At 66.8% G+C, this 47,648-nt stretch carries 35 protein-coding genes and 1 riboswitch (1 of these 36 only partly in view); of the genes, 15 read left to right on the forward strand and 20 right to left on the reverse strand.

Going from position 1 to position 47,648, the window contains the following annotated elements; all coding sequences use genetic code 11:
* Positions 1–624: the 5' portion of an iron reductase gene (locus CWS39_RS15435; protein ID WP_102143801.1), read on the reverse strand. The gene continues 153 nt to the left of window position 1, outside the view; the window shows 624 of its 777 coding nt (coding positions 1–624); it begins with the start codon at positions 622–624; the stop codon falls past the left edge of the window.
* Between the two features lie 215 nt (positions 625–839).
* Here CWS39_RS15435 and CWS39_RS15440 point away from each other — a divergent pair, with 215 nt between their 5' ends.
* The 9 genes from CWS39_RS15440 (at position 840) to CWS39_RS15480 (ending at position 13,160) form a co-directional block, all read left to right on the forward strand.
* Positions 840–1,256, forward strand: a complete 417-nt coding sequence (locus CWS39_RS15440; RefSeq protein ID WP_102143802.1) for a BlaI/MecI/CopY family transcriptional regulator — start codon at positions 840–842, stop codon at positions 1,254–1,256.
* Positions 1,257–1,270: 14 nt separating this feature from the next.
* Positions 1,271–2,194: a M56 family metallopeptidase gene (locus CWS39_RS15445; RefSeq protein ID WP_102143803.1), complete on the forward strand. Its 924-nt coding sequence runs from the start codon at positions 1,271–1,273 to the stop codon at positions 2,192–2,194.
* A 41-nt stretch (positions 2,195–2,235) separates the two neighbouring features.
* Entirely contained in the window at positions 2,236–3,690 is a 1,455-nt protein-coding gene (gene gndA, locus CWS39_RS15450; RefSeq protein WP_102143804.1) for an NADP-dependent phosphogluconate dehydrogenase, read from the forward strand.
* Positions 3,691–3,784: 94 nt separating this feature from the next.
* Entirely contained in the window at positions 3,785–5,221 is a 1,437-nt protein-coding gene (locus CWS39_RS15455; protein WP_102143845.1) for a GuaB1 family IMP dehydrogenase-related protein, read from the forward strand.
* 184 nt (positions 5,222–5,405) lie between these two features.
* On the forward strand, positions 5,406–6,761 hold the full coding sequence (locus CWS39_RS15460) for a hemolysin family protein (protein ID WP_102143805.1): 1,356 nt from the start codon (positions 5,406–5,408) through the stop codon (positions 6,759–6,761).
* Positions 6,754–7,806 carry a hemolysin family protein gene (locus CWS39_RS15465; RefSeq protein WP_102143806.1) on the forward strand — a complete coding sequence of 351 codons (1,053 nt, stop codon included), beginning with the start codon at positions 6,754–6,756 and terminating at the stop codon, positions 7,804–7,806. The genes CWS39_RS15460 and CWS39_RS15465 overlap by 8 nt, the downstream gene beginning before the upstream one ends.
* Complete coding sequence (locus CWS39_RS15470) at positions 7,799–8,674, forward strand: 3-methyladenine DNA glycosylase (RefSeq protein WP_102143846.1); 876 nt, start codon at positions 7,799–7,801, stop codon at positions 8,672–8,674. Before CWS39_RS15465 ends, CWS39_RS15470 begins: the two co-directional genes overlap by 8 nt.
* Positions 8,675–8,726: 52 nt before the next feature.
* Entirely contained in the window at positions 8,727–10,925 is a 2,199-nt protein-coding gene (locus tag CWS39_RS15475) for a malate synthase G (RefSeq protein ID WP_102143807.1), read from the forward strand.
* 54 nt (positions 10,926–10,979) lie between these two features.
* A complete protein-coding gene (locus tag CWS39_RS15480; RefSeq protein WP_102143808.1) occupies positions 10,980–13,160 on the forward strand; it encodes a substrate-binding domain-containing protein in 2,181 nt (726 codons plus the stop codon).
* On the opposite strand, the gene CWS39_RS15485 is transcribed toward CWS39_RS15480, so the two are convergent.
* Positions 13,157–14,026 (reverse strand): alpha/beta fold hydrolase, encoded by an 870-nt coding sequence (locus CWS39_RS15485; protein WP_431306135.1) that lies wholly within the window; start codon positions 14,024–14,026, stop codon positions 13,157–13,159. The two genes, CWS39_RS15480 and CWS39_RS15485, sit on opposite strands and share 4 nt — an antisense overlap.
* Positions 14,027–14,112: 86 nt before the next feature.
* Between CWS39_RS15485 and CWS39_RS15490 the strand changes: the two genes are divergently transcribed.
* Entirely contained in the window at positions 14,113–14,763 is a 651-nt protein-coding gene (locus CWS39_RS15490; protein ID WP_102143847.1) for a LysM peptidoglycan-binding domain-containing protein, read from the forward strand.
* Between the two features lie 85 nt (positions 14,764–14,848).
* A complete protein-coding gene (locus tag CWS39_RS15495; RefSeq protein ID WP_102143810.1) occupies positions 14,849–16,588 on the forward strand; it encodes an AMP-binding protein in 1,740 nt (579 codons plus the stop codon).
* 21 nt (positions 16,589–16,609) lie between these two features.
* Here the strand turns inward: CWS39_RS15495 and CWS39_RS15500 are convergent, their stop codons facing one another.
* Both CWS39_RS15500 and stf0 read right to left on the reverse strand, forming a co-directional pair.
* On the reverse strand, positions 16,610–18,025 hold the full coding sequence (locus CWS39_RS15500) for a condensation domain-containing protein (RefSeq protein ID WP_102143811.1): 1,416 nt from the start codon (positions 18,023–18,025) through the stop codon (positions 16,610–16,612).
* A 173-nt stretch (positions 18,026–18,198) separates the two neighbouring features.
* Positions 18,199–19,005, reverse strand: a complete 807-nt coding sequence (stf0, locus tag CWS39_RS15505; protein ID WP_102143812.1) for a trehalose 2-sulfotransferase — start codon at positions 19,003–19,005, stop codon at positions 18,199–18,201.
* 437 nt (positions 19,006–19,442) lie between these two features.
* Here stf0 and CWS39_RS15510 point away from each other — a divergent pair, with 437 nt between their 5' ends.
* Entirely contained in the window at positions 19,443–20,165 is a 723-nt protein-coding gene (locus CWS39_RS15510) for a GAP family protein (RefSeq protein WP_102143813.1), read from the forward strand.
* 109 nt (positions 20,166–20,274) lie between these two features.
* Positions 20,275–21,321, forward strand: a complete 1,047-nt coding sequence (locus tag CWS39_RS15515; protein ID WP_102143814.1) for a PE-PPE domain-containing protein — start codon at positions 20,275–20,277, stop codon at positions 21,319–21,321.
* A 116-nt stretch (positions 21,322–21,437) separates the two neighbouring features.
* On the opposite strand, the gene CWS39_RS15520 is transcribed toward CWS39_RS15515, so the two are convergent.
* From CWS39_RS15520 to pks2, 3 genes are read right to left on the reverse strand one after another with little or no spacing between them, the layout of a single operon-like run.
* Complete coding sequence (locus CWS39_RS15520; protein ID WP_102143815.1) at positions 21,438–24,479, reverse strand: MMPL/RND family transporter; 3,042 nt, start codon at positions 24,477–24,479, stop codon at positions 21,438–21,440.
* A 28-nt stretch (positions 24,480–24,507) separates the two neighbouring features.
* Positions 24,508–25,941: a condensation domain-containing protein gene (locus tag CWS39_RS15525; protein WP_102143816.1), complete on the reverse strand. Its 1,434-nt coding sequence runs from the start codon at positions 25,939–25,941 to the stop codon at positions 24,508–24,510.
* A gap of 40 nt (positions 25,942–25,981) precedes the next feature.
* Positions 25,982–32,266 carry a sulfolipid-1 biosynthesis phthioceranic/hydroxyphthioceranic acid synthase gene (gene pks2 / locus CWS39_RS15530; RefSeq protein WP_102143817.1) on the reverse strand — a complete coding sequence of 2,095 codons (6,285 nt, stop codon included), beginning with the start codon at positions 32,264–32,266 and terminating at the stop codon, positions 25,982–25,984.
* A 327-nt stretch (positions 32,267–32,593) separates the two neighbouring features.
* Between pks2 and CWS39_RS15535 the strand changes: the two genes are divergently transcribed.
* Positions 32,594–32,959: a hypothetical protein gene (locus CWS39_RS15535; RefSeq protein ID WP_102143818.1), complete on the forward strand. Its 366-nt coding sequence runs from the start codon at positions 32,594–32,596 to the stop codon at positions 32,957–32,959.
* Between the two features lie 69 nt (positions 32,960–33,028).
* Positions 33,029–33,769, forward strand: a complete 741-nt coding sequence (locus CWS39_RS15540; protein ID WP_102143819.1) for a hypothetical protein — start codon at positions 33,029–33,031, stop codon at positions 33,767–33,769.
* A gap of 8 nt (positions 33,770–33,777) precedes the next feature.
* On the opposite strand, the gene gcvP is transcribed toward CWS39_RS15540, so the two are convergent.
* The 13 genes from gcvP to CWS39_RS15605 all read right to left on the reverse strand — a co-directional run bounded on the left by gcvP (position 33,778) and on the right by CWS39_RS15605 (position 47,616).
* A complete protein-coding gene (gene gcvP, locus CWS39_RS15545; RefSeq protein ID WP_102143820.1) occupies positions 33,778–36,624 on the reverse strand; it encodes an aminomethyl-transferring glycine dehydrogenase in 2,847 nt (948 codons plus the stop codon).
* A gap of 139 nt (positions 36,625–36,763) precedes the next feature.
* Positions 36,764–36,861, reverse strand: a riboswitch (glycine riboswitch).
* 74 nt (positions 36,862–36,935) lie between these two features.
* On the reverse strand, positions 36,936–37,571 hold the full coding sequence (locus tag CWS39_RS15550) for a MerR family transcriptional regulator (protein ID WP_102143821.1): 636 nt from the start codon (positions 37,569–37,571) through the stop codon (positions 36,936–36,938).
* A gap of 210 nt (positions 37,572–37,781) precedes the next feature.
* Entirely contained in the window at positions 37,782–38,276 is a 495-nt protein-coding gene (locus tag CWS39_RS15555; protein ID WP_102143822.1) for a bifunctional nuclease family protein, read from the reverse strand.
* Between the two features lie 51 nt (positions 38,277–38,327).
* Positions 38,328–39,053 (reverse strand): transcriptional regulator FtsR, encoded by a 726-nt coding sequence (gene ftsR / locus CWS39_RS15560; protein WP_102143823.1) that lies wholly within the window; start codon positions 39,051–39,053, stop codon positions 38,328–38,330.
* Complete coding sequence (garA, locus tag CWS39_RS15565; protein ID WP_102143824.1) at positions 39,053–39,535, reverse strand: glycogen accumulation regulator GarA; 483 nt, start codon at positions 39,533–39,535, stop codon at positions 39,053–39,055. The genes ftsR and garA overlap by 1 nt, the downstream gene beginning before the upstream one ends.
* 174 nt (positions 39,536–39,709) lie before the next feature.
* Positions 39,710–40,105, reverse strand: coding sequence for a glycine cleavage system protein GcvH (gene gcvH, locus CWS39_RS15570; RefSeq protein WP_102143825.1), 396 nt, complete (start codon positions 40,103–40,105; stop codon positions 39,710–39,712).
* A gap of 17 nt (positions 40,106–40,122) precedes the next feature.
* A complete protein-coding gene (locus CWS39_RS15575) occupies positions 40,123–40,941 on the reverse strand; it encodes a DUF881 domain-containing protein (RefSeq protein WP_102143826.1) in 819 nt (272 codons plus the stop codon).
* A gap of 3 nt (positions 40,942–40,944) precedes the next feature.
* Complete coding sequence (locus tag CWS39_RS15580; RefSeq protein WP_102143827.1) at positions 40,945–41,277, reverse strand: small basic family protein; 333 nt, start codon at positions 41,275–41,277, stop codon at positions 40,945–40,947.
* 10 nt (positions 41,278–41,287) lie between these two features.
* A complete protein-coding gene (locus tag CWS39_RS15585) occupies positions 41,288–42,193 on the reverse strand; it encodes a DUF881 domain-containing protein (protein ID WP_102143828.1) in 906 nt (301 codons plus the stop codon).
* A complete protein-coding gene (locus CWS39_RS15590) occupies positions 42,190–42,780 on the reverse strand; it encodes a CDP-alcohol phosphatidyltransferase family protein (protein WP_102143829.1) in 591 nt (196 codons plus the stop codon). The genes CWS39_RS15585 and CWS39_RS15590 overlap by 4 nt, the downstream gene beginning before the upstream one ends.
* A gap of 9 nt (positions 42,781–42,789) precedes the next feature.
* Entirely contained in the window at positions 42,790–45,114 is a 2,325-nt protein-coding gene (gene secA2 / locus CWS39_RS15595; RefSeq protein WP_102143830.1) for an accessory Sec system translocase SecA2, read from the reverse strand.
* Positions 45,115–45,118: 4 nt separating this feature from the next.
* The gene (locus CWS39_RS15600) at positions 45,119–45,964 is read right to left on the reverse strand and encodes a GNAT family N-acetyltransferase (protein WP_102143831.1); all 846 of its coding nucleotides are present in this window, start codon (positions 45,962–45,964) and stop codon (positions 45,119–45,121) included.
* An 11-nt stretch (positions 45,965–45,975) separates the two neighbouring features.
* Positions 45,976–47,616 carry an acetolactate synthase gene (locus CWS39_RS15605; protein WP_102143832.1) on the reverse strand — a complete coding sequence of 547 codons (1,641 nt, stop codon included), beginning with the start codon at positions 47,614–47,616 and terminating at the stop codon, positions 45,976–45,978.
* Positions 47,617–47,648 lie beyond the last annotated feature (32 nt).

Here is a 47,648-nt window from a genome sequence, read left to right on the forward strand (position 1 = left end):
GACGGCGGCGCCGACGATATTCCACATCGAAGAGATGGCCATGGCTCCCCCGCTGACCTCCAGCAGCCGGCGGAACAACGGGTCGAGGGCGCGGTGGCTGCGATGCGCGATCCAGGTGGTCAGCGCGGCTTCGCTGGGCAGCGCGACGATGCCGTCGCGGGTGGCACTGCCGAGCCGGTCCGGACGGTCCGCGAAGAAGGGGTCGTCGGGCAGGGCTCGCAGCGTGGGATCGACGACTCCGACCCAGTCGATGGCCCCCTCGGAATCGACGTGCACCCACAGGTTCTCCAGCCCGGTGTCCCAGGCGCGGCCCTCGAGCACCACGAGCGGCACCACCCGTCCGACCACCACGTGGGCCAGGGTCGCGGCCAGTTGCTGGGCGGCTGCGGTGCGGCTGTCCATCTCGTCGGCGGCAACGTCGAACATCCGCCGGAGACGATCGGTCGTCACCGCCTCGGCCAGCGGCCACCACCGACGACGGGACAAATCGCCCATCACCGCGACGCCGTACACCCTCGGGCACTCCGGATACAGCTCACGAAGTCGCCTGCTGGACTCGTGTAACGGCAGCATCCGCCTGATTGCCATGCCTGCGATGAGCGGATCGTCGACCACAACCGTCATGAAGCCTCCCGAGTGACTTAGGTTAGCCTTACTATAGTCACCGGCATCTCGGGGGCCAGTCCCTGTGACTCGATTCACATCACGTCACAGAACGGCGGTTGACCTTGGCCGAAGGACGCCGACGACGGCCGAGGCGTCACGTCCGCCGATGGATACGACACACGGTAGTAAGCCCGTAGTACCCTGAATTCAGTGCTCAAGAGAGTGAACGGAACATGGCGAAAATGACGCGTCTGGGTGACCTCGAGCGCGAGGTGATGGACCATCTGTGGTCCGCGCGTGAGCCGCAAACCGTGCGCCAGGTGCACGAGGCCCTCGCCGCCAGGCGCGATCTTGCCTACACCACGATCATGACCGTGCTGCAGCGGTTGGCGAAGAAGAATCTCGTCGTGCAGCACCGCGACGACCGGGCCCACCGCTACGCGCCCACCCACGGCCGCGACGAGCTGGTGGCCGGCCTGATGGTCGACGCGCTCGACCAGGCTGCGGACTCCGGTAGCCGGGAGGCTGCGCTGGTGCACTTCGTCGAGCGCGTGGGCGCCGACGAGGCCGCCGCGCTGCGCCGCGCACTGGCCGAGCTGGAGGCGAAAGTCCGCGTTACCCGGCCTGCTGGTAATCCGGGCACCGGCTGAGAGAGACTTACAGCGTGTCCGCGCTGGCCTTCAGCATCGTCGCACTGCTCCTGGTGGGGCCGGTGCCGGCAATCCTGGCGCGTGCGTCCTGGCCACTGCGGGCGCCGCGAGCCGCCGTCGTGCTCTGGCAATCCATTGCGCTCGCCGCGGTGCTGTCGGCGTTTTCCGCGGGCATCGCGATCGCCAGCCGGCTGTTCGTGCCGGGGCCGGACGGTCGCCCCACCGCCACCATCATCAGCGAAATCGATGCGCTCGGCTGGCCGCTGTGGCTGCTCTATGTGGTGGTGCTCGCGCTGACCCTGCTGATCGGGGCGCGGCTGATGATCGCCGTGGTGCAGGTCGCCATCGCCACCCGCCGCCGCCGGGCCCACCACCGAATGGTCGTCGATTTGGTGGGCAAGCCGCACCGCAGCAGCGGTCTGCGCGTGCTGGACGTCGATCAGCCGCTCGCCTACTGCCTGCCCGGGGTGCGCAGCCGGGTGGTGGTCAGCGAAGGCACCTTGACCACGCTGTCGGACCGCGAAGTCGCCGCCATCCTGACTCATGAACGCGCCCACCTGCGCGCCCGCCACGACCTGGTGCTCGAGATGTTCACCGCGGTGCACGCCGCATTTCCGCGATTTGTCCGCAGCGCCAGCGCGCTGGACGCGGTCAAGTTGCTGATCGAACTGCTCGCCGACGACGCCGCCGTCCGCGCCACCGGCCCCACTCCCCTGGCCCGGGCCCTGGTCGCCTGCGCCGCCGGTCGACCGCCGTCGGGAGCGCTGGCCGCAGGCGGCCCGACCACGTTGCTGCGCGTACGCCGGCTCGGCGGCCGAGGCAACAGCCTGGCCCTGGCCGCGAGCGCCTACACCGCCGCGGCCGCCGTGCTCGTGGTGCCCACCGTCGCGCTTGCGGTGCCGTGGCTCACCGAGTTGCATCGACTCTTCTTCGTGTAACGAAACCCCCTGTGCCACAACAAAACAATGAAAGGCGCCGTATGAGCGAATCTGTTACTGCCGGCACCGCTCAGATCGGGGTCACCGGTCTGGCCGTCATGGGCTCCAACATCGCCCGCAACTTCGCCCGGCACGGCTACACCGTTGCGCTGCACAACCGTTCGGTCGCCAAGACCGATGCGCTGCTGGCCGAGCACGGGTCGGAAGGCAAATTCGTCCGCAGCGAGACGATTCCGGAATTCCTTGCCGCACTGGAGAAACCGCGGCGGGTGTTGATCATGGTGAAGGCCGGCGAGCCCACCGACGCGGTGATCAACGAGCTGGCCGACGCGATGGAGGAAGGCGACATCATCATCGACGGCGGCAATGCGCTCTACACCGACACCATCCGTCGGGAAAAGGCGATGCGCGAGCGCGGCCTGCATTTCGTCGGCGCAGGGATCTCCGGCGGCGAGGAGGGCGCTCTCAACGGGCCGTCGATCATGCCGGGCGGGCCAAAGGAGTCCTATGAGAGCCTCGGTCCTCTGCTCGAGGAGATCTCCGCCCACGTCGACGGGGTGCCGTGCTGCACCCACATCGGCCCGGACGGCGCAGGTCATTTCGTCAAGATGGTGCACAACGGCATCGAGTACTCCGATATGCAGCTGATCGGCGAGGCCTATCAGCTGCTGCGGGACGGGCTCGGCCTGTCCGCGCCGCAGATCGCCGACGTGTTCACCGAGTGGAACTCCGGCGATCTGGACAGCTTCCTGGTGGAGATCACCGCCGAGGTGCTGCGCCAGACCGACGCCAAGACCGGCAAGCCGCTCGTCGACGTCATCGTCGATGAGGCCGAGCAGAAAGGCACCGGCCGCTGGACGGTGAAGTCGGCACTTGACCTGGGCGTCCCGGTGACCGGCATCGCCGAAGCCGTGTTCGCCCGTGCGTTGTCGGGTTCGGTGGCGCAGCGGCGAGCCGCGACCGGACTGGCAGCGGGCATGCTGGGTGAAAAGCCCGGCGATGCGGCGAAATTCACCGAGGACGTGCGCCAAGCGCTCTACGCCTCGAAGATCGTCGCCTACGCCCAGGGCTTCAACCAGATCCAGGCCGGATCCGCCGAGTACAACTGGGGCATCACGCCCGGCGACCTGGCCACCATCTGGCGCGGCGGCTGCATCATCAGGGCCAAGTTCCTCAACCGGATCAAGGAGGCCTACGACACCGATCCGCAGCTGGCCACGCTGATCGCCGCACCGTACTTCCGCAGCGCGGTGGAGTCGGCCATCGACAGCTGGCGCCGCGTGGTGGTGACGGCGACGGCGCTCGGCATCCCGATCCCCGGATTCTCCTCGGCGCTGTCTTACTACGACGCCCTGCGCACCGAACGGCTGCCTGCGGCGCTGACGCAGGGTCTGCGCGACTACTTCGGGGCGCACACTTACGGCCGCATCGACGCCGACCCGGACCAGAAGTTCCACACCTTGTGGAGCGGGGACCGGTCCGAGGTGCCCGCCTAGACGACGAGCAGACGCAGAATCGCACTCTAGCGGGCCAAATCGTGCCATTCTGCGTCTGCTCGGCGAGTTACTGGGCCATCTAGACTCGGTGTCGATGCGTTTTCTCGACGGGCACACCCCGCCATATGACCTGACCTACGACGACGTCTTCATCGTCCCGGGCCGCTCGGACGTGGCGTCGCGGATGGACGTCGACCTGTCCACCGGCGACGGATCAGGCACCACCATTCCGGTGGTGGTGGCGAACATGACCGCGGTCGCGGGTCGGCGGATGGCCGAGACGGTGGCCCGCCGCGGCGGGATTGTCGTTCTGCCCCAAGACCTTCCGATCTCGGCGGTCAAGCAGACGGTCGATTTCGTCAAGAGCCGCGACCTCGTCGTGGACACCCCCGTCATCCTCAGCGCCGATGATTCGGTGTCCGATGCGCTGGCGCTGATCCACAAGCGGGCGCACGGCGCGGCCGTCGTCGTCTTCGAGGGCCGCCCCATCGGCCTGGTGACCGAGGCCAACTGCGTGGGCGTGGACCGGTTCACCCGGGTACGCGACGTCGCGGTGTCCGACTTCGTCACCGCCCCGGTGGGCACCGACCCGCGCGAGGTGTTCGACCTGCTCGAACACCTGCCGATCGACGTCGCCGTGATGACGGATCCGGACGGCACGCTGGCCGGCGTGCTCACGCGCAGGGGTGCGGTCCGGGCCGGCATCTACACCCCCGCCGTGGACGCCGCGGGGCGCCTGCGCATCGCCGCCGCCGTCGGCATCAACGGCGACGTGGGCGCCAAGGCCCGCGCGCTCGCCGAGGCCGGTGTCGACCTGCTGGTGATCGACACCGCGCACGGCCATCAGGTCAAGATGCTCGACGCGATCAAATCGGTGGCCTCCCTCGATCTGGGCCTCCCCTTGGCGGCGGGAAACGTGGTCTCCGCCGAGGGGACCCGTGACCTGATCAGCGCGGGCGCGTCGATCGTCAAGGTCGGAGTCGGCCCCGGCGCCATGTGCACCACCCGGATGATGACCGGCGTGGGCCGTCCACAATTCTCGGCGGTCCTCGAATGTGCCGCAGCGGCAAGGCAACTCGGCGGCCACGTCTGGGCCGACGGCGGCGTCCGTCATCCCCGTGACGTCGCGCTGGCACTGGCCGCAGGCGCCTCTAACGTCATGATCGGGTCCTGGTTCGCGGGTACCTACGAATCCCCGGGCGACCTCATGCGCGACCGCGAAGACCAGCCCTACAAAGAGAGCTACGGCATGGCGTCGAAGCGGGCGGTGGCCGCGCGCACCGCTGCGGACAGTTCATTCGACCGGGCTCGCAAGGCCCTGTTCGAGGAGGGCATCTCCACCTCGCGGATGGGTCTGGACCCGTCGCGCGGCGGCGTGGAGGACCTGCTCGACCACATCACGTCGGGGGTGCGCAGCACCTGCACCTATGTCGGCGCCGCCACGATCGCCGAACTTCACGAGAAAGTGGTGCTGGGGGTGCAGTCCGCGGCCGGTTACGCCGAAGGTCATCCGCTTCCGAGCGGGTGGTGAGCCGTTAATATGGTTCTTTCCTGACGAGTTCAAGCGAAAGGGATCACGTGCCGCAGGCACCCGCCGAGGCCCCCGGTTCTGATCGGGCCTGCCGGACACCGCGGCCAGCCCACGAGCCGTCCGAGTCCGAACCTTCCTCTAGTCAGCCGGGCACAGGGCCCGGCGAACATGGGGTCGCGACACGATGAACGTCGCGTTGTCGCTGCTTTCCCTGCTGGCGTTCGTGGCGCTCACCGCGGGGACAGCGGTGTTCGTGGCCGCGGAATTCTCGCTGACGGCGCTCGAGCGCAGCACGGTCGAGGCCAATGCGCGCAGCGGTGACCGCCGGGACCAGATGGTGCGGCGTGCCCATCGCACGCTGTCGTTCCAGTTGTCGGGCGCGCAGGTCGGTATTTCGATCACCACTCTGGCCACCGGTTTCCTGGCCGAGCCGGTGGTGGCGCGGCTGCTGCACCCGGGGCTGGACGCGCTGGGACTCCCTCCCGCGGTGGCCGGCGGGCTGGCGCTGGTTTTGGCGATCCTGATCGCGACGTCGCTGTCGATGGTGTTCGGCGAGTTGGTGCCCAAGAACCTCGCCGTGGCCCGGCCGGTGCCGACCGCGCGCGCCTCCGCGGGCCCGCAGCTGTTGTTCTCGATGCTGTTCACGCCGTTGATCAAGCTGACCAACGGCACCGCGAACTGGATTCTGCGACGGCTGGGCATCGAGCCGGCCGAGGAGCTGCGCTCGGCGCGCTCGCCGCAGGAGCTGGTGTCGCTGGTACGCACGTCGGCGCGCAGCGGGGCGCTCGATCCGGTCACGGCCGTGCTGGTGGACCGCTCTCTGCGGTTCGGTGGCCGCACGGCGGAGGAGCTGATGACGCCGCGCTCGAAGATCGAGGCGCTGGAGGCCGACGACACCGTCGCCGATCTGGTGGAGGCCGCGATCAGGACGGGCTATTCACGCTTCCCGATCACCGACGGCGATCTCGACGAAACCATCGGGGTGGTGCACGTCAAACAGGTTTTCGCGGTGCCGCACGACGAACGGGCGCGGACCCGGCTGGCCGTGCTGGCGCTGCCTGTGGCCACCGTGCCGTCGACGCTGGACGGAGATGCGGTGATGACGCAGATCCGCGCCAACGGTCTGCAGACCGCGCTGGTCGTCGACGAATACGGCGGCACCGCGGGCATGGTCACCGTCGAGGACCTGATTGAGGAGATCGTCGGGGATGTCCGCGACGAACACGACGACGCCACCCCGGACGTGGTCGCAGCGGGCCGCGGATGGCGGGTGTCGGGGCTGCTGCGCATCGACGAGGTGGCCGCCCAGACCGGATTCCGCGCGCCCGAGGGCGAATACGAGACGATCGGCGGACTGGTACTCGAGGAGTTGGGCCATATCCCGGAGGCCGGCGAAGCAGTGGAGCTGACGGCATTCGATCCCGACGGACCGCTCGAGGATCCGGTGCGCTGGCTGGCCACCGTGGTGCGGATGGACGGCCGACGCATCGACGTGCTCGAGTTGACCGAATTGGGCCGGCGGGGAGGCCACGATGGGTGATCTTCTCGGTGTGTTGCTGACGGTGCTCCTGCTCGGCGTCAACGCGTTCTTCGTCGGTTCGGAATTCGCGTTGATCTCGGCCCGCCGCGACCGGCTGGAGGCGCTGGCCGAACAGGGCAAGAAGAGTGCGGTCACGGTGATCCGGGCCGGCGAGAACCTGTCGCTGATGCTGGCCGGCGCCCAGTTGGGTATCACGATCTGTTCGATCTTGCTGGGCCGGGTCGGTGAACCCGCGGTCGCGCATCTGCTGGAGAAGCCCTTCCACCTGGTGGGCATCTCGGATGCAGTGCTGCACACGGTGTCGTTCTTCGTGGCGCTGTCGATCGTGGTGACGCTGCACGTGCTGCTCGGCGAGATGGTGCCGAAGAACATCGCCATCGCCGGCCCGGAGACCACGGCCATGCTGCTCATCCCGACGTATCTGGTGTGGATTCGCTTGGCCCGGCCGTTGATTGCGTTCTACAACTGGTGCGCCAACGTCACGTTGCGTGCGGTTCGGGTCCAGCCGCGCGATGAGCTCGAAGTCACGGTCTCGACGGTCGAGTTGTCGGAGATGATCGCCGAATCGCTGTCGGAAGGTCTGCTCGATCCCGAAGAGCACGGCCGACTGACCCGCGCCCTGCAGATCCGCACCCGCGTTGTCGACGATGTGGCGGTTCCGCTCGACGAGATCCACGCCGTGCCGGTCGCCGCCGAGGGCACCGGGCCGACCGTCGGCGCCGTCGAACGGGCGCTGACCGACACTGGGTATTCGCGGTTCCCGGTCGCCGACGCCGCCGGCGAATTCATCGGATACCTGCACATCAAGGACGTGCTGGCACTGGCCGACAAACCTGACGCGGTGCTGGATCGGTCCATGGTGCGGCCACTGCCGCGGGTGTCGGCGTCGTTGCCGCTGCCCGACGCGCTGTCCAAGTTGCGCCGTGACAACGCGCACTTGGCGCTGGTCACCGCTGCGGACGGCCGGGTCACCGCGATGGTCGCGCTGGAGGACCTGGTCGAGGATCTGGTGGGAACCGTGCGCGATGGGACACATCGTGTCTGATTCCCTTCTGCACGAAGGCGATTGGACGACGCGAGAGCGGGCCCACCGCGAGCGGGTGCAGCACTTCGTCGAACCACATGTCCAGCGTCAGCGCGCCGGCGTGGCGCATCCGGTCTGGGACTTCCTATTCACCTACTACAACGCCCGACCGCGGCATTTGCGCCGCTGGCATCCGGGTTTCGGCGTGGTGCTCGGCGGGCAGGCGGCGCATCGCTACCTCGGCTACAGCGGTTATGGCGCGCACCCCGCCGGCGTCACGGTGAGCCGCGACTACCTGCAGGCCCGCGCGGACGCCGTCCGGTTCATCGCCGAGCTGCTGCGCGCCACCGCCGCCCGCCCGGCCCGGCTGAACTGCTTCGGCCTGCACGAGTGGGCAATGGTGTACCGGGCGTCCACCGTGCGCCACGCCTACGTCCCGCTGCGCCTGGGTGCCGCCGGGACCGATGCCGTCGTCGAATCAATGCCGTTGCGGTGCAGCCACTTTGACGCGTTTCGCTTCTTCACCGCGCCCGCTGCCAGGCGTAACTCCGACCGGCTCACCCGCGACCGGCAGATCGCCACCGAACAGCCGGGCTGCCTGCACGCCGGGATGGACCTGTACCGGTGGTCGCTGAAGCTGGGACCGCTGATCGCCTCCGAGCTGCTGATGGACTGTCTGGAACTGGCCGCCGACGCCCGCGAACTGGACATGCGGGCCAGCCCGTACGATCTGTCCGGCTACGGATTCGCGCCGATCGCCGTCGAAACGTCGACCGGCCGCGCCGAGTACGTGCGGGCCCAGCAAGAGATTGCTGAGCGGGCCGCACCGTTGCGCGCAACCCTGGCCAACCGGTGTGAGGCGCTGCTCACGCTGGTCGAGGGCGATTAGCCCGCTCGTTACCCACGGGTAAGCTTGGTCGACGGCTGTAGGGAGGAAACACATGACGGATCGCGTGCCGGTTGGGAACCTGCGCGTCGCCAAGGTGCTGCACGACTTCATCAACAACGAGGTACTGCCGGGCACCGACCTCGACCCCGACACGTTCTGGTCGGGCGTGGACAAAGTCGTCGCCGACCTGACGCCCAAGAACCGGGATCTGCTGGCCCGCCGCGACGAACTGCAAGCCCAGATCGACAAGTGGCACCGCCAGCGCGTCATCGAGCCGATCGATCTCGAGGCGTACAAGCAGTTCCTCGTCGAAATCGGTTATTTGGAGCCCGAACCCGACGACTTCACCATCACCACCTCCGGCGTCGACGACGAGATCACCACCACCGCCGGCCCGCAGCTGGTCGTGCCCATCCTCAACGCCCGGTTCGCGCTGAACGCCGCCAACGCCCGCTGGGGTTCGCTCTACGACGCGCTGTACGGCACCGACGTCATCCCGGAAACCGACGGCGCAGAAAAGGGCACCAGCTACAACAAGATTCGCGGCGACAAGGTCATCGCCTACGCCCGCGGCTTCCTCGACGAGGCGGCGCCGCTGGCCGCCGGATCGTGGAGTGAGGCCACCGGCCTCAAGATTGACGACGGGCAATTGCTGATCTCCTACGGCGACGGCCTGTCGACCGGGCTGGCCGCCCCGGAGCAGTTCGTCGGCTACACCGGTGAGCTCGGCTCACCGTCGTGGTCGGTGCTGCTGCGCAACCATGGCCTGCACATCGAGATCCTCATCGACCCCGAATCCCCCGTCGGCTCCACCGACGCCGCCGGCATCAAAGACGTGGTGCTCGAATCCGCGGTCACCACGATCATGGACTTCGAGGACTCCGTGGCCGCGGTCGACGCCGACGACAAGGTGCTGGGCTACCGCAACTGGCTGGGCCTGAACAAGGGCGACCTGGCCGAAGAGGTGACCAAGGACGGTAAGACGTTCACCCGCGTGCTCAACCAGGACCGCACGTATAAGACCGCCGACGGCGGTGAACTGACGCTGCCCGGCCGCAGCCTGCTGTTCGTGCGCAACGTCGGCCACCTGATGACCAACGACGCGATCGTCTTCGACAACGGCGACGAGGTGCCCGAGGGCATTCAGGACGCGCTGTTCACCAGCCTGATCGCGATGCACGGGCTGAAGTCCGGCGAGGCCAACGGTCCGCTGGTCAACAGCCGCACCGGCTCGATCTACATCGTGAAGCCGAAGATGCACGGACCGGACGAGGTGGCGTTCACCTGCGAGCTGTTCAGCCGCGTCGAGGACGTGCTCGGGCTGCCGCAGAACACCCTCAAGGTCGGCATCATGGACGAGGAGCGGCGTACCACCGTCAACCTCAAGGCATGCATCAAGGCCGCCGCCGACCGCGTCGTGTTCATCAACACCGGCTTCCTGGACCGCACCGGCGACGAGATCCACACCTCGATGGAGGCCGGGCCGATGATCCGCAAGGGCGCCATGAAGAACAGCACCTGGATCAAGGCCTACGAGGACCAGAACGTCGACATCGGCCTGGCCACCGGGTTTTCCGGCAAGGCGCAGATCGGCAAGGGCATGTGGGCGATGACCGACCTGATGGCCGACATGGTCGAGCAGAAGATCGGCCAGCCCAAGGCCGGCGCCACCACCGCCTGGGTGCCGTCACCGACGGCGGCGACGCTGCACGCCATGCACTACCACCAGGTCGATGTGTTCGCGGTGCACAAGGAGCTGGAAGGCAAGAAGCGCACCACGATCGACGAATTGCTCACCATCCCGCTGGCCAAGGAACTGGCCTGGGCGCCCGAGGAGATCCGCGAAGAGGTCGACAACAACTGCCAGTCGATCCTCGGCTACGTGGTGCGCTGGATCGACGCCGGCGTGGGCTGCTCGAAGGTGCCCGACATCCACAACGTCGCGCTGATGGAGGACCGCGCCACCCTGCGCATCTCCAGCCAGCTGCTGGCCAACTGGCTGCGCCACGGCGTCATCACCGAAGACGACGTGAAAGCCAGCCTGCGTCGGATGGCGGCGGTCGTCGACAAGCAGAACGAGAAGGATCCGGAGTTCCGGCCGATGGCGCCCGACCCCGATGCCAGCGTTGCGTTTCTGGCCGCGCAGGACCTCATCCTGCAGGGCACCGCGCAGCCCAACGGCTACACAGAACCGATCCTGCACCGGCGCCGTCGGGAATTTAAGGCCAAGGTCGCCGGCCCGCAGCAGTGACTAGACTGCGGCGCAGGTGATGACCGGTAGACGGAAGCGAGTACAGGGGTAGGGATGGGTAGGCACAGCATTCCCGATCCTGACGACTCGCCCGACGAGCGGCCACCCGAGGAACCTTCGGCGCCGCGGTACGAGCGCGACTACGAACCGGACTACGGGCCCGGGTTCGCAGACTCTCGGGACGCCGGCTATCGCGAACCCGAGTACACCGAGCCTGACTATCGAGAGTCCCCGTATCGGGAACCTGAGTATCCCGAGCCCGACTACTCCGAGCCCGGCTACCGCCGCGGTGAGTACACCCGTTACGGCGAACCCGAATTCGGGCCGCCCGAATACCGCGAGTCCCAGTATCGCGAGCCCCAGTATCGCGAACCGGACTTTTACGACGACTATCCCGAACCCGAGCCGGAGGTGAGCACCTCCCGGTTCGCCAAGCCGCCGACTCCCCCGCCGTCGCCGCCGTCCAAGCACGGGGCCGATTGGGACGGTGGCGAGTGGACCGGCAGCCACCGGGCTGTGGTGTCGGGGCGGCGCGGCGTCAGCATGGGCGTGATCGCGGCGCTGGTGGCCGTCGTCGTCGTGGTGGGTGCATTCATCCTGTGGCGGTTCTTCGGTGATGCGTTGTCCAACCGAAGCGATGTCGCGGCGGCCACCTGCGTGGAAGGCGAACTTGCCGTCGCGGTGGTCGCGGATCCGGCCATCGCCGAACCCGTCCAGATCTTGGCCACCAGATACAACGACACCGCGGATCCAGTCGGTGATCGTTGCGTGAAGGTGCATGTCAAGGCGGTGGAGTCCGATCAGGTGGTCAACGGGTTTGTCAACGCCTGGCCCGCCGAACTCGGCGAGCGGCCGGCGCTGTGGATCCCGGCCAGCAAGGTGTCCGAAGCGCGACTCGAAGCGGTGGCCGGCGCCCAGACCATCAGCGACAGCCGGTCATTGGTCACCTCACCGGTGTTGTTGGCCATCCGTCCACAGCTCAAAGAAGCTCTCGCGCAGCAGAATTGGGGCACCCTGCCGGAACTGCAGACCAATCCCACCGCGCTGGACGCGCTGAATCTGCAGGGCTGGGGATCGCTGAAACTCGCGCTGCCGGTCCGCGGTAACAGCGACGCCTCCTACCTGGCCGCCGAGGCGGTGGCGGCCGCATCCGCCCCGGCCGGCGCCCCCGCCAGCGCAGGGATTCCAGCGGTCAACACCCTGGTCGGCGGGCAGCCCAAGCTCTCGGACAACCAGGCCTCCACCGCGATGGACGCCCTGGTGAACGCGTCCGATCCCGCAACTGCACCCGTGCACGCGGTGGTCACCACCGAACAGCAACTCTTCCAGCGCGGCGCGTCCCTCGACGACGCCAAGAACACGTTGGATTCCTGGCTGCCGCCCGGCCCGACGCCTATCGCCGACTATCCGACCGTGCTGCTCAGCGGCAACTGGCTGTCCGGAGAACAGGTGACCGCGGCAAGCGAATTCGCCCGGTTCATGCGCAAACCCGAGCAACTCGCCGAACTGGCCAAAGCCGGATTCCGCACCGAAGGCGGCGAACCTCCACAGAGCGACGTCACCAGTTTCGCCCCGGTGTCGGCCCCGCTTTCGGTGGGCGACAACGCAATGCGCGCGACGCTGGCCAATGTCCTGACCGCTCCGGCGGCGGCGCAGGGCGCAGCCGTCACGATCATGCTCGATCGGGCAATGCCCACCTCGGAGGGCCCCAACACGCGGATGGGAAACGTCGTCAACGCGCTGATCCCCCGGATCGAAGCACTCCCGTCGAATGCGGCCGTCGGGCTGTGGACGTTCGACGGCACTGCAGGCATATCCCAGGTGGCGATGGGCCCGCTCTCGGAACCCGTCGACGGCGCGCCGCGCTCGGAAGCGCTCACCACTGCGCTGGATTCGTTGTCGTCGACGTCGGGCGGCGCGGTGTCGTTCACCACGCTGCGGCTGGTGTACAACGAGGCGATGGCGAACTTCCGTGAGGGACAAAGCAACTCGGTGTTGGTGATCACCGAGGGGCCACACACCGACCAAACGCTGGACGGCCCCGGGCTGCAGGAGTTCATTCGCGATACCTTCGACCCGGCGCGTCCGGTCGCCGTGAACGTCATCGATTTCGGCTCCGACTCCGACCGGTCCACGTGGGAAGCTGTCGCCCAGACAACCGGCGGCACCTACCAGAACCTCAACAACTCCGCGTCGCCCGAGCTGACCGCGGCGATCACCACAATGCTCGGTTAGCCCGCGACCTCGAGCAGGCTCAGCGCACTGCGCGCGAACACCTCCGGCACCTCCAGCTGTGGGTAGTGCCCGACTCCGCGTAATTCGATGACATCTGCGGCTGGGCGCAATTCCCGCAATCCGTCAAGCACATTCGTGGTGGCGACCGGATCGTCGAGCGCCCATAAGAAGTGCAGCGGCTTGGGCCACTCGCGGATCGCGCCGTGCCAGCGGGACGCGTATTGCACGCGTTCGTCGAGGTAGGAGATGAGCAGATGCGCGATGCGGTGGCCGTCGTTGTGGCTCAACAGCGCCCACTGGGCGGCGGCTTCCTCGGCTGACAAGGGATGGTTGGTGCCGAACAGTCGCGCGAAGCCACGAGTGAACATCTGCCGGTTGGCCAGTCGCGCGACGAGCGGGCCCAACGGAGACCGCAACAGGTTCTGAATCGGGCGCAGGCTGGCCCGCTCCAGGATGATGGAGCCGTTGGACAGCACCGCCCGCCGCAGGTCAAAACGCAAGCGGCCCTGCAGGTCTCGTGCCATCAGTTCGGTGGCCACCGAGGTACCCATATCGTGTGCCACCACGACCACCGGGCCGCTAGTCGTGTCCGCGACCACCGTCTCCACCAGGTCGGCCTGCTCGAGCAGACTGTATCGGTGCGGCCGGGGCTTGTCCGACAGGCCGAACCCGAGGAAGTCCATGGTCAGCCACGCGCGATCGCCCAGATGCGGCAACACCATTCGGTAGTCGAACGAGCTCGACGGATAGCCATGCAGCAGCAACACCGTCGGGTCCCTCCCGCCCTGCGAACGAACGAACAGCGAACCCGGACCGGCCTGCACCCAGCGGCCGGCGTCGCGCCACTGGCAGACGGTCGGTGGCATCACCTGTTCGACGCTAGCAACGGTTGTGATTTTCGAGTAGTGGACTACTCGTGAAGGGCGCCGCGGGCCGGCGCAAGCTGACGTACATGACCAACAAATACGAAGTCATCAGCGGCGATACCCTCTGGGGCCTCGCCGAACGGTTCTACGGCGACGGCCGGCGTCATCTCGTGATCGCAGCCGCCAACGGCCTTGCCGATCCAGCTCACATCGTGGTCGGCCAGGAGCTGGAGATTCCCTATGTCACCTTCCGTCACCAGGTAAAGGCAGGCGACACGAAAAAGAGCCTGGCCCAACACTTTTACGGCAACGAGAATCTGAGCGAAGTGTTCGAGATCCCGAACGGCGCCGCCCAGCGTGATCTCATCGTCGGTGAGTGGCTGCTGATTCCCGACCTCGCAAATCCCGGTCACCACACCGTGGTTGCCGGGGAAACGCTGCCGGTGTTATCGGACCGCTGGTACGGCGACGCCAACCTGTGGCCGATCATCGCGATCGCCAACGAGCTCAGTGACCCCGAACCGGCGCCGGACACCGTGTTGATCCGGCCGCGTCTGAACCGGCGTCACACCGTGGTCGCCGGCGATACGCTGTGGAAACTGGTTGGAGACAACTACGGAGACTACGGCGACGACCGGACGCTCACCTTGGTGAAGGTTGTCGCGGCGGCGAATCTGATCTCCGATCCGGACCGCATCACTGTCGGGCAGCTCATCTACTTCCCGTCCTTCGAGTAGGGCGGCTGAAGCTGCGGCGCACCGCTTTCCGTGGACTTTCACGGTAAGTACCCGACTCCGGACGGGATTGCCTAAGCTCGACGTGATGCCGCGGACTGAGCCTTCGATCCTGACTGTGTTACGCGAACGTGCCAGTTTGCAACCCAACGACACGGCGTTCACCTTCATCGATTACGAGCACGACTGGTCCGGCGTGGCCGAAACGCTGACCTGGTCTGGGGTGTATCGGCGCACGCTGACCGTTGCCGAGAGCCTTCGTCCGCACGGATCGTCCGGTGATCGGGCCGTCATCCTGGCACCCCAGGGACTGGACTACATCGCGGCGTTTCTGGGCGCGATGGAAGCCGGATTCATCGCTGTTCCGCTGTCGGTGCCCCAGCCCGGCGCGCATGACGAGCGGGTCGGTGCAGTGCTGCGAGATGCCTCTCCGACGGCCATCCTCACGACCTCATCGGTGGTTGCCAACGTCACAGAGTATGCCCAGGCACAAGGGGATTCTCCCCCAGCCGTCATCGAAGTCGATCTGCTGGATTACGACTCGCCCGCCCGCTCCACGGCCGGCGGTCAGCGTCCGAGCGCCGCGTATCTGCAGTACACCTCCGGGTCGACGCGACTGCCGGCCGGTGTGGTGATCTCCCACCGCAATCTGATGGCCAATTTCGAGCAGATGATGGCGGACTTCTTCGCCAACTACGGCAAGGTCGCGCCGCCCGACACGACGATGGTGTCGTGGTTGCCCTTCTACCACGACATGGGCCTGGTGCTCGGGATCTGCGCGCCCATTTTGGGTGGTTTCCGCACAGTACTCACCAGTCCGATTGCGTTTCTGCAGCGACCGGCCCGGTGGATCCAATTGCTGGCGAGCAATACCCACGCGATGACGGCGGCGCCGAACTTCGCGTTCGAGCTGGCCGTGCGGAAAACGTCCGACGACGACATGGCCGGCCTCGACCTGGGAAACGTGTTGGGCATTCTCAGCGGTAGCGAACGGGTACACGCTGCGACCCTCAAGCGTTTCACGGACCGGTTCGCCCGGTTCAATTTCAGCGACACTGCGATTCGGCCGGCGTATGGACTGGCCGAAGCCACGGTGTACGTGGCCACGCGTCTGCCCGGTCAACCGCCGGAAATCATCTATTTCGAATCCGAGAAGCTCTCCGCGGGTCACGCCAAGCGGTGCATCAGCGGCGGCGGCACACCGCTGGTGAGCTACGGGGTGCCGCAGTCGCCGACTGTGCGGATTGTCGATCCCGACACCGGGCGCGAGTGTCCCGCCGGAACGATTGGCGAGATGTGGGTGCACGGCGACAACGTCGCCATGGGCTACTGGCAGAAACCCCAAGAGACACAAGACACCTTCGGCGCACAGCTGGTCGATCCGTCGCCCGGCACCCCGAAAGCGCCGTGGTTGCGAACGGGGGACCTCGGCTTCATTTTCGACGGCGAGCTGTTCATCATCGGCCGCATCAAGGATCTGCTGATCGTCTACGGGCGCAACCACTATCCCGAGGACATCGAAGCGACGGTCCAGGAGATAACCGGTGGTCGGGTGGCGGCGATCTCGGTGATGGGTGAGCGAACCGAGCAGCTCGTCACCATCATCGAAGTCAAGAAACGCGACGAAGACGCCGAGGACGCGATGCGTAGGCTGTCGGCCGTAAAAAACGATGTCGTGTCGGCGATCTCCAAGGCCCACGGTCTCAGCGTTGCGGATCTCGTTGTGGTGGCGCCCGGTTCGATTCCGATTACGACCAGCGGCAAGATCAGACGTGCCACTTGCGGCGAAATGTACCGCCGCAACGAGTTTGCGCGCCTAGACGGCTAGCCTGGCACGTTCGCAACGCGCTCAGGCCGTGGCGGCCTTGTGCAGGCGGCCGGTGCGCCAGCCCTCGGCGACGCGGACATACACGGACTTCAGCGCCGCAATGTAGTCCTCAACGGATTCGCGGGCGACCGGATTGTTCGGAAAGAGCACGGTCACCGTGGTTTCGTGTTCGAGGCGGGTCACCCAGAGCGAGACCTGGTGCGAAACTCGGCCCTCGTTGTGGATCCTGAAGTTCAGGTCGGAGTTGGCGACGGTGGACAGCGGAGCGATGCTGGCATCCAGATAGGACATGACGAGATTGCCCGGCTGAGGCCTGCCCAGCCCCAGCCTCGGCGGCGCAAGCTCCACCACGCGGTCGAACGGCACCTTCGCCAGGTGAGAGCCCGAATCGAAGGAACTTTGTGCGGCGCAGACCGCATCACTGAAAGACGTTCCCGCATCAGCAACAGTGACCGGAAGCAATCCGGTGAACCAGCCCGTCGTCGTGAGTTCGGCTGGGGTGGCGCGGGTGTCGATCGGGGTCAGTCCGTAAAACGCGTCAGCCCCTGTCAATTCATGCTCGGCCAGTGCCGCACAGGCGAACACGCCTCCGCTGAATCGGGCGCCGACGTCCATGCACGCGTTTTCGAAACGCTCGGTCTGACCTCGATCCAACAGCGTCACGGTGCGTAGATCACCGGCGCACGGTACCGACAAGTCGCCCAGCGGCAGCGGGAATCGCGGAAGTGTTCCGCCGTTGTTCGCGGCGAACTCGATCCAGGCGCGGACCTCCGGGGACTTTACGCTCAGCGCGGACGTGTACTCGTGCTGCCGGATGCAGTAGTCGTCGTAGCTGCCGGCCTGCGGCAGTTGGATGGGCGCGGATCCGCCGACCAGGGCGGCGTACATCATGTGGATCTCCGCGAACAGCACTCCCATCACCATCGGGTCGACGCAGAGATGTTCGATGCTTGCATAGAATGTAAACCGTTCTGCGCCTTGCACAATCCCGAACAAGAAGCAATCCCACTGCAGCGGGTGCGGCGCCAGGATGTGCGTGCGCAATTCCGCCGCCGACATGTCGCCGTGTTCGGTTGGAACCACTTCGATATCGGCGGGGTCGGCGATGGTGTGCCGGACGATGCGATCGCCGTCGGTGTACTCGAACCAACTGCGGTAGGTGTGGTGCCGGCGCAGGTGCGCATTGAGGATGTAGGTCATCGCGCGGATATCGCATCGACCGGGCATGTCCCACGTGAAGATCATCAACCGGGACATGTCGAGGCCCCGGGCCACGTGGTCGCGATAGCGCCGAAGATGCTGGGCCTGCTGGTAGCTGGGCGGTACCGCGCTTACCGGTGCGATAGCGGCTTTTGCCCTCGCTGACGGCGACGCATGCCAGCAGACGATGGAACCCGGTCCCGGTTCCCACGCCTCGATGGTCGCTATCGCGAACACGTCTGCTCCCCTACCTCGACCTGCACATCGACACAGTCGGACCTGTGCGAGCCGTACTGATCGAATTCGGCTGTCGAGAAACAGAATTCGTCCCTCAACCCGATCGCGCCCCGGTATCCGCTCATATGATCCGTCAGCCTATCGAATGTTGTTGACGGCTGTGTAAAAAAATTTCACGTCGGCAGACCCTCCTTTTCGGCGTCCTCCCAGTACCGGGCCACCCATTCGTCCGAACGCTGATCGGCCTGACGTTGCAGTGCGGGCTCGGGCGAGGCCAATAGCGGTTCGAGGCCCAACGCATCGAGGATGGTGCCCACCACCTCGGGCAGACTGTGGCACAGCATCGGGTAGGACACATCGATCGGCTTGATGTCTTCTTCGGCGAACCAGTTCTGCCAGCCTTCCTCCTGAGCGCGCAGCAGCTTCACGATGTGGGCGATGGCTCCCGGGTGATACTGGGCCCGGGCATCGCGGTGCGGGTCGGGTCTGCCCCGCCACACCCGCGTCTGCACCGCCAACCAGAACGACACCGCCTGGGCCACTACATCGGGCCGGTGCACATGCACCAACACCGGGTCCGAGCCGATGATGTCGCGGATCGCCGCGAGCAGGCCATCGCCCGAGCGATTCGGCAGCCCAGCCGCCCGCTGCATCAACAGTGGCGTCTGGTTCCACATCAGCTTGCCGCCCCACACGCCGTTGGGGGTCGTGCCCACGGTGCGGACGTAGTCGCGCCAGATGATTGCGGGCGCGTGGTCGGGCTTGCCCTCGTCGAGGGGGTCGAGGAGGCGAAGGATCGAGGGATCGTCCACTCCCGCGAACCACTCGCGTGGTTGTGGTGCCAGGCTGGTCGTGGGCAGATACTGGAAAAACTCCTGCGGCTCGCCGGCGACGCCGGTGGCCCGCAACGATTCGACCAACAACGTGCTGCCGGTGCGCTGTGATGCGAGTACCAGATACGACGAGGGATTATCCACCACCAAAACGCCTAACGGGACTCGACTCACGCTGGACACATGCAATCCGTACCTACATTAAACAAACCGCTGCAGGGTTTCGACCCCTTCCTTCTGCCCCGTACTACTGGTATAGCAGATATGCATTTGGGCCGCGTCCGATTGCAAATTTGACGTCGTCAGTTGTCACATCTCGAGCACCTGCGCACGCACACGACAAGTATGAAATCCGCAGCCAGACTCAGCAACTTCCACTCGGGCAATTCACGTGGTTACTGAGTAGTCGGAACTGTATCGCCCACCACAGCCAGCAAACTTCATCCCGGTCGTCCCCACCACCGTATGCCGGTCGCGTCGGCGCAAACCGTTGTGGGGAAGACCGTCCGCATGTGCGAAAAGCCCTGGTATTCCGGCGATCTGAACGCACCCAACGACGCCGGAGGTGGAGTAGCATTGCGACGGTGTGGACCGCCGTCCTTGTGATGGGCATCGCGGTGATATTCGAACCGATACGGCTTGGTTTAGCGGTCCTCATGCTGAACAGGCCGCGCCCGATGCTTCAACTGCTCGCGTTCTTGTGCGGCGGTTTCGCCATGGGCGTCGGCCTGGGCCTGGTCGTGTTGTTCATCTTCCGGTCCACGCCACTGGTCTCCGGACACGTCACCATGGCCAAGATCCAGATCGCGATCGGGTTGCTGGCCCTGCTCGTCGCCGTCCTGCTGGCCACGAATGTGTCGTCGCGCAAGACAGGTGGTCGAGCGCCGGTCGACGCCCCTGTGGGCGGAAACGCAGGAGTGGCCGTCATGGAACCGGCACCGGCGAGCAGCCTCGAGAAGGTGTCCGCACGCATACGGCAACTCCTGCAAGGTGATTCACTGTGGGTTGCGGGCGTGAGCGGGTTAGGCACCGCGTTGCCATCCGCGAACTACCTCGCGGCGATGGCCATCATCCTTGCCTCCGGCGCCGCACCGGCGGTGCAGGTACAGGCCCTCGTCGTGTTCAACGTCTTGGCGTTCACGCTCGCCGAGATCCCGCTGGTGAGTTACCTGGCTGCGCCGCAGAAGACTCGCGAATGCATGGCCGCGCTGCACGAATGGCTACAGTCACGAAGCCGCCGAGATGCCGCGGCGCTGGTGGCGGTGGCCGGATGCGCCATGCTCGCCCTGGGCGGAACGGGTCTGTGATGTCGGCAATGGCGTCAAACCAGCATGGCCGGCTTCCGGCAACGTTAATATTTCTGTCATACCCGTTGGCGATGGCAGCCGATATGTGTCAGGCATCCAAGGAGGAGCCATGAACAAACTGCTCGTTGGTGCCGTCGCGCTCGGAATGCTGAGCTCAGCGGGCGTTTTGGGCACCGGCGTCGCGTCAGGCGAGACGGCGCTGATCGTCCCCGGCACGGCGCCGTCGCCGTACAAACCGTTGCGCGCGTTGTACCGGTTCAATCCTGCGACGCAGCCCGAAATCGGTGCGAACTACTACAACAGCGCCGGCGCCACCCGTGAGGTCATCCCCTACCCGGGCAGCGTCTGGCCGATCACGGGCGTGGATTCACCGACCGTGGGTGAGTCGGTGGCTGTCGGGACGAACAATCTCGACGCCGCGATCCGGGGCACCAATGGACCCATTGTGGTCACTGGACTTTCGCAAGGAACACTCGCCCTCGATGCTGAACAGCGGCGACTTGCCAACGATCCCTCCGCGCCGCCACCCGAGCAGCTGACGTTCATCAAAGCTGGTGATCCGGGCCGACTGCTCGGGCGGATGTTCAAGCCAGGCACTCATGTTCCGATCATCGATTACACCGTTCCGGCGCCGGTCGAAAGCCAATACGACACGATCGAGATCGTGGGCGAGTACGACATCTTCTCCGATCCGCCCGACCGGCCGCAAAACCTTGTGGCCGTTCTGAATTCGATCATGGCCGGTGGTTACTACGGGCACACCGCAACGGCATTCTCCGACCCCGCCAGGGTGCCACCCCAGGACGTCTCGGTGACGACCAATAGCAAGGGTGCCACCACGACGACGTACTTCATCCGCACCGAACAGCTGCCGATGACCCGGGCGCTGCAGGACATGGCGGGCCTGTCACCTGAGATGGCACAGCGCGTCGACACAGCGTTGCGGCCCGTCGTGGACGCTGCGTACACCCGCAATGACGTTGCGCCCCAAGCGCCCTGGCGGCCTGCCCTGCCGGTCAGGATTCCAGCCGTGAGCATCCCGGCGCCCGCCATCACCGGACCTGCCGTCAACGTCCCGACCGCCGCTGTCTCCCCTGTCGTCACCAAGGGCATCGCGAATCAGCTTCGGGGCCTTCTGCCCAAACGCAAGCGCTGAACCGAACTGCTCCGCTGCCTTGTCAGCGGAGCAGTGGCGCCTTGCCTGATTTTGCGCAGCACAAAATGTTGGTGCGCGAAATGCCAAGCACACCAACTAATTTGGGTGTTCCAGAATCAGACCAGCCGGTTCCCCAATCGTGACGGCCACCAGTTCGCCCGGCCGACGAGAACGGCCGTGGCGGGCACCGTGACGGTGCGCACCAAGAAGGTGTCCAGCAGCAGGCCCACCCCGACGACGAACGCACCTTGCACGACGTTACCGATGCTGGCAAACAGCAATCCGAACATCGACGCAGCGAAAATCAAGCCGGCTGCGGTAATAACGCCACCAGTAGATCCCACTGTGCGAATGACACCAGAACGGATTCCAAGGGGAGATTCATCGCGAATACGGGAAATCAGCAACATATTGTAATCGGCGCCCACCGCCACCAATATGATGAAGGCCAGCCCGGGTACGCTCCAATGCAATTCCTGTCCGAGAATGAATTGAAAAAGAATTACGCCAACTCCGAGCGCAGACAAATACGAGACGATCACCGAAGCGATCAGATATATCGGTGCGACGATGGCTCGCAGCAGTGCGATCAAAATCAGCAAGACGACGATGATGGTCGTGATGATGACCAGTCGGATGTCGTGGTTGTAGTAGTCGCGCGTATCGCGCAGCATGACGGGAAACCCCGACATCGATATCGAGGCGTCGGCCAGCGCGGTGTTCGGCTGGGCTCCCCGAGCCGTCGCGGTGATCGCGTTGACCTGGTCCATCGCCTCGGTACTGAAGGGATTGAGGTCCGTCTGCACCAGGTATCGGGCAGTATGTCCGTCGGGCGAGATGAAGGCCGCGGCGGCCCTCTTGAACTCGTCGAGGTTCAGCACCTGAGGCGGAACATAGAACCCAGCCATCGCGGGCGTCGACGCATCGTGCTTCATCGCCAGCAAGAAGGCCGACGCGTCGCTGAGACCCGCGCCCATCTGCTTGGTCTGGTCGACGAGCTGCGCAACGCCATCGGCCACCTGTCGACTCGCCTCCGCGAGAGTGTTGGCGCCCTCCTGCAGGGTGGCCAGGCGCGTCTGCAAGCTGCCGGGGTTGTCCAGTCCCGAGGCGCGCATGGCGTCGGCGGCGCCTTCCAGCGCTTGGGTCAACCCCGTCAGCGTGGCCCCGAGGGTGTTCGCCCCGCGCGTCGCTTGCAGTTGGCGCGCGAGATCGGCGATCTTGGCCAAGCTGCCGTCTTCGCGTGCCGTGGAAAGCCGCCGCAGTTCGATGCGCGCGGTGTTGCAGGCGGGGTCGATCCCGCAGATCGGGCTGGCGTCGAGCGCCGTCAGCACCGGATTGGCCCAGTCGAAGTTCTGCTCGATGTGGTCGAGGTTGGCCAGGATGGCGTCGCCGAGTTCGCGCATGCCGGTGACAAGCCGTGCCGCCGTGTCGATTTGCTTGAGCGTCTTGTCGCCACCGAAAAGCGTTTGAACATAGGCCAGGGCGTCGATCAGTCCCCGCACGCTGATCACGGCCTGGCCGACTTGACCGCGCACGCTGCCGAGGCTGTCGGCCAACGTGTCGGCGCCGCTGGCCAGCTTGTTGAGGTCACCCGTGTGGCCGGTGATCATCTTGGCCCCGTCGCCCAACTTTGCGCCGACTTCACCGGCCTGATATGTCGCGGTGGCTTGTTCCAGCGGCTGTCCCGTCGGTCGGGTGATGCCGGTGACCGCGGCAACGTCAGGCAGCTGGCTCACCCGCCCGGCCATCTGTTCCAGGTCGGCGAGAGCCTGCGGCGAACGCAAGTCGATCGGCGACTGGATGACGATGTACTCGGGGATGATCGAGTTGATCGGGAAATGGCGTTCCAGTGCCGCGTATCCGACCGAGCTGTCGGAGGTCGACGGCAGCGTTTTGCGGTCGTCGTAGGTGAATCGCATCAGACCGGCACAGCTGGCCAGCACGATCAGCGCCACCATGCTGCCGACCAGATAGGCCTTGGGCCGCCGGGCAATTCGGACTCCCGACCGGCGCCAGAACCGACTGGTGAGGTCGCGTCGGGGCGCGATCCAACCCCGTGAACCGGCGAGCACAAGGATCGCCGGCAGCAGTGTCACGGCGGCAAGGAACGCCACCGCGATGGCTACCGCCAAGGCCGTCCCACAGGTGGAGAACACCCCCAGCCGGGCGAACACCATTCCCAGGAACGTGACCGCGACGGTGGCCGCCGACGCGGCTATCACCTTGCCGATCGAAGCCAGCGCCTTCTTCACTGCTTGCTCGGGCGCGGCCCCGAGTCGGATGAAGTCGTGATAGCGGCTGATGAGGAAGACGGCGTAATCGGTTCCGGCGCCGACCATCATCCCGCTCATGAAGATGATGGTCTGATTCGCGATGCCCAACCCGAGAAGCCCGAGTCCGGCCACCACGGCCTGCGCCACCACCACCGATATGCCGATAGTGATCAACGGCAGCAGCATGGTCACCGGATTGCGGTAGATCACCAGCAAGATGCCGAACAGCAGGACGGTGATGGCGAGTTCGATCCGCAGCCTGTCCCGTTCGCCGGCATGGTTGAGGTCGGCGACGGTGACGGCCGGTCCGGTCAAATGCACCGTCAGGTCGGAACCTGCCACGGTGCGCTCGACGACGCCCGCGACGTTGGCGTAGGCCTCCTTGCCGCGGGGTGACGCCAGATCGCCGTCGAGGCCGATCGGCAGTAGCCAGGCCTTGTGGTCCTTGCTCGTCATCGCGTCCCGCAGAGGCGGGGTGGTGATGAAGTCCTGAAGCATCACCACATCGCGGGCTTCGCGGCGCAGCGCGTCCACCAGTGTGCGGTACGCGGTTTCGTCGTCGGCGCTCAGTCCCTCCTCGTTGACCAGCACCGCGACGACGACGTTCTCGGACCCGGATTGCTCGAACGCCGCAGCCATCTCCCGCGCCGCGACCGTCGCCGGCGCGTCGGCCGGCAGGATGGCGACCGGATTGCGCTCGGACATCTCCTTCAGCGAGGGCAGCGTCAGCGGCAGGGCGACCGCGAGTGCGATCCAGCACGCGATGACCACCCACGGCCAACGCACGACGAAATCGCCCAGCGGGCCGAAGATGCCACTGCTGCCGGCCCTGCCGGTCGACTGTCCCACGCGGCGTCGGCGTAGGAACTCCGTAATCCTCAACATCCTCAAGATCGCAGTCGGACCACCTTTGCTAACGGGGAACCTCGATGAGGTTCCGCAGAGGTTCGGCCCCGCGGCCGTCGGCGACGCGGGCGCATGCCGCCTTGAACGTCGCCAAGTACTGGGAAACAGATTCGCGGGCAACGGGATTCTTCGGGAACATCACCGTCACCCCGGTCTCGTCGAACCGGCCGACAAGGGTGTTGAGGGGGTAGGTGATCCTGCCGTCGCTGTAGGCGGCGACCTGCACATCCGCCGAGAGGCTGTTGAGCAGCGGCGCGAGCGGCCCGACCGCCGCGTCGAAGAAGTTGAGCATGGGAAAGAGTGGTTGGGGTTTGCTCAACCAGGGCGCCAGCTCCACCACCCGCTCGAACGGCACGTGTGCCAGCGCAATACCCGAGTCGAAGGATTCCTGTGCCGCACGGGCGGTTTCAGCGAACGACGTGGCGACGATCGGCACGGTGACCGGTATCAGGCCGGTGTACCAGCCCTGGGTCGTCTGATCGGCGGTCGTGCTTCGGGTATCGATCGGAGTGAGTCCGTAATACGTTTCCGCGCCGGTCAATTCGTGTGTTGCCAGCGCAATGCACGCCAGCAAGCCACCGATGAAACGGGTGCCCGCGTCGACGCAGGCTACTTCGAATCGGTGGGTCTGTTCGGAGTCCATCAGCGTGGTAGCGACAAGGTCGCCCGCACAGGGTTGTGATCGATCACCCAGCGGCAGTGGGAAATCCGGAAAGGTCCCGTCGTTGTTCTCGGCGAACTCGATCCATGCGCCCACCTCGGGTGAGTCCAGCGTCAACGCGGACGTGTCGCGCCGCTGGCGGACGCAATAGTCCTCGTAGCTGCCGGCATCGGGCAGCTGTACGGGTGGTGCGCCGGAGATCAGCGCGGCATACATCATTTGGAATTCCATCAGCCCCAGGCCGACGAACCGCCCGTCGGCGTGCAGGTGATCCATGCTCGCGTAGAAGGTGAAGTGGTCGGCGCTCTGGATGATGCCGAACCTGAAGCAATCCCAGTGCAGCGAATCCGGCGTGGACACAACGAGATCCCGCAGCTCGGCCGACGTCATCTCACCGTGTCTGGTCGGCGCGAACTCGATATCGGCGGGATCGGCGATGCTGTGGCGGACGATGTGATCGTCGTCGACGTAGTCAAACCAGCTGCGGTAGGTGTCGTGTCGCCGAAGGTGGGCGTTGATCACGTACGTCATCGCGCGGACGTCGCAGCGGCCGTTGACCTTGCACACGGCGATCAGCAGTCGCGAGTGGTCGAGCCCCCTGGCCGCTTGCTCGACCAGGCTGCGGAGATGCCGTGCCTGGATGTAGCTGGGCGGCACGTCGCTGATCGGCGCTTGCTGGGCCTTGGCAAATGACGCCGGCGTCGGGTGCCACGAGACGACCGAACCCGGTGGTGGCTCCCATTCGTCGATTGTCGCTAGTTCCACTGGCCCGATGCGCAACCCGATCTCCTCCGATGTGTGCTGTTGTGACTGCCTGCCGTCACGACGATGTCGCCGCGTCCTCGGCCGGCGCGAGCTTGTCGCACAGGTACTCGGCCAAGCCGCGCACGGTGGTGATGTCGGTGGACGTGATCCGGATTCCCGTCTCGGTTTCGATGCGGGTCCGCAGTTCCAGGCTGCTCAACGAGTCCAGGCCGTATTCGGGTAGCGGACGATCCGGATCGATGGAGCGCCGCAGTATCAGGCCGACCTGCTCAGAGACCAGCCTGCGCAACCGGGTCGGCCACTCCTCCCGCGGCAATGCGTTCAGCTCGGCCCGGAATTTCCCAGTGTCCGCGCGCTTTTGACCCATCGAGGCGAACAGCTCCGCGAACTTGCTGCGCTGTGCGAAATCCGCGAGCCACGGCGCACCCAGAATCGGCGCGTAGCCGCTGTAGGCGCGGGAATGGCGCACCAACGTCTCGAACGCGTGAGCGCCGTCGTCGGGAGTGATCGCGGTCTCCGACGCTTCGGCCAGTGCGGTGGCGCGACCGATCTCGGCCCACGCCCCCCACGCGATCGCGGTGGCCGGCAACCCCTGAGCCCGGCGCCAGTGTGAGAAAGCGTCCAGCCAACTGTTGGCCGCGGCGTAGGCGCCCTGCCCTGGGGAGCCGACAAGTGCGGCCGCCGACGAGAACGAGCAGAACCAGTCCAGCGGCTGATCTGCGGTGGCTTGGTGCAGGTTCCACGCCCCATAGACCTTGGGCGCCCAGTCGTGGTCTATGAGCTCGTCGGTGATGTTGGCCAACGTGGCGTCCTCGACAACGGCGGCGGCGTGCAGCACGCCGCGCACGGCAAGCCCGGTGGCCCTCGCGCAGGCTACGAGGCGTTGCGCCGTTGCGGCATCGGCGATGTCACCGCATTCCACCTCGATGTCCGCGCCCGTCGCACGGATTAGCTCGATGATCTCCTGGGCGCGGACGTTCGGCTGCGACCTGCCGTTGAGCACGATGCGGCCGCAACCGGCCGCCGCCAGCTTCTCGGCGAAGAACAGCCCGAGTCCGCCGAGGCCGCCGGTGATGATGTAGGCGCCGTCGGAACGGAAGACCTTCGCTTGCTCGGGCGGCACGGCGACGCTATGCGCTCCGGTGTGGGGAATGTCGAGCACCAACTTTCCGGTGTGCTGTGCGGCACTCATCGACCGGATCGCGGTGGCGGCCTCCGCCAGCGGGTAATGGGTGCTGTGCGGAATCGGTAGCGTGCCGTCCACGATCGACTCGTAGACCGTGCGAAGCAGGTCGCGGACCGTGTCGGGATGGCTGACCGAGAGCAAGCCCAGATCCACGGCATAGAACGACAGGTTGCGGCGGAATGGGAACAGGCCCAACCGGGTATCGCCATAGATGTCGCGCTTACCGATCTCGACGAAGCGCCCGCCGAAGGCCAGCAGCTCCAATCCCGCACGCTGCGCTGCGCCCGGCAGCGAGTTGAGCACGATGTCCACGCCGTACCCGTCGGTGTCGCGGCGGATCTGCTCGGCGAAATCGACGCTGCGGGAGTCATAGACGTGCTCGATACCCATGTCGCGCAACATGTCTCGACGATCCGCGCTGCCCGCCGTGGCGAAGATCTGCGCCCCCGCTGCGCGAGCGATCGCCATCGCCGCCTGTCCGACCCCACCGGTGGCGGAATGGATCAGCACCTTGTCACGCGCCGAGATGCGGGCCAGGTCGTGCAGCCCGTACCAGGCGGTGGCGTGCGCTGTGGTCACGGCGGCGGCGTCCCCGTCGCTCAGCCCGGCCGGAAGGGTCACCGCCCGGTCGGCGTCGCAGGTGGCAAATGTCGCCCAGCAGCCGTCGGGCGACATGCCGCCGACGTGGTCGCCGACTCGATGCGTCGTCACATCCGGTCCGACCGCGGTCACCACGCCCGCGAAGTCGGTGCCCAATTGCGGCAGGTGTCCCTCGAAACTCGGGTACCGGCCGAACGTGACCAGAACGTCCGCGAAGTTGATACTCGACGCGGTGATTGCGACCTCGATCTGGCCGGGACCCGGCGGAATCCGTTCGAACGCAACGAGTTCCATCGACTCGAGGTCGCCGGGAGTGCGGATCTGCAGACGCAGGCCGTCCCGCTCCGCTTCGACGACGGCGGTGTGACGCTCCTCCGGACGCAGCGGTGTCGGGCACAGTCGCGCCGTGTACCACTGCCCGTTGCGCCAGGCGGTCTCATCCTCCTCCGAGCCGCCGAGCAGTTGCTGCGCAAGCTGCGAGGCGTCGGCGTCCTTGTCGACGTCGATCTGGCTGGCACGCAGGTGCGGATGTTCGGTACCGATCACCCGCATCAGTCCACGGAGTCCGGCCTGCTCCAGGTTGGCCACATCGCCGGGCACTACCGTCTGGGCATCCCTGGTCATCACATACAGTCGCGTCGGCTCACCCGGAACGTCGGGCAGTCCCCGCGCGATACGCACCAGATGCGCGACCTGTTCGCGGCCACGCACCGCACACTGATCGTCCGCGCCACCTGGCGGTGCGGCGAGGACGATCAAGCCGGCGAAGCCACCGACACCGAGTGCGCCGGCCAAACGTTCAGCGTTGGCGTCATGGTCGGCGTCGACGGGCCAGTTCATCGTGCTGCATTGCGCTCCTGCATGTTTCAACGCCTCGGCGAGCTGCCCTGCCATCTCGTCACCGGTCTCCGACGTGTCGATCAGCAGCCATGCCTCCCCGCCGTGGTGATCCGCCGGCGGCAACTCGCGCTGCTGCCAGTCGATGGTCAGCAGCCGATCATTGAGCACGCGATTGCGCCGCGCGTTCTCCGAATCACCAGTGCCCAGCCGTAATCCCTCAATCGCCAGCAAGACCGCGCCATGCTCATCGAGCACATCGAGGTCGGCCTCGATTCCCGTGGCATCGGCCCCGGTCACCCGGGCGTAGCAGTAGTGGGCGTTGCGAGTCGAGCTGTAGGCCCGCAGCCGGCGCACACCCAACGGCAGTAAGAGTCCGCCGGCGGAGGCGCCCTGCACGTCCGGATGTGCCGCGACCGACTGGAAGCAGGCGTCGAGCAGGGCGGGATGCACGTTGTAGGCGCCCTGCTGCGAGCGAATCGGGCCCGGCAATGCAACCTCGGCCAACACGCTGCTGACCGTCCCCTCCGGAACACCCACCGCCGTCAGCCCCGCGAATGCAGGACCGTACTGGATTCCCGCCTGGTCGAACCACTTTCGCATCTCGGCACCCTCTACCCGGGTCGGGTGTGCCTCGAGGAGCTCGGACATGTGGTAGGTGGGCGGCTGCGCTTGGTCCTCGGCCGTATGCAGTACCGCACTCGCTCGTCGTGCGGTTTCCCCGTCCTGTGCGGTCTCGACCACGAAATCGACACTGTCGGGCGCCGACACGGTAGCGACGGCCGACACCGGGGTCTCGTCGTCGAGCAACAACATCTGCTCGAAGCGGATGTCCCGGACCTCTGCCCCGTCGCCGAGCACAGCTCGAGCCCCAGCCAGCGCCATCTCACAGTACGCAGCGCCGGGCAGCGCCGCCACCTCGTGTACCTGGTGATCACCGAGCCACGGCTGCGCCTCGGTCCCGATATCCGCCTGCCACACATGACGTTCCGGCTCCTCCGGCAAGCGCACGTGATGGCCCAACAACGGATGCACGGGCACCGTCGACGCGCCGTGCGCCGGAATGTCATGGCTGTCGCGGGACAACAGCAGCCGGCGGTGGGTCCACGTGGGAAGCGGCGCGTCGACCAGCCGCCCATGCGGGTACATCACGGAAAAGTCGACGGCCGCGCCCGCACAGTGCAGATCCGTGACGAAACCCCGTAGTCCGTACGGCATCTCCTGCTCACGACGCATCCCCGCGAGAGCTGCCAGCGGTATGTCCAGACTGCGGGCCGTCTGATCGATAGCGTGCGTCAACAGCGGGTGCGGCGCCAGTTCACCGAACACGCGGTATCCGTCTTCCAACGCGGCCTGGACGGCTGCAGCGAACCGCACCGTGTGGCGCAGATTGTCGGCCCAGTAGTCCGCGTCCCAGGCGGGCCGGTCACGGGGATCGAACAATGTCGCCGAGTAATACGGCACCGTGGGTTGCGCCGGTGTGAGATCCGCCAGCGCGTCGATAAGTTCGTCGAGTATCGGATCGACTTGCGGTGAGTGTGACGCGACGTCGACCGCGACCTCGCGGGCCATCACCTCGCGCTGCTCCCACGCGGCGACGAGCTCACGGACCGATTGGGTGGCGCCACCGACGACGGTCGACTGTGGCGACGCCACCACCGACAGCACGACATCGGATATGCCACGCGCGGCGAGCTCCGAAAGCACCTGTGCAGCAGGAAGTTCCACCGACGCCATCGCGCCGGAACCCGCGATCGTCGACATCAGTCGTGAGCGGCGGCAGATCACCCGCACACCGTCCTCGAGCGACAACGCACCGGCGACGACGGACGCTGCCGCCTCGCCGAGCGAGTGCCCGATCACTGCGCCGGGCACCACGCCGTAGGAACGCAATGTCGCGGCCAGCGCCACCTGCATGGTGAACAGCGTCGGCTGGATCCGGTCGATACCGGTCACGGTCTGAGGCGCCGACATCGCCTCGGTCACCGAGAATCCCGACTCGCGCGCAATCAACGGTTCGGCCTGCGCAACCGTTTCCGCGAACACCGGTTCGCACGCCAGCAGGGCCGCGCCCATGGCCGCCCACTGCGAACCCTGGCCCGAGAACACCCACACCGGTCCGCGGTCATCCTGCCCGACCGCCGCCTGATAGGGCGAGTCACCCTCGGCGATCTCACGCAACGCCGAGGTCAATTGTTCGCAGTCCTCGGCGATCACGGCCGTGCGCACCGGCCGATGCGCACGTCGTCGCGACAGGGTATAGCCGAGATCCGCCAGCGGCGTGCCGCTGCCATGCTGGTCGAGCCAATCGGCCAGCCGGCCCGAGGTCCGGCGAAGTTCGTCGGGGGATGTCGACGATATCGGGAATATCAGCGGCCCAGCGGTTTTCGACACCGCAGGCTCGGGCTGCTGCTCTGACGCTTGTTCTGGTGCTTGCTCGATGATGGCGTGCACGTTGGTGCCCGACAAACCATATGAGGACACCGCGGCCCGGCGCGGGTGACGGCCATTGGTCGGCCAGGGCGTGTTGGCCTGTGGCACAAAAAGTTCGGTGTCGATCTTGGCGAGATCGTCTGGGAGCCGTGTGAAATGCAGGTTCTGGGGAACCACCCCGTGCTGCAGCGCGAGGATGGCCTTCACCAGACCCATCGCGCCGGAGGCGGACTGGCCGTGGCCGAAGTTGGTCTTCACCGAACCGAGCGCGCAGGGACCCTCGGTCCCATAAACCCTTGCCAGGCTGGCGTATTCGATCGGATCACCCACCGGCGTGCCGGTGCCGTGGGCTTCCACCATGCCGATCGAGCCGGCGTCCACCTCGGCCGCCGCCAACGCCGCCCGGTACGCGGCGACCTGCGCATCCAGCGACGGTGTCGCGATGTTCACCGTGCGGCCGTCCTGATTTGCGGCCGTGCCACGGATCACCGCGAGTATCCGGTCACCGTCGGCCATCGCATCGGACAACCGCTTCACAAGCACCACCGCGCAGCCCTCGGACGCGACGAATCCGTCTGCGGCGGCGTCGAAGGCGTGGCAGCGTCCCGTCGGCGACAGCATGCCCTGCGCCGAACCGGACGTCGACTTGCGGGGATCCAGGGTGACCGTTGCGCCGCCCGCGATGGCCAGGTCGCTCTCGCCCTGCTGCAGACTGCGGCAGGCAAGGTGCAGCGCGAGCAGGCTAGAGGAGCAGGCCGTGTCGACCGTGACCGCCGGACCGTGAGCGCCCAGCGTGTAGGCAATCCGCCCGGACGCCATGCTGAAATTGGTGCCGGTGAAGCCGTACGGGCCTTCCGCGACATGGGCGTCGGCGGAGAGCAGCTCGTAGTCGCCGTGGGTCAATCCGACGAATACTCCGGTCAACGAGCCATGCAGCGTCGTCGGGTTGATGCCGGCGTGTTCGACGGCCTCCCAGGAGGTTTCCAACAGCAGGCGGTGCTGGGGATCGATCGCGGTCGCCTCCCGCTCGCCGATCCCGAAGAACTCGGGATCGAAGCCGGCGACATCATCGAGGAACGCGCCCCAGCGGGAGACAGATCGACCCGGCACACCCGGCTCGGGGTCGTAGTACTCGTCGACATCCCACCGATCGGGGGGTACCTCGGTGACCAGGTTGGCACCGCGCAGCAAAGCATCCCAAAGTTGGTCGGGCGAGTCGATACCGCCTGGAAGACGACAGCCGATCCCGATTACAGCAACGTGCGTACGACGGGTTTCGCCCACCTACATCCACTCCTTCAGCGCCCTATACGGGAACCAGATCGAATTTCTGCTGTGTTGCATGGCCGGCAGCATTGCGGGCCGTACCGGGGCCTCTCGGAACCCCGTTCGCCTTTCGATTGCCTTCTTCTCCGGCCGACGCGACGGCACGGTTGGAGCGGAAACCCCTGCCAAACCCGCTGGTCGGGAGGGCTCCCATGCGGCGATGCTAGCACTGGATGTCCGGTGTATTGGATGTTTCCTCTTAAAACTTAGATGATCCGGCTCAGCAATTGCGCTGGAGTTTGCTGATCTGGTTCGAGGGTCCAGAAAACCGGATATGGTATACGTGTGTACCCCGATGACACCGGCAAGGATCTCGCCGCCGTGCTCTCCTACCTGGCTGGCCGAACACTCAGCAAGGAGGAAATCTGGACCGCAATGGAGCTGCCGCGGTCGACGTACTACGACCAGCTCGACAAGGGCACCTTGATCACCGCGGACAATCTGCGCAAAGCCGCGACGAACCTTGGTATCAACCGCGCCGAGCTGCTGACCCGCTACCGGTTCATCGACCCTGAAGAGATCACGTCATTGGCCGAAGAGATCAGCGGCTCGCGTTCGGCGACCTCAGGAACGACGGCCGCGACGAAAACTCCGGCTAAGCAGACGAAAATTTCCGAGATGCGCCCGCGAGCCGACGCGCCGCCGCTGTAAGGTACATCGGCAGGGGGGACGGGTGGGCGCCATCGGCCACCCCTCGGACGAGGTAGCTATAGGTTCCCAGTGGCACTTACCGCACTCATCGTCATCACCCTCGCATCCATTGCGTGGAGTCTGTGGATCCGGCGAGTCACCTGGCACTGCCGGTGGGAGGTCGCCGCCACCCTCAACATCGCGCTGCAAGGGATGGCCGTGGCGCTGATGTCACCGTTTGCCTCGGAAACCCTGGGCGTATTCCTGCACGACCTCACCGGCAAGTGGAACATCGAGGACTACATCGGCCACGACTGCTACATCGTGGCGGCGTCCGCGATCGTCTACAACGCGCTGGGCCGGCTTTCCGACGACGACACCATCCAGGCGTCGTTCAAGCAGTACGTCGAACGGCCCGCGACGTTGTGCATCCCGATCCTGCTCGCCACCTTCTCGGTGGGTAATGGTGCGCGGATCTACCGGTCGGACTTCTTCACGGTTCCGACCGACTTCTGGCTGAACATGTACTGGCTCCTGCTCTGCGGGACGCTCATCTACCTGCTCGTCTACGGTTCCCGCGCGCTGTTGATCCTGCGCAAAGACCCGCGCTCGCGGAACATCGCCAATGTGTACCTGATCGCGTCGGCCAGCGGGATCCTGGCCTGCGTCGTGCGAATCACCACGGCGTTCGTCCCGCCGTTCCAGAATTCGTTCGGGGTCGCCCTCACGTGGTTGTTCGCCTGCGGATGCGGCGCCATCTTCGCCTTGGCCGCGGCCCATGCGTGGCGGCAGAAGGTCAAGTGGTTCCAGCAGCCCAAGGTGCTTCGCTAGCGCCGCGGTCAGGCAAACGCTTCCACCGGCGGGCACGAGCAGACCAGGTTGCGGTCGCCGTAGGCGCCGTCGATGCGCCGCACCGGTGGCCAGACCTTCGGCCGGAATCCCTTGCCCAATGGATAAGCGGCCTCTTCCCGGGTGTAGGGATGATCCCAGTCGGACACCAGCAGGCAGTCCGCCGTGTGCGGGGCGCCGCGCAGCGGGTTGTCGTCCACGGGCCACTCCCCCGATCCGACGCGGTCGATCTCCGCGCGAATCGCGATCATCGCGTCGCAGAACGCGTCGATCTCGGCCAGGCTTTCACTCTCGGTCGGCTCGACCATGAGCGTGCCTGCCACCGGAAAGCTCATCGTCGGCGCGTGGAACCCATAGTCGGCCAAGCGCTTTGCCACATCGTCGACGGTGACGCCGGTCGACTTGGTGATCCCCCGCAAATCCAATATGCATTCGTGGGCCACCATGCCGTTCTCCCCGGTGTAGAGCACCGGGTAGTACTCGTCGAGGCGGCGCGCGATGTAATTGGCCGACGCGATCGCCGTCAGCGAGGCCGCGCGCAGACCGGCCGCGCCCATCATCCGGATGTAGGCCCACGTGATCGGCAAGATCGACGCCGACCCGTAGGGCGCCGCGGAAACCGTGTGTTCGCTGGGCAATTCGTCGGCGAGCGGATGTCCCGGAAGATACGGGGCCAGGTGTGAGCGCACCGCGACGGGACCGACGCCGGGCCCGCCCCCGCCGTGCGGAATGCAGAATGTCTTGTGCAGATTGAGGTGGCTGACGTCGCCGCCGAACCGACCGGGCCGCGCCAGGCCCACCAGCGCGTTGAGGTTGGCGCCGTCGACGTACACCTGGCCGCCGACGTCGTGCACCGCCGCGCAGATGTCGGCGATGTCGTGCTCGTATACGCCGTGCGTCGACGGGTAGGTGATCATCAGTGCCGCAAGGCGATCCGCGTGTTCGGTCACCTTGGCGCGAAGGTCGTCGAGGTCGACGTCGCCGTTCGCGCGGCAGGCCACCACCACGACGCGCATACCGGCCAGCGCCGCCGACGCCGCGTTGGTGCCGTGCGCGCTGGACGGGATCAGGCAGACGTCGCGGTCTCCTTCGCCGCGGTCGGTGTGGTAGGCGCGAATCGCCAGTAGGCCCGCGTACTCCCCCTGCGACCCGGCGTTGGGCTGCAGCGAGACTGCGTCGTAGCCGGTGATCTGGGTGAGCCACGCCTCCAAATCGGCGATCAGCTTGCGCAGGCCGGGTGTGTCGGACGCCGGGGCGAAAGGATGCTGGCGGGCGAATTCCGGCCAGGTGATCGGCTCCATTTCGGCGGCGGCGTTGAGCTTCATGGTGCACGATCCGAGCGGAATCATGCTGCGGTCCAACGCGATATCCTTGTCGGCCAGTGTGCGAAGGTACCGCATCATCTCGGTTTCGGTGCGGTAGCGGGTGAATGCCGGGTGGGTGAGGAACTCCGACGTCCGGGTCGTGATATCGACGGTGTCGGCCTTCTCCTGCGCCGGGACTGCCCCGAACGCCGCCAGCACCGCCTCGACGTGCGCCGTGGTGGTGGCCTCGTCGCACGAGATCGACACGTGGTCGTCGTCGACGAGCCAGACGTTGATGCCGCGCGATTTGGCCTTGTCCCGCACGGCCGGGGCCTGGCCCGGCACCCGCGCCAACACGGTGTCGAAGAACGCGCTGTGCACCACCTCGACGCCGGCCGCGCTCAGTCCCGCCGCCAGCGCACGCGCGCGCGCATGCACCCGACGCGCGATACCGGTGAGGCCGTCGGCGCCGTGGTAGCTGGCGTACATCGCCGCGATCACCGCCAAGAGCACCTGCGCGGTGCAGATGTTGCTGGTCGCCTTGTCGCGGCGGATGTGCTGTTCACGGGTCTGCAGTGAAAGTCGATACGCCGGGGTGCCGTCGGCGTCGACCGACACTCCGACGAGGCGACCGGGCAGCTGCCGCGCGTGTTGGGCGTGCACCGCCAGGTAGCCGGCGTGCGGGCCACCGAAACCCATTGGCACACCGAAACGTTGGGTGGTGCCGAAGGCGACGTCGGCGCCGATGTCGCCGGGCGGGGCGATCAGCGTCAGCGCCAGCAGGTCGGCGCCGACGGCCACCAGTGCGCCGCGGTCGTGCGCCTGGGTCACCAGCTCGGTCCAGTCGACGACGCTGCCGCTGGCACCGGGCAGCTGTGCGATGACGCCGAAGAACTCGCCGTCGGGCAGCCCCTGACGCAGGTCGGCGCTGACGATTTCGATGCCCAGCGGCTCGGCGCGGGTGGCCAGCACCGCCGCAGTCTGGGCGAACACGTCGGTGTCGACGGCCAACCGGTTCGACGAACCCTTTGTCGCCCGGTGCATCAGCGTCATCGCCTCGGCGGCCGCGGTGCCCTCGTCGAGCATCGATGCGTTGGCGACCTCCAGGCCGGTGAGGTCGGACACCATGGTCTGGAAGTTCAGCAGCGCCTCCAGCCGCCCCTGGCTGATCTCCGGTTGATACGGGGTGTAGGCGGTGTACCAGGCCGGATTCTCAAGTATGTTGCGCCGCAACACCGGTGGCGTGAGTGTGTCGTAATAGCCCTGACCGATCATGGATACGGCGACGGTGTTGGCGTCGGCCAGCGCACGCAGCTCGTCCAGCGCTTCGGTTTCGGTGGCCGGAGGCGGCAACTGGTCGAGGCCGGGTGCTATGCCCTGCGCGGACAACGCGTCGAGGATGCCGACCGGCAGCGCCTGCTCGGCGAGTTCGTCGAGCGATCCGACGCCGATCGTCTTGAGCATGGCCGCAACATTGTCCGCATCGGGCCCGATGTGCCGGTCGGCGAAGGACGGTTGATTGTGGTCGAACACTGGCGAGCACTCCCGAGGCAGGAACCGATGGTCCTCTCCCTCTGTCGTCAACCCGTCGCGGGCGCCTGAGAGATTCGGCGCGAAGCGCCTTTCCCCATGGGCGGGCAAGCCCAGGGCTCACCACTTTCCAGAGGCATCGGGGCCCTGCGCGGTCCGGGTGCCTGAGAGGTTGACGGAGAGGTATTGCTCCTTCGGCGTCCGTGGCTGGCGGTCACGGAACTCTCCCGCACAAGGGCGATGCGCCGCTGATTCTACCGACTTGGGCGCGCTGGGTTGCGCTGGCCGCGACCAACGACGCCGAAATCGCCGGGTCAGCCGATCTTGCGGTCGCGGTGCTTGCGCCGGGAAGCCAGTTCGTCCTCCGGCGTGGCGATCGACTCGCCGCCGTCGGCGCGCTCACCCGGAAAATCGGCGATCGCACCGGTCAGTTCTCGCATGGCGCCCGACACTGCGATGCCGAACACGCCCTGACCGCCCTGCAGCAGGTCCACCACTTCCTCGGCGGAGGTGCATTCGTAGACGGTGGTGCCGTCGGAGAACAGCGTGATGTTGGCCAGGTCGCGCACGCCGCGCTGGCGCAGATGCTCGACGGCGACCCGGATGTTGTGCAGCGAAATGCCGGTGTCCAGCAACCGCTTCACGATCTTGAGCACCAGGATGTCTTTGAACGAATACAGCCGCTGGCTGCCCGAGCCCGCCGCGCTTCGGATGGACGGCACCACCAGCGAGGTGCGGGCCCAGTAGTCCAGCTGGCGGTAGGTGATGCCGGCGATCTGGCAGGCACTGGGCCCGCGGTAGCCCACCAGCTCGTCAGGCACCGAGTCGTCGGGGAAAAGACCGGCCTGCACGGGCTCGCTGGGGGCCGTGGCGGTGGGTGTCGCAGATTCGCTCGCAGTTTCGGTCTCGGTGGACAGATCCAGCTGCTCTTGGCGTGGCTTGTCTTCCACTTCGAATCCTCTCGCCGATCGAACCTGCGTCTGTGACCTGCGCGGACGCACATCTACTACCAGCTCGAATGTATCGAGCATACGCTTCCCGCCGGGCCCGTACGGCCCGTCGCCATCAAAGTATGGCTGCCCGATTCACCGTTCGCAGAAACCGGCGCCGCGTGTCGAGGGCGAAGGTCTCAGTTGAGACGCATCCGTGATCAAGCAGGCTCACGTGGCCTTGAAATCGTCGGGCGACACGCTGTCGAGGAATTCCTTGAACTTCTCCACCTCGTCCTCGCGGACCGCGCCGGCGGGTTCCTCGTCGCTCTCGTCGGGAATCAGCAGCCCGGCCTCGGCGAGCACCGCCTCCTCCACGTAGATCGGCACGCCGACGCGCAGCGCGATCGCCACCGAGTCCGACGGCCGAGCCGACACCTTGATATCGCGGTCGAAGATCAGGTCGGCGTAGAACGTGCCCTCTTGCAGATCGACGATGCGGACCTCTTTGAGTGAATGGCCAAGCGCGGCAATGACATCTCGGATCAGGTCGTGGGTCAGCGGGCGCGCCGGCTCGACCCCCTGCTGCTCGAGCGCAATCGCCGCGGCCTCCGACTGGCCGATCCAGATCGGCAGGTAACGGTCACCGTTGGATTCGCGTAGCAGCAGCACCGGCTGGTTTTGGGGCTGCTCAACGCGAATGCCGACCACACGAACCTCAGCCATCTGTGTCTGCCCTCCGCACCACTGTGCTAGCCGTCAAAACGAGTCTAATCCTCAGCGATCAAGAACGTCGCGCACCGCCGACTTGATCAACGACGTGTGCAATGTGATCGCCAACGCCGCCACCTCACGGGCCAGGTCATCGGCACGGTCCCGGGCGCCGGCCTTGCCCGCCTTGACCACCGGTCCGGCGATCTGCGCGATCAGGTCGGACTGCCGGTCGGCCGCCGAGCGAAACGCCCGCAGGTGCCGCGGCTCCACGCCGTAGTCGGCCAGCGCCCGCGCGCACTGCGCGATCACCACCGAGTGCTCGTCGAAGAACCCCGCCGGGCCCGGTTTGATCACCGCCGCCCTGATCAGCTCGTTGAGCAGGTCTTCGGAGACGCCGGACCGCGACAGCAGGTCCTCACGGCGCAGCCGGGCCTGATTCGGCGGCACGCCGCCCTCGGCGTCGCTGCTGTCGACCGGAACCAAACGCGGTACCCCGTAAGGGGATCCGGTCTGGGGCAGCTCGCCGTCGGGCTGCGCATCCAGCTGGGCCTTGATCACCTTCAACGGCAGATAGTGATCCCGCTGGGCGGTCAGGATGAAGCGCAGCCGTGCGCAGTCATACGCGGTGAACCGTCGGTAACCCGACGCCGTGCGCTCTGGCGTGACCAGCCCTTCGGCCTCCAAGAACCGGATCTTGGAGATGGTCACGTCCGGGAAGTCCGGTCGTAGCAGATCGAGGACCGCTCCGATCGACATCCCGTTCAGCGCGGGTCTGTCGGGGGCGGTCACTAGCTGCCTGGTCCGCTTTCGTCGTCGCTCTTGGGGCCGGTCAAAAACACCAGCCGGAACTTGCCGATCTGCACCTCGTCGCCGTTGGCCAGCACCGCCGAGTCGACGGGCTCGCGGTTGACGTAGGTGCCATTGAGGCTGCCCACGTCGACAACCTGGAACTCGCCGCCCTCCAGGCGGAACTCCGCATGCCGGCGGCTGACGGTCACGTCGTCGAGGAAGATGTCGCTGTCGGGATGGCGACCGGCCGACGTGGTCGGCTGGTCGAGCAGGAAGCGCGAACCGGCGTTGGGGCCGCGCTTGACGACGAGCAGCGCCGACCCGGGCGGCAGTCCCTCGACACCCGATACCGCACTCTCGGTGCCCGCGGCGGCGGGCGCGTCCAGTTCGTTGAGGAAGTCGGCGCGGAAAACCGATGTCGTCTCCACAGTGACTTCGTCAGACGTCTGGTCAGCCCCCGAGTTGCTGTCCTTCTCCGTCACCCGCTGCTCCTCACTGGCTGCTGTGGCGATACCCGGCCGGACCCCCAGCCGTCGTCCGTATCAGGTCGACCGTACCGCGCGGTGGACCTCATTGTGTCCACCACCGCCGGATCCGCGTGCGATGTTTCATCGCGCCCGCCGGTCGAACCGATCGGGGTGAACCCTAACAACTCCTCATTCGGTCACGGTGGCGCGGTAGCCCTGCGCGTCGAGCAGCTGGGCCAGCCCGGCCGCCAGCGCCCCGGAGTCGGCCTGCAGTTCCACCAGCCAGCCCTCGCCGTAGGGATCGGAGTTGACCAACTGCGGGCTGCCTTCCAGATCCCCGTTGACCGCAACGACTTTCGCGGTGACGGGCGCGTAAAGGTCCGACACCGACTTGGTGGACTCCACTTCGCCGAACGATTCGCCCGCTGTCACGTCGGCGCCCACATCCGGCAACTGGACGAACACCACGTCGCCCAGCGCGGACTGGGCGTAGTCGGTGATACCCACCCGTACGGTGTCGTCACCGGTGCGCAGCACCCACTCGTGTTCGGCGGTGTAGTACAGGTCGGACGGGATCTCGCTCACGGCGCTCCTTGGCTAGCTCACTTGACGGGCTGAGCGTATTGGCGGGGTTTCGGTTGCCGCAAGGCGGTCACGTCCACGCGTTCGGCCTGCTGCATCGCCATCTTGCCGCCGACGCGTTCGATGCTGTCCATCGCCCCGCCGGGGATGTTCATCGCCGCGGCAAGCGTGGGCGGATCCCCAATGGCCAGAACGGAATACGGCGGGCCCAGGGTCGCGCCGTCGACGATCAGCGCCCCTGGGGCGCCGCCCACCCAGGTCTCCACGCCGACGCGCACGGCCGCGGCTCCCCCGCGGATTTCCAAGGCTTCGGCGCCCGCGGCGCGCAGCTCGTTGATCACGTCCAGCATCGTCTCGGGCGCCACCCCTGGCGCGGGATCGTCGATGGTGAGCGTCACGCCGGGACCGGTCGCGGCAACCGTGCCGATCAGGATGGACAGTGCGGCCAGCCGCGCCTGAGCGTTCTCGATGGCCGCCTGATCGCTGCTGCCCGAGGCCTCCAGCGACGCAAGCGTTCGCTGCAGATCCGCCACTTCGGTGTTCAGCGCGGCCTCCCGCTGCTGCAGCGAATCCAGCAGCACCAGCAGGTCGGCCGGGCGCGCCGTTTCGAGCGAATCGCCAGATTCGTTCTGCCGCACCTGAGTGACGATCGCGACGCCGAGCACGATGCACAACAGCACAGCCAGCGCGCCGAACACGAGCTGCGAGCGGCCCCGCCGCAGGATACCGCGCACACCGCCGGGTTGCAGCTCGCCGATCGGGGCAGGTGTCTTTTCGGCGGGCAACTCGTGTTTGCCGTGATGCTCGGATCCCAGCTCGTGTTCGGGCTTTTCACTCATGGCCTATGCACCAAACAGTCTGCGCCGCAAGGCGGCTGCGTTGCCGAAGATCCGTATACCGAGCACCACGATGATCGCCGTCGACAGTTGCGTGCCCACCCCGAGCTGATCACCGACATAGACGATGAGCGCAGCGACCAACACGTTGAACACGAAGGACACCACGAACACCTTCGAGTCGAAAATCCGTTCCAGGTAAGCCCGCAACCCGCCGAACACTGCGTCCAGCGCGGCAACCACCGCGATCGGCAGGTACGGCTCCACGAACTCGGGCACGCTGGGCCGGAATACCAGACCCAGCACGACGCCGATGACAAGTGCGGCGATTCCGATCATGTGTGTCCGATCATCTCGGTCCAATCTGCTTGCCGAAGTTGATATCTCGCACCGACCCCGCGGGCAGGGTGACGTTGTCCCCGGCGCTGACGCTCACCCCCACGCCGTAGGAAGTTTCCAGCAGCCGCAGCCGCTGCAGGGCGGGACTGCGCTCGAACGAGTCCTGCATGGTGTTGGGCGGTCCGACGGCGAGAATGACGTACGGGCTGCTGATCGGTCGATTGTCGACCAGGATCCCGCCGCCGGCCTGCCGGATCGTGACGGTCGCGCCGATGCGCACACCGTCGACCGAGATCGCCTCGGCGCCACTGGCCCACAGCGAATTGACGACCAGTTGCAGGTCGCGGTCCAGGATCACCTGCTGGCTGCCCGGCAGGCGTTCTTTGGACACGTCGCTGAGATCCTTCGAGATGCCGGGATCCGTGATCGTCACCGTCAAACCCGGGCCGGCGACCGGCGTCGCGGCCGCCGCGAAGTTCGCGTCGTCCAGACTGCCGAGCAACTGCCGGCCGCGCTCGTCGCCCTCCAGCCGTATGCGGCGTTCGGCGTCGACCTGGGCGGTCAATGCGTCGCGACGCGCGGTGAGCTCATCGGTGGTGGCCTCCGTGGCACGCACGCTGCCGGACAACACGTGCTGGGCCTCCCGTGCGGCGGGCGCGACCGACTGCGCCTGCGCGACAGCGGCCGCCGACACCGTCGCGATGGCCAGCATGGCGAGCACCCGCCACATCCATTCCCGTGACCGGCTGCGCGGTTCGGCGCCGTCGCGCCGGGCCGTCGCGGCGGCGGCATAGCCCGGATCCAGATGATCGGTGAGCAGCGAACGCAGCAGCGACGGCACCGGGATCAGCTTCGGCGCGCCCGCCTCGTGGACGTTGCGCCCCGCCTCCGGGTCGTAGCCGCCGAGCAGAGTCATGGCGCCGCCTTCGGAAGTTGCCTCACCACCATCGCGACCTGGACGAGGTAGAGCACCCCGGACCACAGGTAGAGCGCCAATCCCCAGATCAGAAACGCCCAGCCGCAGGCCAAAATGACGCGGCTCCACAACGCGTCCCACTGGCCGAGCAGGATCAACGGGAACCCCGACATGAGGGCGAAGGTAGCCGCTTTGCCGATGTAGGTCACCGGCAGTGCCGTCAGGCCGCGACGACGGATCACCGGCAGGGTGGCCGCCAAGACGGCGTCGCGCCCGATCAGGGTGAGCACGATCCACCACGGCACACTGCCGTGCACCGCCAGCGCGATCGGCACGGTGACCATGTAGATCCGGTCCACCAGCGGGTCGAGCAGCTCCCCCAGCCGTGACGACTGATTGGCCACCAGCCGGGCTATCTTGCCGTCGGCCCAGTCGGAGAAGCCGCTGAACATGAGCACGGCCACCGCCCACGCGTTGGCGTGCGCCACCAACAGCAGCCACAAAAAGACCGGGACCAGCACCAGGCGCAGCACGCTCAACACATTGGGCACGGTGAGCACCCGGTCGCGCGCAGGCGCGTGGTCCATGCGTAAAACCTAGCGGAATACGCCCGGCAGGCTCAGCGCCGACATCGTGTCGTCTGCCAGCGGGTTGTCGTGCACCATGTACGTCCACGTCGACGTCGGCCGGGCCAGTTTGGACAGGTCCACGCCCGGCTCGTCCTCGATCGACGGGGCGGTCTCGAACGTCTGCTGGGCAGCCTCGATCGCGTCGGCGGCCAGCGAGGCGAACGCATCGATCGCCATCCGGTGGAACTCGTCGAGCGGATTCTGCCGGCCCAGCGCCCGCAGGTGGATGCTCTCCCGGATGTCGGCCAGAAACGCCAGGTGGTCGCACCAGCCACGGTCGAGGTGATACAGCATGATCAGCCGGCAGATCTTCTCCAGCCGCTCCTCGGAGAGTTTCTCGGCCAGCTCGGCGTAACGCTCCGGTGACCGCTCGGCGAGCTCTTCCCGCGCAGTTGCGGTGCGCAGCAATGTATCTCGTCGTTCCACGATGATGGCGCGCTGCTGCGCGATGAGCTCGTTATAGCGCCAGGTGTTGGCGTGCACGTCGAGCAGCCGGCCTTCGGCGATGCGCTGGGCGTGGTCGAGCAGGCTCGGTGCCTTGGCGGCGACGATGCGGCCGTTCTCGTCGGTCTCCATCGGCAGTTTGTTGGGCTCCAGATGCGCCGCGACGACGTCGTCCTCCCAGCTGGCGAAGAACACCGACGACCCCGGGTCGCCCTGGCGACCGGCTCGGCCGCGCAACTGGTTGTCGAGCCGTTCGGTGTGGTGGCGTCCGGTGCCGATGACGTGCAGCCCGCCGAGTTCGGCCACCGCGTCATGGTCCGCCTCATCCGAGCCGCCCAGCCTGATGTCGGTGCCGCGCCCGGCCATCTGCGTCGACACCGTGACCGCGCCCAGCTTGCCGGCCTCGGCGATGACACGTGCCTCTTCGGCGTCGTTTTTGGCGTTCAGCACCACCGCGGGTACACCCGCCTTCACCAATCGCCGATGCAGATCCTCGGATTCGGCGACGTCGTGGGTGCCGACCAGCACCGGTTGTCCGGTCGCGTGCACCTCCGCGATGTGCTCGACGATCGCGTCGTTCTTCGCCGCCGCGGTGATGTACACGCGGTCGGCCTCGTCCTCACGAATGTTGGGAGTATTCGGGGGAATTGGTGAGACGCCGAGCTTGTAGAACTGTCGCAGCTGCTCACCGGCGGCCAGCGCGGTGCCGGTCATCCCGCACACCGTCAGGTACCGGTTGATCAAGGCCTGCACCGTGATGGTGTCGAGCACCTCGCCGGTTTCGGTGGTTTCGATGCCCTCTTTGGCCTCGACCGCGGCCTGCAGGCCGTCGGGCCAGCGCTGCAGCGCTGCGATGCGCCCTCGGGAAGAGTTGATCAGGTGGACGGCATCGTCGCGCACGATGTAGTGCACGTCGCGCTGCAGCAGCACGTGCGCGTGCAGCGCGACGTTGATCTCGGTCAGGGTGGTGCCGACGTGTTCCTCGGAGTAGAGGTCGATGCCGCCGAGCTTGGCCTCCAGCTTCTGCGCGCCCGCCTCGGTGAGGTGCACGTTGCGGCCGTCGGCGTCGGTGTCGTAGTCCTTGCCGGGGATCAGTTCACCGACCAGGCGGATGATCTCGACCTTCGGCATTTCGCGGTGGCTGCTGCCGGCCAGCACCAGCGGCACCAGCGCCTCGTCGACGAGCACGGAGTCGGCCTCGTCGATGAGCGCCACATCGGGGTTGGGTGACACCAGATCCTCGACGTCGGTGACCAGTTGGTCGCGCAGCACGTCGAACCCGATCTCGTTGACCGAGGCGTAGGTGACGTTGCACTCGTAGGCTTTTCGACGTTCCTCGGCAGTGGAGTCGGCGGTGATCCAGCCGACGGTCAGGCCCAACGACTCCAGCAGCGGCCCCATCCATTCCGCGTCGCGGCGGGCCAGGTAGTCGTTGATGGTGATCACGTGCACGCTGCGGCCACCGAGCGCGTAGCCGGCCGCGGCGATCGCACCGGCCAGCGTCTTACCTTCACCGGTGGCCATCTCGACCACGTCGCCGGCCAGCATGCGCAGCGCGCCCAGCAGCTGGACGTCAAACGGACGAAGCGCGGTCGTCCGCTCTGACGCTTCCCTGGCGATCGCGAGGAACTGCGGGATGTCGTCCGAGTCGTGGAGATCCTTGAGGTTCAGCAGCTGGGCGGCCTTGCGCAGCTGCTCGTCGTCGAGGTCGGCGGCTTTCTCGTCAAAGTCGGCCGAGGCGCGGACCTGCGCCATCGAGCGGCTCTGCTCCTTCTCGGTGCTGGCGCCGAGAAGCCTCCAGAACCGGCTGTTCACACGACCTGAGGTGCGGGTCTTCGTTTTCGCCACACATTTACCGTACGCGGAAGCCGTAGCGCACCGAGTCACCCACCGCTTCGAACCCGATCCGCTGATAGATCGCGTTGGAGACCGGGTTGGCCAGATCGGCGAACAGCACGACTTCGGCGACGCCGCTGCGCAACGCCAGCTCGGCCGCGGCCGCAGTGACCGCTGAGCCGTAGCCGTGCCCGCGTAACTCGTGCGGCGTGAACACCGGCCCGACCCGCGAGACGCCCGCCACCGGCGCGCGCACCATCGCCAGGCTCACCGGCACGCCGTCGGCGATCCACAGCAGGAGCCGGTCGCCCAGCTGATTCGCGGTGTCGATGAAGCGGCCCCGGGCGGCGGGATCCGATGGGCCGCCGTCGGTCTCGGCGAAGAACGCGTCGAGCCAGTCGACCACCAGGCGACGGTCGTCGTCGCCGACTTGCCGGTACTCACCGGCCACCCGGCCGGGCGCCCGCAAGGTGGCCAGCCGGTAGAGCCGCTCCTCGGCCGCCAGCGTCGCGGTGTGGCCGGTGGCGTCGCACCATGCGTCGGCAAACGCGGTGGCCCGGGCCCGCTCCCCGCGCACACCGAGCAATGCGGGCCGCACCGGCGATAGCTCGGAGGCGGCCGCGGGTGCCGCCTCGACGGGAATTCCGTTGCACAGCAAGGGAAACGGCGGTGCCTGCATTGCCGCACCGATTGCGACGCCGTTGTTCCAGGCCGTCAGCAGCACCGCATTGTCGCCGGTGTCCGACGGCGGCGGGCTGCGCAGCGCGGTCAGTTCGACCGTGTGGGCGACGGGCTCGCGGCGATACAGCGGCTGCGCGATCGCCCGGAATTCGTCGAAGGACCGATGTAGGCGGACGTCCACGGGGGCCGCGCTCAGGCCAGGTTCGACCGTCGCGGATAGACCACCGTCGGATCGGTCAGGGTGTTCACCACCGCGGGCAGCCCGGACGAGAACGCCCGTTCCAGCGCGGGCCGCAGTTCGGCCGGGGTCGACACCAGCTCGCCGTGCCCGCCCAGCGCTTTGACGACCTCGTCGTAGCGGGTGCCGGGCCGCAGGTCGGCGACCACCGAGTAGCCGTACAGCATCTCCATCGGGTGCTTCTCCAGCGCCCAGATGCCGTTGTTGCCGATCACCGACACCACCTGCACGCCGTGGCGCACCAGCGTGTCCCATTCCATGCCCGAGAATCCGAACGCCCCGTCGCCCTGCAGCAGCACCACCTGGCGGTCAGGCCGGGCCAGTTTGGCGGCCAGCGCGTAGCCCGGCCCCGAGCCCAGACAGCCGAACGGGCCGCTGTCCAGCCATGCGCCGGGCACATAACTGTCGATGACCCGGCCGGCGTAGGAGCCGAAGTCGCCGGCGTCGATCACGATGATCGCGTCGCGATCGAGCAGCGGCGTGAGCTCGGCGTAGAGCCGCATCGGGTGCAGCGGGGTGCGGTCGTCGCTGAGCTCGGCTTGCTCGGCGGCCCGCGCCGCGCTCTCCACCGCCCGCAGCTCGCCGATCCACGACTCGTGGTCGGGCGCCGCGGAGGCCGCCAACGCGGACAGGATTGTCGTCAGATCGCCGTAGACGCCCGCGGCGACGGCGCGCGGATGGTCCCGCTCCGGTGCGACGCGGTCGATGGCGATCAGGCGGGTGTCGGCACCAAACACCCCGCCGAAGCCCAGCCGGAAGTCCATCGGCACACCGATCACCAGCGCAACATCGGCCTCCCCCAACGCTTTTGACCGCGCCCGCGAGAAGGCCAGCTCGTGGTCGGCGGGCACCACCCCGCGAGCCATCCCATTCATCAGCACCGGGATCCGCATCCGTTCCGCGAGGTTGAGTAGGGAGGCCTCGCCATGGCCCCACCAGACATTGGTGCCCGCCATGATCACCGGCCGCTGCGCCTCGGCCAGCAGTCGGGTGGCCACCTCCAGCGCATTGCCATCCGGCTGGTCCGCGGCGGCGGTCGGCTCGGTCAATGCGCCGGGGCGAGCGTCGTCGTGGGCCTCGCTGAACACGTGGTCCATCGGGAAGTCGACGAACGCGACCCCGGAGGGCGCGCCCACCGCGGCCCGCAGCGCGTCGTCGATGAGTGAGCCGACGGCGTCGGCCGACGATGCGGTCGCGGCGAAGCGCGCCAGCGGCGCCACGAACGGCACGTGGTCGATCTCCTGCAGCGACCCCTGCCCCCAGCGCAACGCCGGCGCCCGGCCGCCCAGCACCACCAGCGGTGACTGGTTCTGCTGGGCGGCCGCCATCGCGCTCATCCCGTTGGTGACGCCGGGCCCTGCGGTCAGCGCCGCCACGCCCGGCACCCGCGTCACCTTCGACCAGCCTTCGGCGGCGAACGCCGCAGTCTGTTCGTGGCGGGTGTCGATCAGCCGGATGCCCTCGGCGTGGCAGCCGTCATAGATCGAGAACAGATGTCCGCCGGAGAGTGTGAAGACCGTGTCGATGCCGCTGGCCTTGAGCCGACGGGCGATCAGATGTCCGGCGTTGACCGTGGTTGGAGCGTCGATGCTCATTGGTAGTCAGGGGCGCGGTGTCGGCAAGGCAG

The sequence above is a fragment of the Mycobacterium hubeiense genome (assembly GCF_002838065.1).
GTDB classification, from domain to species: domain Bacteria; phylum Actinomycetota; class Actinomycetes; order Mycobacteriales; family Mycobacteriaceae; genus Mycobacterium; species Mycobacterium hubeiense.

Bases quoted from the DNA above. Each gene is read 5' to 3' on its own strand.
- CWS39_RS15440 (WP_102143802.1), top strand. From the start codon at position 840: ATGGCGAAAATGACGCGTCTGGGTGACCTCGAGCGCGAGGTGATGGAC.
- gndA (WP_102143804.1), top strand. From the start codon at position 2,236: ATGAGCGAATCTGTTACTGCCGGCACCGCTCAGATCGGGGTCACCGGT.
- CWS39_RS15455 (WP_102143845.1), top strand. From the start codon at position 3,785: ATGCGTTTTCTCGACGGGCACACCCCGCCATATGACCTGACCTACGAC.
- CWS39_RS15460 (WP_102143805.1), top strand. From the start codon at position 5,406: ATGAACGTCGCGTTGTCGCTGCTTTCCCTGCTGGCGTTCGTGGCGCTC.
- CWS39_RS15465 (WP_102143806.1), top strand. From the start codon at position 6,754: ATGGGTGATCTTCTCGGTGTGTTGCTGACGGTGCTCCTGCTCGGCGTC.
- CWS39_RS15475 (WP_102143807.1), top strand. From the start codon at position 8,727: ATGACGGATCGCGTGCCGGTTGGGAACCTGCGCGTCGCCAAGGTGCTG.
- CWS39_RS15480 (WP_102143808.1), top strand. From the start codon at position 10,980: ATGGGTAGGCACAGCATTCCCGATCCTGACGACTCGCCCGACGAGCGG.
- CWS39_RS15485 (WP_431306135.1), bottom strand. From the start codon at position 14,026: ATGCCACCGACCGTCTGCCAGTGGCGCGACGCCGGCCGCTGGGTGCAG.
- CWS39_RS15490 (WP_102143847.1), top strand. From the start codon at position 14,113: ATGACCAACAAATACGAAGTCATCAGCGGCGATACCCTCTGGGGCCTC.
- CWS39_RS15495 (WP_102143810.1), top strand. From the start codon at position 14,849: ATGCCGCGGACTGAGCCTTCGATCCTGACTGTGTTACGCGAACGTGCC.
- CWS39_RS15515 (WP_102143814.1), top strand. From the start codon at position 20,275: ATGAACAAACTGCTCGTTGGTGCCGTCGCGCTCGGAATGCTGAGCTCA.
- CWS39_RS15520 (WP_102143815.1), bottom strand. From the start codon at position 24,479: ATGTTGAGGATTACGGAGTTCCTACGCCGACGCCGCGTGGGACAGTCG.
- CWS39_RS15555 (WP_102143822.1), bottom strand. From the start codon at position 38,276: ATGGCTGAGGTTCGTGTGGTCGGCATTCGCGTTGAGCAGCCCCAAAAC.
- CWS39_RS15575 (WP_102143826.1), bottom strand. From the start codon at position 40,941: ATGAGTGAAAAGCCCGAACACGAGCTGGGATCCGAGCATCACGGCAAA.
- CWS39_RS15580 (WP_102143827.1), bottom strand. From the start codon at position 41,277: ATGATCGGAATCGCCGCACTTGTCATCGGCGTCGTGCTGGGTCTGGTA.
- CWS39_RS15585 (WP_102143828.1), bottom strand. From the start codon at position 42,193: ATGACTCTGCTCGGCGGCTACGACCCGGAGGCGGGGCGCAACGTCCAC.
- CWS39_RS15590 (WP_102143829.1), bottom strand. From the start codon at position 42,780: ATGGACCACGCGCCTGCGCGCGACCGGGTGCTCACCGTGCCCAATGTG.
- CWS39_RS15605 (WP_102143832.1), bottom strand. From the start codon at position 47,616: ATGAGCATCGACGCTCCAACCACGGTCAACGCCGGACATCTGATCGCC.